This window comes from Streptomyces sp. NPDC048297 (genome assembly GCF_043201585.1).
In the GTDB taxonomy this organism is placed as follows: Bacteria; Actinomycetota; Actinomycetes; order Streptomycetales; family Streptomycetaceae; genus Streptomyces.
Genome location: NZ_JBICZA010000007.1, coordinates 230,687 through 280,474, shown reverse-complemented (window position 1 = coordinate 280,474; position 49,788 = coordinate 230,687). Strand labels below are relative to the sequence as shown.

At 71.1% G+C, this 49,788-nt stretch carries 44 protein-coding genes and 3 pseudogenes (1 of these 47 running past the window's edge); 25 read left to right on the top strand and 22 right to left on the bottom strand.

Going from position 1 to position 49,788, the window contains the following annotated elements; translation table 11 throughout:
• Nucleotides 1-138 precede the first annotated feature (138 nt).
• Together ACGFYV_RS10765 and ACGFYV_RS10760 are read left to right on the top strand one after the other, a co-directional pair.
• Nucleotides 139-1,133: pseudogene (locus tag ACGFYV_RS10765) on the top strand (IS481 family transposase).
• Between the two features lie 20 nt (nucleotides 1,134-1,153).
• Nucleotides 1,154-1,432 carry a transposase gene (locus ACGFYV_RS10760; protein WP_393878008.1) on the top strand — a complete coding sequence of 93 codons (279 nt, stop codon included), beginning with the start codon at nucleotides 1,154-1,156 and terminating at the stop codon, nucleotides 1,430-1,432.
• Here ACGFYV_RS10760 and ACGFYV_RS10755 read toward each other — a convergent pair.
• The 3 genes from ACGFYV_RS10755 to ACGFYV_RS10745 all read right to left on the bottom strand — a co-directional run bounded on the left by ACGFYV_RS10755 (nucleotide 1,429) and on the right by ACGFYV_RS10745 (nucleotide 4,703).
• Nucleotides 1,429-2,031, bottom strand: a complete 603-nt coding sequence (locus ACGFYV_RS10755; RefSeq protein ID WP_393878007.1) for an N-acetylmuramoyl-L-alanine amidase — start codon at nucleotides 2,029-2,031, stop codon at nucleotides 1,429-1,431. The two genes, ACGFYV_RS10760 and ACGFYV_RS10755, sit on opposite strands and share 4 nt — an antisense overlap.
• Before the next feature lie 93 nt (nucleotides 2,032-2,124).
• Nucleotides 2,125-3,138, bottom strand: a complete 1,014-nt coding sequence (locus tag ACGFYV_RS10750; protein WP_393878006.1) for an acetamidase/formamidase family protein — start codon at nucleotides 3,136-3,138, stop codon at nucleotides 2,125-2,127.
• A gap of 80 nt (nucleotides 3,139-3,218) precedes the next feature.
• Complete coding sequence (locus ACGFYV_RS10745) at nucleotides 3,219-4,703, bottom strand: APC family permease (protein WP_393878005.1); 1,485 nt, start codon at nucleotides 4,701-4,703, stop codon at nucleotides 3,219-3,221.
• 268 nt (nucleotides 4,704-4,971) lie between these two features.
• Between ACGFYV_RS10745 and ACGFYV_RS10740 the strand changes: the two genes are divergently transcribed.
• Nucleotides 4,972-6,174, top strand: coding sequence for an IS110 family transposase (locus tag ACGFYV_RS10740; protein WP_393878004.1), 1,203 nt, complete (start codon nucleotides 4,972-4,974; stop codon nucleotides 6,172-6,174).
• A 437-nt stretch (nucleotides 6,175-6,611) separates the two neighbouring features.
• On the opposite strand, the gene ACGFYV_RS10735 is transcribed toward ACGFYV_RS10740, so the two are convergent.
• Both ACGFYV_RS10735 and xylB read right to left on the bottom strand, forming a co-directional pair.
• Nucleotides 6,612-7,820 (bottom strand): ROK family protein, encoded by a 1,209-nt coding sequence (locus ACGFYV_RS10735; RefSeq protein WP_393878003.1) that lies wholly within the window; start codon nucleotides 7,818-7,820, stop codon nucleotides 6,612-6,614.
• Nucleotides 7,821-8,018: 198 nt separating this feature from the next.
• On the bottom strand, nucleotides 8,019-9,464 hold the full coding sequence (xylB, locus tag ACGFYV_RS10730; RefSeq protein WP_393878002.1) for a xylulokinase: 1,446 nt from the start codon (nucleotides 9,462-9,464) through the stop codon (nucleotides 8,019-8,021).
• A gap of 182 nt (nucleotides 9,465-9,646) precedes the next feature.
• Between xylB and xylA the strand changes: the two genes are divergently transcribed.
• The gene (gene xylA / locus ACGFYV_RS10725) at nucleotides 9,647-10,813 is read left to right on the top strand and encodes a xylose isomerase (protein ID WP_393878001.1); all 1,167 of its coding nucleotides are present in this window, start codon (nucleotides 9,647-9,649) and stop codon (nucleotides 10,811-10,813) included.
• Between the two features lie 384 nt (nucleotides 10,814-11,197).
• On the opposite strand, the gene ACGFYV_RS10720 is transcribed toward xylA, so the two are convergent.
• Together ACGFYV_RS10720 and ACGFYV_RS10715 are read right to left on the bottom strand one after the other, a co-directional pair.
• On the bottom strand, nucleotides 11,198-12,490 hold the full coding sequence (locus ACGFYV_RS10720; protein ID WP_393878000.1) for an SWF or SNF family helicase: 1,293 nt from the start codon (nucleotides 12,488-12,490) through the stop codon (nucleotides 11,198-11,200).
• A complete protein-coding gene (locus tag ACGFYV_RS10715) occupies nucleotides 12,487-15,393 on the bottom strand; it encodes a DEAD/DEAH box helicase (RefSeq protein ID WP_393878020.1) in 2,907 nt (968 codons plus the stop codon). Before ACGFYV_RS10715 ends, ACGFYV_RS10720 begins: the two co-directional genes overlap by 4 nt.
• Before the next feature lie 233 nt (nucleotides 15,394-15,626).
• Between ACGFYV_RS10715 and ACGFYV_RS10710 the strand changes: the two genes are divergently transcribed.
• The gene (locus ACGFYV_RS10710) at nucleotides 15,627-15,809 is read left to right on the top strand and encodes a hypothetical protein (protein WP_393877999.1); all 183 of its coding nucleotides are present in this window, start codon (nucleotides 15,627-15,629) and stop codon (nucleotides 15,807-15,809) included.
• 94 nt (nucleotides 15,810-15,903) lie between these two features.
• Here ACGFYV_RS10710 and ACGFYV_RS10705 read toward each other — a convergent pair whose 3' ends face one another.
• Both ACGFYV_RS10705 and ACGFYV_RS10700 read right to left on the bottom strand, forming a co-directional pair.
• A complete protein-coding gene (locus ACGFYV_RS10705; protein WP_393878019.1) occupies nucleotides 15,904-16,806 on the bottom strand; it encodes a hypothetical protein in 903 nt (300 codons plus the stop codon).
• Nucleotides 16,807-16,946: 140 nt separating this feature from the next.
• Nucleotides 16,947-17,231: a hypothetical protein gene (locus ACGFYV_RS10700; protein WP_393878018.1), complete on the bottom strand. Its 285-nt coding sequence runs from the start codon at nucleotides 17,229-17,231 to the stop codon at nucleotides 16,947-16,949.
• A gap of 155 nt (nucleotides 17,232-17,386) precedes the next feature.
• Between ACGFYV_RS10700 and ACGFYV_RS10695 the strand changes: the two genes are divergently transcribed.
• Nucleotides 17,387-18,256, top strand: coding sequence for an oxygenase MpaB family protein (locus tag ACGFYV_RS10695; RefSeq protein WP_393878017.1), 870 nt, complete (start codon nucleotides 17,387-17,389; stop codon nucleotides 18,254-18,256).
• Here ACGFYV_RS10695 and ACGFYV_RS10690 read toward each other — a convergent pair.
• A pseudogene (locus ACGFYV_RS10690) lies at nucleotides 18,233-18,421 on the bottom strand (PadR family transcriptional regulator); the annotation flags it as partial. The gene ACGFYV_RS10695 and the pseudogene ACGFYV_RS10690 overlap by 24 nt on opposite strands.
• Before the next feature lie 173 nt (nucleotides 18,422-18,594).
• Between ACGFYV_RS10690 and ACGFYV_RS10685 the strand changes: the two are divergent.
• Nucleotides 18,595-18,768, top strand: a pseudogene (locus tag ACGFYV_RS10685) (alpha/beta hydrolase); the annotation flags it as partial.
• A 49-nt stretch (nucleotides 18,769-18,817) separates the two neighbouring features.
• Here the strand turns inward: ACGFYV_RS10685 and ACGFYV_RS10680 are convergent.
• On the bottom strand, nucleotides 18,818-19,426 hold the full coding sequence (locus ACGFYV_RS10680; protein ID WP_393877998.1) for a class I SAM-dependent methyltransferase: 609 nt from the start codon (nucleotides 19,424-19,426) through the stop codon (nucleotides 18,818-18,820).
• Nucleotides 19,427-19,569: 143 nt separating this feature from the next.
• Between ACGFYV_RS10680 and ACGFYV_RS10675 the strand changes: the two genes are divergently transcribed.
• From ACGFYV_RS10675 to ACGFYV_RS10650, 6 genes are all read left to right on the top strand, one after another.
• Nucleotides 19,570-20,343, top strand: coding sequence for an MHYT domain-containing protein (locus tag ACGFYV_RS10675; RefSeq protein ID WP_393877997.1), 774 nt, complete (start codon nucleotides 19,570-19,572; stop codon nucleotides 20,341-20,343).
• A gap of 215 nt (nucleotides 20,344-20,558) precedes the next feature.
• Nucleotides 20,559-22,349: a nitrate- and nitrite sensing domain-containing protein gene (locus ACGFYV_RS10670; RefSeq protein ID WP_393877996.1), complete on the top strand. Its 1,791-nt coding sequence runs from the start codon at nucleotides 20,559-20,561 to the stop codon at nucleotides 22,347-22,349.
• A 53-nt stretch (nucleotides 22,350-22,402) separates the two neighbouring features.
• Nucleotides 22,403-22,627: a hypothetical protein gene (locus ACGFYV_RS10665; protein WP_393877995.1), complete on the top strand. Its 225-nt coding sequence runs from the start codon at nucleotides 22,403-22,405 to the stop codon at nucleotides 22,625-22,627.
• Nucleotides 22,624-23,061 (top strand): roadblock/LC7 domain-containing protein, encoded by a 438-nt coding sequence (locus ACGFYV_RS10660; RefSeq protein WP_393877994.1) that lies wholly within the window; start codon nucleotides 22,624-22,626, stop codon nucleotides 23,059-23,061. The genes ACGFYV_RS10665 and ACGFYV_RS10660 overlap by 4 nt, the downstream gene beginning before the upstream one ends.
• Entirely contained in the window at nucleotides 23,058-23,495 is a 438-nt protein-coding gene (locus ACGFYV_RS10655; protein ID WP_393877993.1) for a DUF742 domain-containing protein, read from the top strand. The genes ACGFYV_RS10660 and ACGFYV_RS10655 overlap by 4 nt, the downstream gene beginning before the upstream one ends.
• A gap of 192 nt (nucleotides 23,496-23,687) precedes the next feature.
• Nucleotides 23,688-24,290, top strand: a complete 603-nt coding sequence (locus tag ACGFYV_RS10650; RefSeq protein ID WP_393877992.1) for an ATP/GTP-binding protein — start codon at nucleotides 23,688-23,690, stop codon at nucleotides 24,288-24,290.
• Nucleotides 24,291-24,299: 9 nt separating this feature from the next.
• On the opposite strand, the gene ACGFYV_RS10645 is transcribed toward ACGFYV_RS10650, so the two are convergent.
• Entirely contained in the window at nucleotides 24,300-24,728 is a 429-nt protein-coding gene (locus tag ACGFYV_RS10645) for a PPOX class F420-dependent oxidoreductase (protein WP_393877991.1), read from the bottom strand.
• Nucleotides 24,729-24,820: 92 nt separating this feature from the next.
• Between ACGFYV_RS10645 and ACGFYV_RS10640 the strand changes: the two genes are divergently transcribed.
• Both ACGFYV_RS10640 and ACGFYV_RS10635 read left to right on the top strand, forming a co-directional pair.
• Entirely contained in the window at nucleotides 24,821-25,234 is a 414-nt protein-coding gene (locus ACGFYV_RS10640; protein WP_393877990.1) for a roadblock/LC7 domain-containing protein, read from the top strand.
• Nucleotides 25,235-25,385: 151 nt separating this feature from the next.
• Nucleotides 25,386-26,375 (top strand): DUF6397 family protein, encoded by a 990-nt coding sequence (locus tag ACGFYV_RS10635; RefSeq protein ID WP_393877989.1) that lies wholly within the window; start codon nucleotides 25,386-25,388, stop codon nucleotides 26,373-26,375.
• A gap of 67 nt (nucleotides 26,376-26,442) precedes the next feature.
• Here the strand turns inward: ACGFYV_RS10635 and ACGFYV_RS10630 are convergent, their stop codons facing one another.
• Nucleotides 26,443-27,327: an acyl-CoA thioesterase gene (locus ACGFYV_RS10630; protein WP_393877988.1), complete on the bottom strand. Its 885-nt coding sequence runs from the start codon at nucleotides 27,325-27,327 to the stop codon at nucleotides 26,443-26,445.
• Between the two features lie 40 nt (nucleotides 27,328-27,367).
• The gene (locus ACGFYV_RS10625) at nucleotides 27,368-29,881 is read right to left on the bottom strand and encodes a DEAD/DEAH box helicase (RefSeq protein ID WP_393877987.1); all 2,514 of its coding nucleotides are present in this window, start codon (nucleotides 29,879-29,881) and stop codon (nucleotides 27,368-27,370) included.
• 145 nt (nucleotides 29,882-30,026) lie between these two features.
• Here ACGFYV_RS10625 and ACGFYV_RS10620 point away from each other — a divergent pair, with 145 nt between their 5' ends.
• Nucleotides 30,027-30,821, top strand: a complete 795-nt coding sequence (locus tag ACGFYV_RS10620; protein ID WP_393877986.1) for a metal-dependent hydrolase — start codon at nucleotides 30,027-30,029, stop codon at nucleotides 30,819-30,821.
• A 14-nt stretch (nucleotides 30,822-30,835) separates the two neighbouring features.
• Here the strand turns inward: ACGFYV_RS10620 and ACGFYV_RS10615 are convergent, their stop codons facing one another.
• The 4 genes from ACGFYV_RS10615 to ACGFYV_RS10600 form a co-directional block, all read right to left on the bottom strand.
• On the bottom strand, nucleotides 30,836-31,099 hold the full coding sequence (locus ACGFYV_RS10615) for a type B 50S ribosomal protein L31 (protein WP_393877985.1): 264 nt from the start codon (nucleotides 31,097-31,099) through the stop codon (nucleotides 30,836-30,838).
• 51 nt (nucleotides 31,100-31,150) lie between these two features.
• Complete coding sequence (locus ACGFYV_RS10610; RefSeq protein ID WP_393877984.1) at nucleotides 31,151-31,618, bottom strand: DUF5709 domain-containing protein; 468 nt, start codon at nucleotides 31,616-31,618, stop codon at nucleotides 31,151-31,153.
• Between the two features lie 341 nt (nucleotides 31,619-31,959).
• Nucleotides 31,960-33,741 carry an ABC transporter ATP-binding protein gene (locus ACGFYV_RS10605; protein WP_393877983.1) on the bottom strand — a complete coding sequence of 594 codons (1,782 nt, stop codon included), beginning with the start codon at nucleotides 33,739-33,741 and terminating at the stop codon, nucleotides 31,960-31,962.
• Nucleotides 33,738-35,585 (bottom strand): ABC transporter transmembrane domain-containing protein, encoded by a 1,848-nt coding sequence (locus tag ACGFYV_RS10600; protein WP_393877982.1) that lies wholly within the window; start codon nucleotides 35,583-35,585, stop codon nucleotides 33,738-33,740. Before ACGFYV_RS10600 ends, ACGFYV_RS10605 begins: the two co-directional genes overlap by 4 nt.
• A 383-nt stretch (nucleotides 35,586-35,968) precedes the next feature.
• Between ACGFYV_RS10600 and ACGFYV_RS10595 the strand changes: the two genes are divergently transcribed.
• Complete coding sequence (locus tag ACGFYV_RS10595) at nucleotides 35,969-36,733, top strand: L,D-transpeptidase family protein (protein WP_393877981.1); 765 nt, start codon at nucleotides 35,969-35,971, stop codon at nucleotides 36,731-36,733.
• Nucleotides 36,734-36,813: 80 nt separating this feature from the next.
• On the opposite strand, the gene ACGFYV_RS10590 is transcribed toward ACGFYV_RS10595, so the two are convergent.
• Nucleotides 36,814-37,263 carry a MarR family winged helix-turn-helix transcriptional regulator gene (locus ACGFYV_RS10590; RefSeq protein ID WP_393877980.1) on the bottom strand — a complete coding sequence of 150 codons (450 nt, stop codon included), beginning with the start codon at nucleotides 37,261-37,263 and terminating at the stop codon, nucleotides 36,814-36,816.
• Between the two features lie 114 nt (nucleotides 37,264-37,377).
• Between ACGFYV_RS10590 and ACGFYV_RS10585 the strand changes: the two genes are divergently transcribed.
• The gene (locus ACGFYV_RS10585) at nucleotides 37,378-39,180 is read left to right on the top strand and encodes an ABC transporter ATP-binding protein (protein WP_393877979.1); all 1,803 of its coding nucleotides are present in this window, start codon (nucleotides 37,378-37,380) and stop codon (nucleotides 39,178-39,180) included.
• Nucleotides 39,181-39,271: 91 nt separating this feature from the next.
• Nucleotides 39,272-40,201 (top strand): endolytic transglycosylase MltG, encoded by a 930-nt coding sequence (mltG, locus tag ACGFYV_RS10580; RefSeq protein ID WP_393877978.1) that lies wholly within the window; start codon nucleotides 39,272-39,274, stop codon nucleotides 40,199-40,201.
• A gap of 61 nt (nucleotides 40,202-40,262) precedes the next feature.
• Here mltG and ACGFYV_RS10575 read toward each other — a convergent pair whose 3' ends face one another.
• The gene (locus ACGFYV_RS10575; RefSeq protein ID WP_393877977.1) at nucleotides 40,263-41,372 is read right to left on the bottom strand and encodes an NAD(P)-binding domain-containing protein; all 1,110 of its coding nucleotides are present in this window, start codon (nucleotides 41,370-41,372) and stop codon (nucleotides 40,263-40,265) included.
• A gap of 70 nt (nucleotides 41,373-41,442) precedes the next feature.
• On the opposite strand from ACGFYV_RS10575, the gene ACGFYV_RS10570 reads away from it, so the two are divergent.
• Nucleotides 41,443-41,865: a secondary thiamine-phosphate synthase enzyme YjbQ gene (locus ACGFYV_RS10570; protein ID WP_393877976.1), complete on the top strand. Its 423-nt coding sequence runs from the start codon at nucleotides 41,443-41,445 to the stop codon at nucleotides 41,863-41,865.
• 55 nt (nucleotides 41,866-41,920) lie between these two features.
• Here the strand turns inward: ACGFYV_RS10570 and ACGFYV_RS10565 are convergent, their stop codons facing one another.
• Both ACGFYV_RS10565 and ACGFYV_RS10560 read right to left on the bottom strand, forming a co-directional pair.
• Entirely contained in the window at nucleotides 41,921-43,084 is a 1,164-nt protein-coding gene (locus ACGFYV_RS10565; protein WP_393877975.1) for an agmatine/peptidylarginine deiminase, read from the bottom strand.
• 119 nt (nucleotides 43,085-43,203) lie between these two features.
• Nucleotides 43,204-43,803: a TetR/AcrR family transcriptional regulator gene (locus tag ACGFYV_RS10560; RefSeq protein WP_393877974.1), complete on the bottom strand. Its 600-nt coding sequence runs from the start codon at nucleotides 43,801-43,803 to the stop codon at nucleotides 43,204-43,206.
• 160 nt (nucleotides 43,804-43,963) lie between these two features.
• On the opposite strand from ACGFYV_RS10560, the gene ACGFYV_RS10555 reads away from it, so the two are divergent.
• The 5 genes from ACGFYV_RS10555 to ACGFYV_RS10535 form a co-directional block, all read left to right on the top strand.
• Nucleotides 43,964-44,545 (top strand): TetR/AcrR family transcriptional regulator, encoded by a 582-nt coding sequence (locus ACGFYV_RS10555; RefSeq protein ID WP_393877973.1) that lies wholly within the window; start codon nucleotides 43,964-43,966, stop codon nucleotides 44,543-44,545.
• 429 nt (nucleotides 44,546-44,974) lie between these two features.
• Nucleotides 44,975-45,805 carry an urease subunit gamma gene (gene ureA / locus ACGFYV_RS10550; protein WP_393877972.1) on the top strand — a complete coding sequence of 277 codons (831 nt, stop codon included), beginning with the start codon at nucleotides 44,975-44,977 and terminating at the stop codon, nucleotides 45,803-45,805.
• Nucleotides 45,802-47,550, top strand: coding sequence for an urease subunit alpha (locus tag ACGFYV_RS10545; RefSeq protein WP_393877971.1), 1,749 nt, complete (start codon nucleotides 45,802-45,804; stop codon nucleotides 47,548-47,550). The genes ureA and ACGFYV_RS10545 overlap by 4 nt, the downstream gene beginning before the upstream one ends.
• A 194-nt stretch (nucleotides 47,551-47,744) precedes the next feature.
• Entirely contained in the window at nucleotides 47,745-48,758 is a 1,014-nt protein-coding gene (locus ACGFYV_RS10540) for an agmatine/peptidylarginine deiminase (protein WP_393877970.1), read from the top strand.
• Nucleotides 48,759-48,856: 98 nt separating this feature from the next.
• Nucleotides 48,857-49,788 carry the 5' portion of an ABC transporter substrate-binding protein gene (locus tag ACGFYV_RS10535; RefSeq protein ID WP_393877969.1) on the top strand. Its footprint extends 730 nt past the window's final position, so only the first 932 of its 1,662 coding nucleotides appear in the window; the start codon lies at nucleotides 48,857-48,859; the stop codon falls past the right edge of the window.

Sequence of the window (49,788 nt, the reverse complement as noted above, 5' to 3'; positions counted from 1 at the left end):
GCAGGTACGGCTCGATGAACTCCCAGTCCTGGTCTGTCAGTTGCACTCGTGTCACACAAGACGGTCTACAGGATCGAAGATCACCGCGAGCGGGAAGCCCGCAGATTGATCACGACCCGATACGCGCCCTAGCACGGCATGACCCACGCAAACGCACCATTGTCCGTGGAGGGTCGCCGCCGATTGATCGAGCGTTGCAAGACTCGTCCGATCGCGCACGTAGCCGCAGAGATGGGGATTTCCCGAGCTACGGCGTCGAAGTGGGTGAACGGCACCGCAGACACGGCGAACTCGGGTTGGTCGATCGACGTTCGACGCCGCACCATCAGCCGAGTGCGACACCAGTCGACGTGGTCACACGTATCGAGGAGATGCGGCGTGCCCACAAGTGGTCGGCCACCCGCATCGTCCACGAACTCGCCGTCGACGGGATTGTGATCTCGCGCCGTACGGTCACCCGCCATCTGGCCGCCCTCGGTCTGAACCGACGGAAGTTCATCGACCCCAACGGCAAGTCCAACCGAGAGCCGCAGACGATCACTGCTCGACGGCCTGGCCACATGGTGCACGTCGACGTGAAGAAGGCCGGCCGGATCCCCGACGGTGGTGGCTGGCGTATCCACGGTCGCGGAAGTCAACAGGCAAAGGCAGCCCAGCGCCGCAAGGGCAAGAGTGAGCGTGGCGGCTACGTCTACCTTCATTCCGCCATCGACGGGTACTCCAGGCTCGCCTACACCGAAGAGCTCCCTGATGAGAAGGCGGCCACTGCCGTCGCGCTTCTTCACCGGGCACGAGTCTGGTTCGCAGCCCACGGCATCACCCACATCGAACGAGTCGTGACCGACAACGGTGCCTACTACCGCGCTGACGCATTCGCTCGGGGCCTGTTCGGGTCACGCCGCCAGCGGATCACCCCGTACACACCTAGACACAACGGGAAGGTGGAGAGGTACAACCGCATCCTTGCCGAGGAGTTCCTCTACGCCGGCGCGTGGCTATCGGAAGACCAGCGTCGAGAAGCACTCGCGATCTGGAACATCCACGACAACTTCCACCGCCCCCACAGCGCCGCTGATGGAGAACCTCCTGCGGCGCGGCTACGCCAAGGCGTCAGCAATGTCCTGGCCTCCTAAACGCCCACAAGGTACCGACAGTGCACAAGTGGCTTCTGGCCCATCCCCGGTTCCAGTTGCACTTCACCCCGACGTACTCGTCCTGGATCAACCAGGTCGAGCGGTGGTTCGCCGAACTACAGCGGCGCTGTCTGGAGCGCGGCGTGTTCTGTTCATTCGACGAACTGAAGACCGCGCTCGAGGACTGGATCAAGACGTGGAACGAGCAGGCTCGCTCCTTCAGATGGACCAAGACCGCGGACCAGATCATCGACCGCATCTGCCGCTACTGCGACAGGATCTCCGGACCGGGACACTAGGCGAAATTGACCAGTCTGATGTACCGGGACCAGTCCCAGTTCGGTCCCGGATCGGTGTGGTCGCTGCCGGGCACCTGGTAGTGGCCGATGATGTGCTTCCTGTCCCGGGGGATGCCGTACTTGGCGCAGACGGCCGCCGTCAGCGTCGCGGAGCGTTCGTAGAGGGCGTCGGTGAAGTAGCCGGGCCGGTCCACCCAGCCTTCGTGCTCGATGCCGATGCTGCGGGTGTTGTAGTCCCAGTTGCCCGCGTGCCAGGCGATGTCGGCCTCCCGCACGCACTGGGCGACATGGCCGTCCGCGGAACGGACCACGTAGTGCGCGGACACCTTCTTCTTCGGGTTCTTGAAGACGGCCAGCGCGATCGTGAAGGAGGCCTGCGTGACGTGGATGATCACTCGGTCGATGGCGTGGGCCGAGGGACGCTCGGAGGGGGTGAAGTTGCGGGCGCTGGCCGGCTGCCACTCGCCCACGGGGTAGTCGACGGCCGCCTGCGCGCCCGAGCGTGGGGCGGGGAGCAGCGCGTAGGGGATGCCGGCGAGCGCCACGCCCTTCAGGACGCGTCGCCTGCTGAGGCCGGGCCGGGACCGGTTCTGGTCCATCGTCGGGTGCCTTTCCGGAGTGCGGGGGGTGTAGGCGTCACATGGACGGGTGCGAGGGGTGTCGGCCTCACATGCATGGGAACTGATGAGGCGTCACAGACCCAGTGTCCGGGCGGTCTCGCGCAGCCGCTGGTGCACGCCGCGGTATGTCTCCCGCGTGGGCAGCCACTCTTTGCGGAGCTTGGCCACGCAGGTGTAGTTGGTGTCGCACACGTTGGCCAACGGCGATTCGACCGCCTGGGTCGCGAACTGGTACGCGTCCATCTCACTGAACCCGTAGTCACGCACCAGCCACCGCACCAGGTCGAGCTGCGATATCCGGAACGCGTCCTCCAGCGGGCGCGCCGAGCCCGTCGAGATGAGATGCGTGTCCGATTCGATCCGGGGCCAGGGGTGGGCGACGTCCTTGAGCAGCTCGACGATCACCACGGTGTTCATCGCGCACTCCACGGCCACCCTGCAGGTCTCGCCCTCGCCCTGCCGGGCGTGCCCGTCACCGAGGCTGAGCAGGGCTCCCTCGACGTTGACCCCCAGGTAGCAGGTGACACCCGCCCGCATCTCGGGCGTGTCCATGATTCCGCCGTGCGCGTCCGGGACGAGCGCCGAGCGCACCTCCAGGTTGGCGGGCGCCACCCCCACCGTGCCGTGCATCGGGTCGAGGGGCAGTTCGCGTGCGAAGTCACTGTCCTGCGCGCGGAAGAGAACGGTGCGCCGGGTGCGGTCCAACTGCCAGATCCACACCCGCTCCGGGAGCGGCGGCGGCAGGGAGGCCGTGGCGTGGGTCCCGGTGAGAGCTCCGAACAGGGGCACCGTGGTCGACGCGGCCCAGTCCCGCGCCGGTTCGACGGACACGAAGTGCACGGCCACGGTGTCGCCGGGCTCCGCGCCTTCGACGCGGAAGGGGCCGGTCTGCGGGTTGAGGAAGGGGAACTCGCAGACCTCGGACACGAGGTCCTTCTCGGAGCGCACCCGGCCGGCGAAGCAGTCCTCGGTGTAAAGGTCGAGAACCGTGCCGGGCGCGATCCGTGCCACCGGAGCGGCGCCGCCGAACATCCAGGCGTAGTCGTCCGGTTCCGGGCGGACGGTCAGGATCCGGGGATCGGTCATCGTGGTTGCGCCTTTCTGGTCGTGCCGGCCATCTGACGGAAGGCGGATGTGTGCGGGTGCCGGATCGTCCGGACGCCGCTTCAGTGGCGAACGGTGCCGTCGTGTCGGCCGGTGACCGCGTCGGGCTGTTCGACATGCACCCGCGCGGTCTCGGCTATTCGCTCGGGATGACGCCGGAGAAGGATCAGCAGGACGACGACCCCCGCCGCCATCCGCAGGGCGACGACCGGTCCCGCGTACGACACCGGGGCCGTCAGCTCGGTCACGAAGTCGAACACCGGGAGGCCTGCCGCCGTCAGCAGGGCCGGGACGAACGCGGCGATCCCCAGCAGCGGGAACAGCAGATGCCGTACCGGCCTCAGCTTCTCCCGGCCGGCCCGCAGGAAGTAACCCGCGCACGCGAGGTTCACCACGATGTACACACCGACGACGACCGTGACGATCACCGTCGCGAGGAGCAGGAAGGCGGTCACCGGGTCGTAGGCGAAGCCGAGTCCCAGGACCGCCCCGACCGCGACGACGCTCTGCAGGGCGATGCCCGCGACGGGGGAGCGGTGCCGGGGATGGAGTGTGGCCAGCAGCCGCGGCAGGACCCGGATGCGGGCCAGTGCGAAGGCCGTGCGGGTCGAGACATTGGCGCACGCGTTGGCGTTGGCGATCGTGGAGTTGACCACCGCCAGGAAGACCAGCACCCGGAAGAGACCGAAGGACGTCCGGGCGACACCCTCCCAGAACGCGGCGCCCGAGGCCCCGAACCTCGCGAACAGGTCCGGGCCGAAGTACACGGTCATCGCGTATGTCGTGACGACATAGAACAGGCCGATGCCCAGGGCCGCACCGAGGACCGCCCGGTGCATGGTCCGGCGCGGGTCGCGTGTCTCCTCGGCGAGCGGCGCTGCCGCCTCGAACCCGGCGAACGCCAGCACCGTGTAGACGGACCCCGCGAAGACGCCGCTGATCCCGGAATAGCCGTCGGCCGTGTGGGACGCGCCGAACACCGAGAGCGTGTTGGCGTCGCCCGCTCTGCCGATCAGCCAGATGGCGAACACCAGGAAGACGAGGATCTCGAAGACGCCGAGGACGGTGCCGAAGCGGGCCGAGGCACGGATCCCGAGGTACCCGGCGACCGCGATCACCGCCGCGCCCGCCAGCGAGCAGGGCCACCACAGGTCCGCCGGGTAGGAGGACCACTCCTCGTGCAGGGTGCCCGCGGTGGTGAAACCGAGTTGGAGGAGCAGCAGCGGCGTGACGAGCGTCTCGACGAAGACGTAGCCCCAGCCGACCAGGAAGCCGATCGCCGGATGCAGTCCTCGCGCGGCGTAGGTGGCCACCGATCCGGCCGCGGGTAACTCGCGGGCCAGCTCGGCCACGCAGGAGGCGGTGAACAGGCACGCCACCAGGGCGACCAGGACCGCCAGCGGCAGACTGCCGCCCGCGAAGGCGGCGCCCGACGGAATCGACGCGGCCACCGCGGCGGCCGGCGCCATCGCCGTGATGCTCTGGAACAGGACCTCGCGCAGCCCGATGGCGTCACGCCGCAGCGTCGCGGTCGTCTCCTCGCGCATGTGTGTCCCCCCGTTATGTTCGTCGCGGTCCTGCAAGAGGGCCGCTGGCCTCCGGGCCCGGTATGACTGTGTCCCCCTGTCCGAGATGACCTGGGGGGTGGTGTCGCCGGGCCCGAGGGGTGCCGTTGGAGACGCTGATGAGAGGTCCGACTACCGCCCCGCCGAGCGCAACGCCCGGCAGCTCGTGGGTGGCAGGTCTGCATAACGTGGATGCGCGCACGACGCCAACGCCCCGGCCAGCACCCCACGCCCCATTCGGGAGGACGGCTTGAACGAGTACGACGAGATAGGCGTCTTCCTGGGCCTGGACGTCGGGAAGAGCGCCCACCACGGACACGGACTCACCCCGGCCGGCAAGAAGGTCTTCGACAAACAGCTGCCCAACACCGAACCGAAGCTGAGGCAGGTCTTCGACAAGCTCCGTGAGAAGTTCGGCACCGTCCTGGTCGTCGTGGACCTGCCGGCCTCGATCGGCGCTCTGCCGCTGGCGGTGGCCCGCGACACCGCCTGCCGGGTCGCCTACCTGCCGGGCCTGTCGATGCGGCGGATCGCCGACCTCTACCCGGGTGAGGCGAAGACCGACGCGAAGGACGCCGCGGTGATCGCTGACGCCGCCCGCACCATGCCGCACACCCTGCGCTCGCTGGAGCTGACCGACGAGATCACCGCCGAGCTGACCGTCCTCGTCGGCTTCGACCAGGACCTGGCGGCCGAGGCCACCCGCACCAGCAACCGGATCCGGGGCCTGCTCACCCAGTTCCACCCGTCCCTGGAACGGGTCCTGGGCCCGCGTCTGGATCACCAAGCGGTCACCTGGCTGCTGGAACGCTACGGATCCCCGGCCGCACTGCCAAAAGCCGGACGCCGCAGGCTGGTTGAAGTAATCCGGACCAAAGCCCCGCGCATGGCGAAGCGGCTGATCGACGACGTCTTCGAGGCCCTCGACGAGCAGACCGTCGTGGTCCCGGGCACTGGCACCCTGGACGTCGTCATCCCGCCGCTGGCCCGCTCGCCCGGCGCTGTTCACGAACAAAGACGGGCGGCAGAAGCCCAGATCACAGCCCTGCTGGAGGACCACCCTCTTTCCAAGGTCCTGACGTCGCTGCCCGGCGTCGGCGTCAGGACCGCCGCCGCACTGCTGGTCACCGTCGGCGACGGCAACAGCTTCCCCACCGCCGCCCACCTCGCCTCCTACGCCGGCCTCGCCCCCACGACGAAGTCCTCGGGGACCTCGATCCACGGCGAACACGCACCCAGAGGCGGCAACCGCCAGCTCAAACGCGCGATGTTCCTGTCCTCGTTCGCCGCCCTGCACGATCCCGCCTCCCGCACCTACTACGACAAATGCCGGGCCAGAGGAAAGACCCACACACAAGCCCTCCTCCGCCTGGCCCGACAACGGATCAACGTGCTATTCGCGATGCTCCGCGACGGCACCTTCTACGAACCTCGAACCCCACGCCCCGCTTGACGAAAGACATAGAGGCACCCCCCCGATACGTGTCGGCCTGCCGTCGCTCGACGTGCGCACGTTGCTTTGCAGAGCGCGCTCCGCCGTGAAGGGACGGTGATCGCGTCTCGCCTGAATCACGGTACGGCGCGGCAGAGTTGGACAAAAGGGCGTGCCCCGTTTCCGTGGACGACACGCGGGTTGTGGACAACTCGGCCACTCGATCGAGTGAGGATCTGGCCCCGCCGACCGGGAGATCGCGGATGGGGGCCCGGCCCCCGGGCCCCCGGACCTGGGAGCGGGCACGCCGTCCGAGCCTCGGACCGATCAGCCGACTCGTCGGTTCGTCGGCCACCCGGTCCGCCGACCCCTCGGTCCGCCGCCCCCTCAGTCAGCTGGCCCCGCGGTCAGCCGACTCCTCGGTCCGCCGACCCCCGACCCGTCGGCCCGTCGGCCCGTCAGGATCGTTCCGCCACCGACGCGGGATCGTCGAGGACGGCTCGGACGACCGAGTGCGCGGCACCCAGCAGCGGACCCTCCGGGCCCAGCCCGGACACCGTCACCGGGCAGGCGGGCCCCGTCGTGCGTCCCGTCAACTCGGTCTCCAGGGACGGCAACAGCCAGGGGGAGAGGCCGGCCAGTGCCCCGCCCAGCACGACCGTCTCGGGGTCGAGCAGATTCACCGCCCCGGTCAGGGCGATGCCGAGCGCGGCCCCGGCGTCGCGCAGAGCCTGCCGCACGGCCTCGTCACCCTCCTCGGCCCGCTGCGCGAGCAGCCCGACCACGTCCTCGCCCGATGCGAGTCCGGCCGCGCGCAGCACGGCTTCCATGCCCGCGTACTGCTCCAGGCAGCCTCGTCCGCCGCACGCGCAGGAGGGTCCGTCGGGCTGGACGGGGACATGACCGAGTTCGCCGGCGAAGCCCCGTGTGCCGCGGAGCAGTTGCCCGTCCACGATGACCGCGGCACCGATGCCGATCTCCGCCGACACGTGCAGGAAGTCGCGCGGGGTGCCGGTGCCGAGCCACAGTTCGGCCAAGGCGCCGAAATTGGCCTCGTTGTCCACGGTCAGCGGCAGCCCCTTGGGCGGCAGGGCAGCGAGGTCCGTGTCGTGCCAGTCGAGGTTCGGCGCGCGTACGACCGTACGTCCGTCCCGGGCCACGAGACCCGGCACGGCGACCGCGAGCCCGGCGGGCCACAGCCCCTCCTGCTCCGCCTCGGCCACGACGTGGCGGACCAGTGCCGTCAGCTCCTTGATCACGGGTTCGGGGCTGCGACCCCGGTTCGCGAGGTGCCGCACGGCCCGTGCGCGGACCGTGCCGCGCAGGTCGACCGCGCACACCGCGAGGTGGTCGACGCCGATCTCCGCGCCGATACCGGCGGGACCGTGCCCGCTCAGCGCGAGCGCCGATCCGGGCCGTCCCACCCGGCCCGGCCGCCCGGGGCCAAGTTCCTCCAGCAGCCCCTGACGGATCAGCTCGTCCACGAGGGTCGACACCGCTGCCCGTGTCAGGCCGATGTGTGACGCGACCGCCGCCCGCGACAGCGGCCCCTCCGCCCTGACGGCATGCAGGACCCGCGCCAGGTTGCGCCGGCGCATGCCCTGCTGGGTGTCCGGCAGGGCGTGTCCCGTTCCGGATGGATGGGTCCCGTGCAGCGGTGCGGTCATGCCTCCGTCAATCCTCGTATGTGTGTCGACCTTCGCGTGCGCGTCCACCTTCGTGCGCGCGTCCACCTTCGTGCGCGCGTCAATCTGCGTACGTACGTGCGTACGTACGGGCAGCCGGACCTGGTCCGGGGGCCAGGTCCGGGCCGCGTCCTCAAGCGGGCCCGGCTCCCCGTCCGCCCCCGGCGTCCATGGCCGGGTTCAGCTGGACTCCGTCCCCCGCTCCAGCAGGGGGGCCGCGTCGGAGAGCACCCCGGTGATCCGGTTCAGCGTCTCCACGTCCTGTTCGACCGCCTCCAGCACCGGTCCCGCGGCCGTGTTCCAGCGCCGGGCCACCGCGGCCGGGTCCTCGCCGGTCAGCAGGCCCGCCGCCTGTGCCGCCGCACCGAGGGCGACCAGTTCCCGCGCCTCGGGCACCTGGACCGGCCGCCCCGACAACCGCCGTACCGTCTGCTGCCACGCCGTTCCCCGGGCGCCGCCGCCGATCAGCAGCAACGGGGTGCTGCGGTCCGCGTCCTCGTCGAGGACCAGGTCGAGCGCGCCGAGCAGCGCGTGCACCGCGCCGTCGTAGGCCGCCTGCAACAGCTGGCCGGCGGTCGTGTCGTGGCGCAGCCCGTGCAGCAGTCCGGAGGCGTGCGGCAGGTTCGGCGTGCGCTCGCCGTCCAGGTACGGCAGCAACGTGACGGACGTGCCGGGTTCTACTGCCTCACGGTCGAGGTTCAGCAGGGCGGCGACGCGGTCCACGGCGAGGGTGCAGTTCAGGGTGCAGGCCAGCGGCAGCCAGTCGCCGTGCGCGTCGGCGAACCCGGCCACGGTGCCGGTCGGGTCGGCGGGGCGGTGCCGGGAGACGGCGTACACGGTGCCGGACGTGCCGAGGCTCAGCACGGGGGTGCCCGGATACAGCCCGAGTCCGAGGGCGGCGGCCGCGTTGTCGCCGGTGCCCGGCGCCACCAGGGTGCCCTTGGAGAACGGCAGGTCGTGGCTGTCGCGTACGGTGCCTGCCACCTCGCCGGGCCGCACCACGCGCGGCAGCAGCGCCGGGTCGAGGCCGACGTGCGCCAGGGTCTCCTCGTCGTACGTCTCCGTGCCGGACGCCCACCAGCCGGTCCCGGACGCGTCGCCGCGGTCCGTGGTGCCCTCGCCGGTGAGATGCCCGGTCAGGTAGTCGTGGGGGAGCCGTACCGCCCGGGTGGCCCGGACCGCGTCCGGCTCGTGCTCGGCCAGCCAGGCCCACTTCGTCACCGTGAACGACGCGCCGGGGACACTGCCGGTGCGCTCCGCCCAGGCCTTCGGCCCGCCCAGTTCCTCGACGAGCCGGCGGGCCTGCGGCGCCGAGCGGACGTCGTTCCACAGCAGGGCCGGGCGTACCGGCTCGCCCCGCTCGTCCAGGGTGACCAGGCCGTGCTGCTGGCCACCGATCGACACCGCGGCCGCCTCGTGCGCCGCCTCACCGCACTGGCGCAGCGCCTCGCACAGCGCGTCCCACCACTGGCGCGGATCACTCTCCCGTGCGGCGCCGGACGACACGGTGTGCGGCGCCTGTCCGCTCGCCACGACCTCTCCGGTGGACACGTCGACGACCAGCGCTTTCGTGGACTGGGTGGAACTGTCCACGCCGACGACGAGTGGACCCTCGGATGCTGACATCGGGCTCTCCCTCTTCCGCGGTTATGCGGGATGTGCTCTGAGCGGGCGACGGCGTCTGTCGATGACATCGATCCGCGCCGATTCTGTCATCGAGGACACCCGGTCCCTTCCCAGGGACGTGTTCGCATATTAATTTGTAAACGGCCATGACGAAATAGCCGTACGCACCGAGGAGTCACCGCATGAGCTACCAGCCCACCCCAGAGGACAGGTTCACCTTCGGCCTGTGGACCGTCGGCTGGCAGGGAAGGGACCCGTTCGGCGACGCCACCCGCCGTGCCCTCGACCCCGTCGAGACCGTGCGGCGCCTGGCCGCGCTCGGCGCCCACGGCGTGACCTTCCACGACGACGACCTGATCCCCTTCGGGTCCTCGGACACCGAGCGCGAGTCGTACGTCAAGCGCTTCCGTCAGGCCCTGGACGCCACCGGCATGACCGTCCCCATGGCCACCACGAACCTCTTCACGCACCCCGTCTTCAAGGACGGCGCGTTCACCGCGAACGACCGCGACATCCGCCGCTACGCCCTGCGCAAGACCATCCGCAACATCGACCTCGCCGTCGAGCTGGGCGCGAAGACGTACGTCGCCTGGGGCGGCAGGGAAGGCGCCGAGTCCGGCGCCGCCAAGGACGTGCGCGCCGCACTGGACCGCATGAAGGAGGCCTTCGACCTCCTCGGCGAGTACGTCACCACCCAGGGCTACGACATCCGCTTCGCCATCGAGCCCAAGCCGAACGAGCCGCGCGGCGACATCCTGCTGCCCACCGTCGGCCACGCCCTGGCCTTCATCGAGCGACTGGAGCGCCCCGAGCTGTACGGCGTCAACCCCGAGGTGGGCCACGAGCAGATGGCCGGCCTGAACTTCCCGCACGGCATCGCGCAGGCCCTGTGGGCGGGCAAGCTCTTCCACATCGACCTCAACGGCCAGTCCGGCATCAAGTACGACCAGGATCTGCGCTTCGGAGCCGGCGACCTGCGGTCCGCCTTCTGGCTCGTCGACCTTCTGGAGAGTGCCGGGTACGAGGGGCCGCGCCACTTCGACTTCAAGCCGCCGCGGACCGAGGACCTGGACGGCGTGTGGGCGTCGGCGGCCGGCTGCATGCGCAACTACCTGATCCTGAAGGAGCGGTCGGCCGCCTTCCGCGCCGACCCTGAGGTCCAGGAGGCGCTGCGCGCCTCGCGCCTGGACCAGCTGGCCCAGCCCACCGCGGCGGACGGTCTGCAGGCTCTGCTCGCCGATCGCACGGCCTTCGAGGACTTCGACGTCGAGACCGCCGCGGCCCGCGGGATGGCCTTCGAACGGCTTGACCAGCTGGCGATGGACCACCTGCTGGGCGCACGGGGCTGATCACATGCACGCGCGCGTGGGAGGCGGCCGATCCCGCGTCGCCTCCCACGGCGCTCCGCGCTCGCGGCGCGCTTCAGGTGACCTGAAGGTGACCTCCGGACGGGCAGATGCCCTCAGGGACATCAGATGCCCTCAGGGAGCCGGACGTACGTCACGGTCGTCCTTATGCCGCTGTCGACGAGGCGCCCCTCGGCGTAGAACGCGCCCGTCCCCGCGACCACGAGGGGCGATCACCCTTGAACCTCGCGAGGAACTCCACACAACTGCCGGATGTACGAACAGCGGCCGGCACTCGTCGGGTCGAGCCCGGGGCCGCAGCCCCGGGCTCGAAATGCCGTCAGGTCGGCTTGGCCTCCCAGCTCACCGAGATGCCTTGATGATGCGTCAGCCGGGCGTCTCCGAAAGGGCCTCCAAGTCGATCCCTGCCGCAGCCAGTGCCGCGTCCAGTGCCGCGGCCGGGTCCCGGTCCGCCGGTCCCGCCGGGGCCCAGTGCCGGCCCTCCTGACGGAACGGCCACCAGTGGCCCTCCCGGTCGAGACGTAGTTGCACGCCTTCGCCGACGACGGTCCAGTGGTTGCCGTCGGTCCGGAACGACGGCCGTTCCTCCGCTTCCCAGGCTTCCGCCAGAGCCACGCGTGCGCGTGCGAGTGAGACCGTGTCCACCTGCCACTGCTCGTCCAGGACGGCCAGCGCCGCGGCGCCGCCCAGTCGCCAGGCACGGACGGCCAGTTCGAGCCCGTCACGCCCTCGGGCCGATCCTTCGGCGAGGCGCCCGGTGACGGCATCCGGAGCGGTCTCGCCGGCAAGCCGGACGGCGTCCTGGCGCGCCGTCAGCGCCCCTGTGGGAGCCTGCCCGTCCCCGCTGCCGTGGAGCGCCCGAGCGAGCAGCCCATGGGCCTCCACGGCCGTTCGCCGGGCCAGGTGACGCAGTGCCGCGGGATCGATCCCGGGTGCCGGTGCCGACTCGGCGTCGAAGGGCGGGGGTTCGCCGGGTGCGTCCGGCAGGTTCGGCACGGCGGGCAGCGGGGGCAGGATGTCCGATGCCGCCCAGGCCTCCACGGCGTCCACGCCCGCCGAATCGGCCGGCTCCTGACCGGGTGCGGCGCTGCGCAGGTGCAGTTGTTCCAGGAAGGCGCTCTTTCCCAGACCGCGCATCAGCAGGAGCACGAAGGGATCCTCGTCCAGCAGGCGTGCTGCCTGGTGACAGAGGGCGGCGGTGTGCCCGCAGTGGTCCCAGACGCCGCAGTCGCACTCGGGCTCCAGTTCGCCCAAGCCCGGAAGCAGGTCGATGCCTGTGACCGCCGCGTCCTCGATCAAGTGCGACGACAACTCCCCGTCGAGGAGCGCCGCGAGGTGTCCCGACCGCTCGACGGCCAGATCGAGAAACCGGCCCCACTGCGCCTCGGACAGCTCCGGTACCAGGACGTCGGCCCGGTGCGCCGCGCCGCCCTGGTCGCGGACGACGGCGGTGACCCGGCCCGGCCGCACCGTCACCGCGCCCACCCTTCCCGCGCGCGCGAGCCTGCGCCCCGCCTTCACGGCGGCGCCGTCCAACGCCGCGTCCTCCAGAGCGGCCAGCCAGGCGCGGCCCCACCAGGTCTGCGCGAAGGCGCGCCCGCGCGCGGGCGGCAGCGCGGCGAAGGTGCGCTCCGGGACGCGATCGTGCTCGTCGTTCATCGGGCCTCCCCGCGCAGCTCCACCAGGGCCGCCAGTTCCGTGTCCGTCAGCTCGGTCAGCGCGGCCTCGCCGGCGCCCAGGACGGCGTCGGCCAGGGCCCGTTTGCGTGCGAGCATCTCCGCGATGCGGTCTTCCATGGTTCCCTCGGCGATCAGCCGGTGCACCTGCACCGGGCGGGTCTGCCCGATGCGGTACGCGCGGTCCGTGGCCTGTGCCTCGACCGCGGGGTTCCACCAGCGGTCGTAGTGCACGACGTGATCGGCACGGGTGAGGTTCAGGCCTGTTCCGGCGGCCCTCAGCGACAACAGGAACACCGGAACCTCTCCTTCCTGGAAGCGCTGTACCAGCGCGTCGCGTTCGGCGACCGGGGTGCCGCCGTGCAGCAATTGCGAGGCCACACCCCGGGCCGACAAGTGCTGTTCGAGCAGGCGCGCCATCCGTACGTACTGCGTGAAGACCAGTACGCCGGAGCCCTCCGCGAGGATCGTGTCGAGGAGTTCGTCGAGCAGTTCCAGCTTCCCCGAGCGTCCGTGGAGCTTCGGGAGGTCCTCCTTGAGGTACTGCGCCGGGTGGTTGCAGATCTGCTTCAGCCCGGTCAGCAACTGCACGATCAGGCCGCGCCGGGCCATGTCGTCGGCCTCGGCGATCCGGACCAGGGTCTCGCGTACCAACGCCTCGTACAGGCCGGTCTGTTCGGGTGTCAGTGGTACGGGGTGATCGGTCTCCGTCTTCGGTGGAAGCTCGGGCGCGATGCCAGGGTCCGACTTTCTGCGCCGCAGCAGGAAGGGCCGCACGAGCCGGGCGAGCCGCTCGGCCGCGGCGGGATCCCGGCCGCCCTCGACCGGCTGTGCGTACCGGGCCCGGAAGGTGCCGAGGCGGCCCAGCAGCCCCGGAGTCGTCCAGTCGAGGATCGCCCACAGCTCGGTGAGGTTGTTCTCCACCGGTGTGCCGGTGAGCGCCACGCGTGCGCGTGCTCCGATGGACCGCAGCGCACGCGCGGTCGCCGAGTACGGGTTCTTCACGTGCTGAGCCTCGTCGGCGACGACCATGCCCCAGGGGACCGCCGCCAGTTGCGCGGTGTCCACGCGCATCGTCCCGTAGGTCGTGAGGACGAACTCGTCGTCCGCCAGGGAGCCGAGCTCGCGTGCGGGCCCGTGGAACCTGCGCACCCGCACGCCGGGCGCGAACCGTTCGATCTCACGCTGCCAGTTGCCGAGCAGAGAGGCCGGACAGACCACGAGCGTGGGACCCGCCGCCGAGGGGTCCGACCGGCGGTGCAGATGCAGGGCGATCAGCGTGATTGTCTTACCGAGTCCCATGTCGTCGGCCAGACAGCACCCCAGCCCCAGGGCGGTCGTCCGGGCCAGCCAGCCGAGACCGCGCAGCTGGTAGTCGCGCAGGGTGGCGGCGAGCGCCGGCGGCTGCCCGATGGTATGCGCCGTCTCCGGGGCCGCGAGCAGCTCCCGCAACTGCGCCGTCCACCCGGTGGGCCGCACCTCGACCCGGTGGCCGTCCACCTCGGCAGAGCCCGTGAGGGCGGCTGCCAGCGCATCGACGGGGGTCAGGGAGCGGTCCTGCCGGGCCTGTGCGCGGCGAGCTTCCCCGGGGTCGACCAGGACCCAGCGGTCATGGAGCCGTACCAGGGGACGCTTGGCCTCGGCCAGGCGGTCCAGTTCCTGCCGCGACAGCTCCCTTCCGTCGAGCGCGAACCACCAGCGGAACCCGACCGTGGCGTCGGTCGTGGCCTCGGTCGACAGGAAGGACGGCAGGGAGGACGGCAGGGAGGACGGCAGTGCCGGCCCCGCGCCGTTGGATCCGTCCGCGGCCGTCCCGTCGTCCGGCGGCCCCACGGCCCCGTGCGCGGTCAGTTCGCGCGACAACTCCTTCGGCCAGTGCACGTCGACCCCCGCGGCGGCCAGTGCCCGCGCGCCGTCACCCAGGAGTTCGACGACCTCGTCGTCGGCAAGGTTCACCGCGTCGGGGACGGTGGCCGCCAGCAGAGGTGCCAGTGGTGACCAGGCGCGCGCCGCGCGCCGCAGTGCCAGCAGCGTGTCCGCTCGCGCGCGTGGGCCGTGGACGCCGGGCACGGCCGCCGACGAGGCCCACAGATCGGCGGCGTCCACGACGTCCGAGCCCCCGCTCGCGCCGTGCACCTGCAGCACGGCCCGGAACCGCACCGGAGCCCCGTCCTCCGGTACGGCGTCAAGGAGACCGGGTGCCTCCACCCGCAGCGACATCCGCAGACCCGTGTCATGGTTCGCGGCGATGTCGTCGGCCCATGCCCGGAGTCCGGGCAGGCGCTGCGGCTCGGACACGGCGTAGGCCGCGCCGGCGGTCACCATCGCCGCGGCGGGTGAGCGGGGGAGCGTGTCGGCGACCGCGTCAAGGAAGGCGCGCACCAAGTGCTCGGGATCGGGCAGCCGGTCCGGTCCGCCGGCGGCGACCGGTACGGCGTGTGCTTCCGGAGGCATGGCGGCGGCGAGGGCGCGGACCATGTCCGCATCACGCGCGGACAGTGGCCCCACCCGCCACATGTCGTGGTCCTCCTCGGACAGGCCGGGCAGGAGCAGGCCTCGCGCCAGGAAGTGCAGCGCGAGCATGCCGGCCGCACCCCAGAAGGCGGCGGTCCGGTGACTGCCGGACTCGGCACGCGCACGCGTGAGCATCGGCAGGGCGGTCGCCAGAGGAAGCCGCACGGCTGGAAGCCGCGCCCGCTCCACGGCTGCGTCCGGAGTCGGCAGCAGCAGGTCCAGTTCCCCGACGACGCCCTGAGGCACTGCGGGGACGACGTCGCCGTCCGGCCGCCAGAAGGCCATCACGCCGGCGCGGGCCGGATCGGACGGGACGAATACAGCGTGGCAACGGGCCAGCTCGGACAGTGGAGAGGGTGGTGCCGGTGACATGCGCTGCACAGCTCTGCCGCACTCCTCAAATTTGACTACTCGCCTCGGAGTCGCCGAGGGTACAGGACGCGGCAGGAAGGCCAACAACGCCTAGTCTGTGATGTGGACCACTGGATGTGGACCACTAGAGGGTGCGCCTCAGGGAAGTCTCAGGGTCGGCGGCCGGAACCGCGGGGAGCGCGGTGCCGTTCTCAGTGCAGAGAGCGGTAGTGGTCGAGAAGGAGGCGACGTTCATGTCCAACAATGCGAAGATCGCCGCAGGGGGAGTGGCGGTCGGGCTCATCCTGCTGATATGGCTCCCCTGGTGGGTGTCATTCCTCATCGTGGTCGGAGTCCCGGCAGCGGCGTACCTGGCACTGGACCCCTCGCAGCGACGCAGGCTCCGCCGAGTCGCCCGCAAGGAGATCGGCCGCTGAACCGAGCGGTCCGGGTTCGTCCCTCGCGCTCGCAGCGGACGCGCGTCGGAGCATCGGGGGCCACGTCTTCATCGACGCCGTGGCCCCCGCGGGCTCAACTGGGTCGTACGGCCATCTTGTCGAGCGCCTCCAGCAGGCCCGGCAGCTCAGGTCCCCGGCCCACCGGCACGACCTCGCCCGGCTTCTCGTCCAGCAGGACGAACGCGATGTCGTCCGTGCGGGCCACGATCGACCAGCCGGGTCCGTCGGCACGCAGCGTCCGGGCGTCGCCGGGAGCGAACGAGGAGCGCACCCGTCCCAGCGGCGGCGGCGATTCTATGTATGCCCGCGCCTCCGACAGCACGCGCCGGATGCCCGGGTGCCCGCTCCTCGGCGCGCTCTCCGCGGCCTCCGTGACAGCCGTCCGGGCGGTCTCCACCTGCGCGGTCTCCGTCTGCGCGTCCGTCGGGCTCTGCGAGGCCTCCGCCGCCTCCGGCTTCGCGCCCGGCATGGGGAAGTCGTCCTCGCTGATCCGCCCCCGCCACGCCGCCCACTGCAGCGCGATCTCGTCGGCGCCCAGGCGCCGCTGGGCCGGTCCCCAGAAGCTGGTGTCCGGCGGAGCCAGTGCCGGCTGGTCCGTCGCATCCGGTCCGGGGTCGTGCGGAGCGGGCACGCCGGGCGCGGCGACGGCCACTGCCAGGGGCCAGCCCGGGAGCGCGGCCACGACGGTGTGCTCCTCCGGCGACAGCTCGTACTCCATACCGCAGTCCCAGGAGGCGATCGCCACGGCGACCAGCGAGACGTCGTCGATCACGACCGTCCAGCGGGCACCCTCGCCGTCCTGGCCGATGACCAGCCCGTACCCGTCGGCGAGGGGCGCCAGCCCCAGGGCCGCGCAGGCCTCCGGATAGTCGTCACCCAGCACGCTCGGAAATTGCGCCGGCGTCAGCAAAACTGCCGTGAGTACGTACAGCGCATCGTCCGCGGCGGCGACGGCGCCGTCGTCCGTCCCGGCCATCCCTGCCTCCAGTGGTTCGTCCATCGGCGCGCACCCTAGTGCGAGCGGAAGGTACTTGTCACGACACCACACATCACGCGGACCTGCAGGTTTCCACCTGGACGTGGGCGAAACACCTCTGTTCCGCGGACGATTTCCGCTCAGGCCGCCGGCAGCCCGAGCAGGTCTCGTGCCACCGCACCCGGCGACGCGTCGCGCTCCCGGGCGAGCGCGACCACCGCACGGCAGGCCAGCTCGCTCACGCCGAAGGACAGCGCCTCCGGCGACACCCACGCCGAAGCCTCGTCGATCCGGTCCTCGTCGCCATCCGCACGGGCTGCCACATAGGCGGCCGCGGCCTCGAACAAGTTGTGCGTTCGCCTCTCCGGTTCGTTCGCACCCTCCGCACGCGGGAAGCGGCGGAGTCTCGCGGCGTACGCACGCATCATGTCGATCACGTGAGCCACCTTCCCCCTGGACGGAGTCGTAGCCGAACGCTCATCTGCCGCTGCTCAACATAGAGTTGATACTCCGGCAGAAGAAGGGGCATGAAGTGGTGAAGCGCTTCGAGCGGCTCGAGCGGCTCGAGCGGATCCGCCGGATGGATCCGGTCGCGGACGCCTTCGAGATCTACCAGCTCAGTGTGGCGTTCGAATTCCCCTGGGACTACACGAGGGCCCTGGAATTCGCTCTGTACCGCACCTATGCCGTCCCGAGCATCGGCCGTCTGATCGCCGAGACGGCGGAGCTGACCGAGCGTCCCCAGAAGCGGTACGACGACACGGTGCTCCTCCTCGACACCGTCGTGGAACACGGCTTCACCACCGAAGAGGGCCGTACCGCGATCCGTCGCGTCAACCAGATGCACCGCAGTTACGACATCAGCGACGACGACATGCGCTACGTGCTGTCCACTTTCGTGGTGATGCCCAGGCGATGGATCGACGCCTACGGCTGGCGGCGCCTGTCGCGGCACGAGATCGTCGCCGCCACCGAGTACTACCGCACCCTCGGCCGTCACATGGGCATCCCCGACATCCCCGAGACCTACGAGGAGTTCGAATCCCTCCTCGACGCCTACGAAGAGGCCCACTTCGCCTGGGACGAGCGGTCGCGGGAGGTCTCCGACGCCACACTCGGTCTGGTGACCTCCTGGTACCCGCGCCCGCTGGCGCCGCTGCTGCGCACCGCGACACTCGCCCTGCTCGACGAGGCCCTGCTGCGCGCCTTCCGCTATGAGGCGCCCGGCGCGGCCACCACCGCCCTCGTGCGCCGCGCCGTATGGACCCGCGGCCGGCTGGTCCGGCTGCTGCCACCGCGCCGCAGCGCGCACTTCGCACGGCAGAACCGGGAGGTCAAGAGCTACCCGGACGGCTACCGTCCGGCGGACCTGGGCACCCGCCCGGTCCCGGGACTGCGCGGGTGCCCGGTCAGACACCGGGACACCTCAGCCGCCGACGGCCTCGAGTGAGGCAAGGGTGTCGCGCAGCCGGGCGTGTTCGGCCCGGCTCGTGGCCCGCGCGATGGCGAGGACGCCGCGCCGGAACGGATCGTCCACCTCCTCGGCGCGCAGCGGCCGGTCACCGCCGTAGAAGAAGCTCGCCGGCTCCTCAAGGAAGGCCGGCCGGCGCCGCAGTTCCCGTCCGCCCTCCCCGGTCAGGGTGAGCGGTGTCATCGCGGACACCAGGGAGGGCGCCGTGCAGCAGGCCGAGTTCGACGGCAAAGGGAGCCGGACCCGAAGGCCGGGCGCCCCATTGCAGGGCCACCAAGAAGGTAATGGGGGGCCGTGGCGATGGCGTTGCACCGGGGGAAGGGCTGACGATTGACCGCGTCTTCCTTCCGGGCGAACACAGCAGTGAACTGCCCGGCAGAGAGCGGCTGGAGGCCGCCGCGGTGCGCGTGGTGACGGTGCCCGGCGCCGGACACAACGTCATGTTCGACAACCCCAACGCCTTCGTGGCAGCCGTCGCGGGACGGCACTGAGCCCGCAGGGACCTCAGCAGGGACCCCAGCCAGGACCCCAGCAGGGGCCTCAGCCCTTGCGCACCCCCAGCGCGAGGAAGCGGGAGTCCTCGTCGACGTACGACGTCATGCGCCAGCCCGAACGGGCCAGGAGCGGACCCAGATTTGCCTCGGCCCGCAGGTCGTCGGGGGTGATCTGCCGTCCCTGGCGAGCCGCGAGGGCCGCCCGGCCGATGGGGTGGAACAGCGCGAGCGTGCCGCCGGGCCGCACCACCCGGGCCAGCTCCCGCAGGTTCTCGACGGGCCGCGGCAGGTGCGCGATCAGGCCCGCGGCGAACACGGCGTCCAGGGAACCCGACCGCAGGGGCAGCGCGGCGACGTCCGCGAGCAGCAGAAGACCGTCGCGGCCCCTGCCCGCGCGCACGGCGGCCTGGAGCATCGCTGGAGTCAGATCGGCACCCAACACCACCCCGGAGGGCCCCACGGCGGCACGCAGGGGCGGCAGGGCGCGGCCCGTGCCGCATCCCGCGTCGAGTACCCGGTCGCCCGCGCGCAGGCCCAGCTCGGCGACGGCGGCGGCGAAGGCGGGGCCGTCGTCGGGAAACTTGCGGTCCCAGTCGGCCGCTCGCGCGGTGAAGAACTCCTGGACGCGTGTGTGGTCATCGCTCATGTTTCGCATGATCCCTCACCGTTCAGAGTGGCACTCCTGCGCACATGTTCGAACGGGACGCGATCGTTCCGTCTCATCTCCGCGTCATATTCCAACACCTTTCGAAAGGCGCCCCCTTTGCGCGCCCCTGCTCCAGCTAGCGTCCCGGGGCCATGGGACACATGGACCACGCCGCCTTCGGCTGGCTGACCCCCGTTCTGTCGTACGTGATGGCCTGCATAGGCGCCGCACTCGGACTGCGCTGCACCATGCGCGCGCTCGCCACCACCGGCCGCCCGCGCCGCAACTGGCTCGTCACCGCCGCCTCCGCCATCGGCACCGGCATCTGGACCATGCACTTCGTGGCCATGCTCGGCTTCAGGGTCAGCGGTACCGACATCCGCTACGACGTGCCGCTGACCATCCTCAGCCTCGTCGTCGCCATGGTCGTCGTCTGCGCCGGAGTCTTCGCCGTCGACTACAGCCGGGACCGCAACCGTGCGCTCCTCATCGGCGGCCTGACCACCGGGTTGGGCGTCGCCAGCATGCACTACCTGGGCATGGCGGCCGTGCAGCTGCACGGCGACGTCGCCTACAACCCGGCGCTCGTCGGACTGTCGGTCCTGATCGCCGTGGTCGCGGCCACCGCGGCGCTGTGGGCGGGCCTGAACATCAAGTCGCCCGTCGCCGTCACCCTCGCCTTCCTGGTCATGGGAGTGGCCGTCAGCAGCATGCACTACACCGGCATGTTCGCGGTCGGCGTGCGGGTCGAACCCTCCAGCGAGGCGCTGCCCGGGGCCACGGCGATGCAGTTCATCTTTCCCCTCGCCGTGGGCCTCGGGTCCTACCTGTTCCTCACCTCGGCCTTCGTCGCCCTCTCGCCCAGCGCCGACGAGCGTGAGGCCTCGGCCTCGGCACAGCGGCCCGTCGAGAGCGCTGCCCGCTAGCTGGGAACCCGGCTCGAGAGCCCGCCCGCCGGTCCGCCTGAGAGCCCGCCTACGACTCCGCCTGAGAGCCCGCCTACGACTCCGCCTGAGAGCCCGCCTACGACTCCGCCTGAGAGCCACCCGCGCGTCCGCCTGAGAGCCGCCCGCGAGCCCCGACCCACGTCCCGAGCGAGGAGGCCATGCGCCCAGCCCGAAGCACACCGAAAGCCGGCCCCGTGACGCAGTCCCCGCCCCCGCGCCGCGGCCGACGTGCGCACGCCGGGCCGCCGGCCGACGAGACGGTGGCCATGCTCCCCGGCACATCACCGGACGGTACGCCCGCGAAGGCCGGCCGCTGGCGGATGCGCCCCCGGGCCGTGCGCGCCAAAGTGGTCTGCCTGCTGATGGTGCCCGTCGTCTCCCTGCTCGCCCTGTGGGCCTACGCCACCGTCAGCACCGTCCAGGACGTCGCGAGGCTGCGCCAGTCCCAGCGCGTCGAGGCCGAACTGCGTGCCCCCGTGGCCGCGGCCGTCACCGCCCTGCAGACCGAGCGTGCCGCCGCCGTGCGGTACGCCGCGGATCGGGACGCGGCCCGCGGAGACGACCTGCAAGCTCTCGCGTCCCGCACCGACCGGGCCGTGGCCGATCTGCGGCTCGGCGCCGACAGCACGGTCGCCGACAGCCAGGAACTGCCCTCCGAGGTCACCCGTCGCCTCGAAGCCTTCGTCGCCGGCACCGAACGGCTGCGCACCCTGCGGACGGCCGTGCTCGACCGCAAGACCGGCTGGGGCGAGACATACGGCCAGTACACGCGGACCATCGCGACCGCCTTCGCCGTGGACGGGGCCCTGACCGGCATCCAACAGGCCGACGTGGGCTCCGACGCGCGCGTGCTGCTCGAATTCTCACGCGCGGCCGAAGCGCTGGCCCAGGAGGACGACGTCCTCGGCAGCGTCCGCCCTGCCGACGGCCTCCAGGGCGAACGGCTGCGCCTGTTCGACGCGGCCGTCGCCACACGCCGCACCTTCACCGAGGCGGCCGTCGCCGACCTCCCAGGGACCCAGCGCGCCGCCTGGCACCAGCTCACCAGCGGCGACGCCTGCACCACCCTCACCACCGCCGAGGACAAGATCCTCACCGCCGGCCCCACCGCCAAAGCGGTCGACACGTCACCCGGCGCCGCCTGGACCACCGCCCACGCGCGTGTGCAGAACGGCATGGGCGCCGTCGCGGCGGACACGGGCCGTGCCGTCGCCGGCCGCGCCGACCCCTACGCCCGCGGCCTGCTCAGCCCGGCGGGCGCGGCGGTGCTCTTCGGCCTCGTGGCCGTGGTCGCCTCGCTCGTCATCTCCGTCCGCATCGGACGCGCCCTCGTGGTCGAGCTGGTCAGCCTGCGCAACGACGCCCTGGAGATCGCCCGCCGCAAACTCCCCGCGGCCATGGGGAAGCTGCGCGCAGGCGAGGAGATCGACATCCGGGCCGAGGCCCCCGCCGGACCACCCGCCGAAGACGAGACCGGGCAGGTGGCGGAAGCCCTGACGACCGTCCACCGTGCCGCACTGCACGCCGCGGTGGAGCGCGCCGAACTCGCCAGCGGCATCTCCGGCGTGTTCGTCAACCTCGCCCGCCGCAGCCAAGTGCTGGTGCACCGCCAACTCAGCCTCCTGGACAGCATGGAGCGCCGCTCCGACGACCCCGACGAACTGAGCGACCTGTTCCGCCTCGACCACCTCAGAAGGGGCGGTGGCCGTGAGGGCGGGGTGGCCGGTCCGCGCGGCGACGGCGGAGGGAGGTGGGGAGGCGTCAGGCACGTGCGCGTGGGCGCGTTTTTCCGGGGGTGGTGCTTTCTCCTCCAGGGCCCGGTCCGATGCGGAGCCGGTGTGCAGCAGGGCGGTGGGCAGCAGGACGACGGCGGTGGTGCCTCCGTAGGGGGAGGTGCGCAGGTGCACCTTGAACTCCCGCCCCTTCCGCCCCCGCCCCCTCGACCCCCGCGCACGAGCCCTGGCCTCCCGGAGTCACCGCCCTGAGGCCACACCGCCCGCCCAGCGAATCCGACCCCTCCGAGAACCTCCCTCGCCGTGTGCGCCAGGCGAGCCTCGCCCCCCAGCTCCGCCGGCAGCGCACCGGTGAACCGGCATCCGGACCGGCACCGCGCGGCGACGAGCGGCGCACACCCGAACTCGTACGGGACGGCATGACGGCCTACCGCGACGGCTGGACACGCGGAGCAAGCGGACAGCCCGGCCGCGGCTCGGCTTTGGAACCTGGCACGGGCACCGACAAGACCCAAGGAGACCCGGCATGATCCAGGACCACGACATGAGGGCCGCCCAGCGATCCGGCGAACTCGACTGGCTGCTGGACGACCTGGTGACGCGGGTGAGAGAGGTGCGGCACGCCATCGTGCTGTCCAACGACGGTCTGGCCGTCGGCGCCTCGGCCGGCCTCGCACGGGAGGACGCGGAACATCTCGCCGCCGTGGCCTCCGGTTTCAGCAGCCTCGCCAAGGGCGCGGGACGGCACTTCGGAGCGGGCGGCGTACGCCAGACCATGGTGGAGATGGACGACGCCTTCCTCTTCGTGGCAGCGGCCGGCGACGGCTCCTGCCTCGCGGTTCTCACGGCGGCCTCGTGCGACATCGGCCTGGTGGCCTACGAGATGGCACGCCTGGTCAAGCGGGTGGGCGAACACCTCCGCACGGCACCGCGCGTCGCCGCCCGGCCGCCCGCCGCCGGATGAGCCGGAGGGGGCACCACGGATCGACCGAGAACCCGAGCGGCGGTCCGCGGAAGCCGGACAGCCAGTGGTACGACGGCGAGGCCGGGCCCCTGGTCCGCCCCTATGCGATGACCGGCGGGCGCACACAGCCGGGCCCCACCGGAGCGCGCTTCGACCTGGTCGCGCTCGTCACCCTCGACCCCGCGGCACCGGCCCTGGACGACGACACCGCGCTCGGCCCCGAACACCGCACCCTGCTCGATCTGTGCCGCACGGAGACACAGTCGGTCGCCGAACTCGCCGCGGACGCGGACCTCCCCGTAGGGGTGGTCCGGGTGCTCCTCGGCGACCTCGCGGAACGGGGCTGTGTCACCGTCAGTCGTCCGGTGCCCCCGGCACGCCTGCCGGACGAACGGATTCTCCGCGAGGTGATCGAGGGGCTGCGGGCCCTGTAGATGAACGCACACGACCAAGCGGTCACCACCGCGCGCACCGCCCCGTACGCGTCCCGAAACCGACCGGGCGCGAGTCGGTCACATCAGGCGCGTTTCAGTCCTCAACCCCCACAGGGATGGCGGAGTCGTCATGATGCTGACTTCATCCGCCGCTCCCCACGACCGCAGTCGGCCCACCCGAGAGAAGTGATCATGGTCTCCGAGCACTCCGACGCCGCCGGCGACGCCTCCGCCCTGGCGCTGAAGATACTGGTCGCCGGCGGGTTCGGCGTCGGCAAGACGACCCTCGTCGGGGCCGTCAGCGAGATCCGGCCGCTGCGCACGGAGGAACTGCTCAGCGAAGCGGGTCAGTTGGTGGACGACACCGACGGAGTGGACCACAAGGTCACCACGACCGTGGCCATGGACTTCGGACGCATCACCATCCGCTCCGGCCTCTCCTTGTACCTCTTCGGGACACCGGGCCAGGACCGCTTCTGGTTCCTGTGGGACGAACTGTCACAAGGCGCCCTCGGAGCCGTGGTCCTCGCGGACACCCGGCGACTGGAGGACTGCTTTCCGGCGGTCGACTACTTCGAGCACCGGCGCATCCCCTTCGTGGTGGCCGTCAACTGCTTCGCAGGGGCGCGCGCCTACGCCGCTCACGACGTCTCCCGCGCCCTCGACCTGGACCAGGGGACTCCCGTGGTCCTGTGCGACGCGCGGGACCGGGCCTCCGGCAAGGACGTACTGATCCGCCTGGTCGAGTACGCCGGGCGGATGCACACCGCCCGGCTCCTGGACTCGGTGAGCTGAACCGACGCCTCAGCTCGACACGCCGTTCATCGCGACCACCTTGTCGACAGTGACCCTGACCAACAGCTCACCCGGGACGCCGTTTCGCGCGCCGAACTCCTCGGCGCGTTCATCGCCCATGTACCGTGCGGCGATCCGGGTGGCCCAGTGGCGCACCTCGGCCAGGTCGTCCGAGAGCCGGGCGCGTCCGTTCAGCGTCACGAAGGAGAACGGCGGTCGGTCGTCGTCCACGCAGAGCGCGACCCGTCCGTCACGGGTGAGATTGCGCCCTTTCACGGTTTTCTCACCGGTGTTGAAAACCAGGTCGTCGCCGTCCAGCAGGAACCAGATCGGAGCGAGATGAGGGCTCCCGTCGGCCCGGACCGTCGCCAGCTTCCCGGTGCGGGTGCCGTGCGAGACGAACGCCCGCCATTCCTCGTCGGTCATCTTCTGTGCCATACGCCCATCCTGCTTGCCCGGACGGCGGCGGTGGGGAAGGCTGGCGGAGAAATCCTCCGGCCAGGGGGAGACGTCACACGGGGAGACGGAACATGGCGCAGAACCAGAGACTCGGCTGGCTCCTGGACGATCTGACCGAGCGGGTCGACCACGTACGGCACGCGCTGGTCCTGTCGAACGACGGGCTGGTCACCGGTGCGAGTACCGGCCTGCGCCGCGAGGACGCCGAGCATCTGGCCGCCGTCGCCTCCGGCCTGCACAGCCTGGCCAAGGGGTCGGGGCGCCACTTCGGCGCGGGTGGGGTGCGGCAGACGATGATCGAGTTCGACGACGCCGTGCTGTTCGTCACCGCCGCCGGCGCCGGGAGCTGTCTGTGCGTGCTCAGCGGCGCGGAGACCGACATCGGCCAGATCGCCTACGAGATGACGCTGCTCGTCAACCGCGTCGGCGAACACCTGGGCGTGGGCGCCCGGCAGCCCGAGCACACTCCGACAGCGGACTTCTGACACTTCAACGAGAGTGGGCTTCTGACCTGCTCGTTCGTCTTCACCCATGGAGTTATCCACAGGCTCACATCACGGTGCGTGAATCCGGCTACGGTGTGTGCACGGCTTACGCACAAGGCGTGAGCGACCCACTCCACGGGGGAGTACGACCATGTCCGCAAGCACCTGCGCCCCACCCCGCTCCATCACCTGCACGCCGAGTCACGCGGCCCGGGAACTGGGCCTCAGGCGAGGGGAGTTCGACCTGGCGGTCCGTCTCGGCCGCATCCGGACGGTGCCCGACGAGGGCGGTGGGGGAGGCCGTCGGGTCGAGCGGACGGAGCTCGACCGGCTGCGCGCCCAGGACGGCTTCCCGGAAACCCTCCGGCAGCGCGTGCGGGTCGTGGGCACCGCGGAGGGGGCCGCGCTCATGAAGATCCCGGCGGGCAGGTTCACCCGCCTCGCGCGTCTGGGACTGCTGGTCCCGGTCCGCTTCTACCTGAACCGCTACCGAGCTGTGGTGTGGCTCTATCTGGCCGAGGAACTGAGGGAGTTCGTGGCCGCCGACGAGAACGCGTCCCTGCTCAAGGGGCGTACGCCCGAGACCCTGAGGAGCCAGGTCGCGGCGGGTGTGGACCTGCGCGCCCGCAACTGGCGCGGACGGCATCTCGGATTCCTGCTGCGACAGGCCGAGGATCCGTGGGCGAGGGCCGGGGCCATGGCCGCCTTCCTCTCGCCCGTCGAGGTCGCGGACGTCGTCCGCGATCCCTCCGAGCGGGCCCGGTTGAACCGGCTGCGGCCCGCGTCGCTCGACCACAGTGCCCCGGGGTCGCCCTCCGCGCACCTCGCGGAGGAACTGATGACGGCGCACGACGCGGACGAGATCGCCTGGCTCCGAAGCGAGCTCGCTCAGGCGGTGCGGGAGGCACGCGCCCACTCTCCCGCCCCGCGCCCGGCCCCACGACACGGCTCGCCCACACCGCCGAATCCCGCACCACGGCTCGCGCCCACGCACCGGGTCGTGTCCGCGCCTTTGCCGCGCACCGAGCCCGCGCCCGCCGCCCGGAAGTCCGCGCCGGAAGAGCCGCGCACACCGCGAGGACTGCGCGCCTGGCTGCGCCGCAGAAGCCCCCGCCCCCGGCATGCGGAGGCCGAGGCCTGAACGCCAGAGGCCCGAGGCTGAACACCCACGACGGGTGTGACGGGTGTGACGGGTGTGACGATGTGGCCTACTGCGGAGCGGCCACTTGGAGGGACCTGAAGAGGCCCTCCTGGACGACCGAGACGAGCAGACGTCCCTGAAGGTCGTAGATGCGCCCGCGAGCCAGACCCCGGCCGCCCACCGCGACCGGCGACTCCTGGTCGTACAGGAACCACTCGTCCGCGCGGAACGGCCGGTGGAACCACATGGCGTGGTCCAGGGACGCCATGTCGAAGTTCCGCGGGCCCCACAGGGGTTCGATCGGAATGCGGACCGCGTCGAGCAAGGTCATGTCGCTCGCGTAGGTCAGCGCGCAGGTGTGCACCAGCGGGTCGTCGCCGAGCGGCCCGACCGCGCGCATCCACACGGCGCTGCGCGGCTCGGCGCCCTGGATCTCCTCGGCGTGCCAGCGCAGCCGGTCGACGTAGCGGATGTCGAAGGGCTGACGGCGCGCCATCAGCTCCAACTGCTCGGGCAGCGCGCCCAGATGCTTGCGGATCTCCTCGGTGACCGTCGGCAGCGACTCCGGGTGCGGCATCTCGCGGGCCGGCGGCAACTGATGCTCGAACGGTCCTTCCTCAGGCTTGTGAAAGGAGGCGGTCAGATTGAAGATCGTGCGGCCCTGCTGCACCGCCGTGACCCGGCGCGTCGTGAACGAACGTCCGTCGCGGACCCGCTCCACCTGGTACACGATCGGCACGCCCGGCCGGCCCGGACGCAGGAAGTACGCGTGCAGCGAGTGCACGGGCCGGCCGCCGTCCGTGGTGCGCCCGGCGGCCACCAGCGCCTGGCCCGCGACCTGGCCGCCGAAGACCCGCTGCAGGGACTCCTGCGGGCTTCGGCCACGGAAGATGTTGACCTCTATCTGCTCCAGGTCGAGCAGGTCGACCAGTGTGTCGGCCGGGTTCGTCATCGGTGGGTTTCTCCTTGGCTCGCGGCCGGGCGCGGACGGTTCACAGCTGGCCGACATCGGTGACGCGGACCACGGCACGGCCCTCGGCGTCGGAGGCCGCCAGGTCGACCTCCGCGCTGATGCCCCAGTCGTGGTCGTCGTTCGGGTCGTCGAAGATCTGGCGGACGCGCCAGAGGCCGTTCTCCGGCTTCTCCTTGATCACCAGCAGCTTGGGGCCGCGGGCGTCGGGACCGGTGCCGAGGTCGTCGTACTCGTCCCAGTACTTGTCCATCGCCTCGCCCCACGCGTCGGCGTCCCAGCCGGATTCGGCGTCCATCTCGCCGAGTTCCTCGACCTGGTCCAGGGCCGCGAGTTCCACACGACGGAACAGGGCGTTGCGGACGAGGACGCGGAAGGCGCGCGCGTTGGCGGTGACCGGCTTGACCTCGTCGGCCTTCTCCTGGGCCTCCTCGGCGGTCATCTCCTCCGGGTTGGCCAGCTGCTCCCACTCGTCCAGCAGGCTGGAGTCCACCTGGCGCACCATCTCGCCGAGCCACTCGATCAGATCCTGGAGATCCTCGGACTTCAGGTCGTCCGGGATGGTGTGGTCGAGTGTCTTGTAGGCGCTGGCGAGGTAGCGCAGCACGATGCCCTCGGTGCGGGCCAGCTCGTAGAAGGACACCAACTCCGTGAAGGACATGGCCCGTTCGTACATGTCGCGGATCACGGACTTCGGCGACAGCGGGTGGTCGCCGACCCACGGGTGGCTCTTGCGGTAGGTGTTGTACGCGTGGAAGAGCAACTCCTCCAGCGGCTTCGGGTACGAGATGTCCTGGAGGCGCTCCATGCGCTCCTCGTACTCGACACCGTCCGCCTTCATCGCGGCCACGGCCTCGCCGCGCGCCTTGTTCTGCTGGGCGACGAGGATCTGCCGCGGGTCGTCCAGCGTGGACTCGACCACGGACACCATGTCGAGTGCGTAGGACGGCGACTCGGGGTCGAGGAGTTCGAACGAGGCCAGTGCGAACGTGGACAGCGGCTGGTTGAGCGCGAAGTCCTGCTGCAGGTCGACCGTGAGACGGACGATGCGGCCCTCGGCGTCAGGCGTGTCGAGCTTCTCGACGATCCCGCCGTCCAGGAGCGAGCGGTAGATCGCGATCGCGCGGCGGATGTGCCTCAACTGCTGCTTGCGCGGCTCGTGGTTGTCCTCGAGGAGGTGACGCATCGCCTCGAACGCGTTGCCGGGCCGGGCGATCACCGAGAGCAGCATCGTGTGCGTCACCCGGAAGCGCGACGTCAGCGGCTCGGGATCGGAGGCGATCAGCTTCTCGAAGGTGTTCTCCGTCCAGCCGACGAAGCCCTCCGGTGCCTTCTTGCGCACCACCTTGCGGCGCTTCTTCGGGTCGTCGCCGGCCTTCGCGAGGGCCTTCTCGTTCTCGATGACGTGCTCGGGCGCCTGCGCGACGACGAGCCCCGCCGTGTCGAAGCCCGCCCGGCCGGCCCGGCCCGCGATCTGGTGGAACTCGCGCGCCCGCAGTGTGCGTACGCGGTTGCCGTCGTACTTGGTCAGGGCCGTGAACAGCACCGTGCGAATGGGCACGTTGACGCCCACGCCGAGCGTGTCGGTGCCGCAGATGACCTTCAGCAGGCCGGCCTGGGCGAGCTTCTCCACCAGGCGCCGGTACTTGGGCAGCATGCCGGCGTGGTGGACGCCGATGCCGTGGCGGACGTAACGGGACAGGTTGCGGCCGAACTTGGTGGTGAAGCGGAAGTTGCCGATCAGCTCGGCGATCTGTTCCTTCTCCTCGCGCGAGCACATGTTGATGCTCATCAGCGCCTGCGCCCGCTCCACGGCCTGAGCCTGCGTGAAGTGCACGATGTACACCGGAGCCTGCCTGGTCTCCAGCAGGTCGGTGAGGGTCTCGGTGAGCGGGGTCAGTTTGTACTCGTAGGAGAGCGGCACGGGGCGGGTCGCCGAGCGGACCACCGACGTGGGGCGGCCGGTGCGCCGAGCGAGGTCCTTCTCGAAGAAGGACACATCGCCCAAAGTGGCCGACATCAGGATGAACTGCGCCTGGGGGAGCTCCAGCAGCGGGATCTGCCAGGCCCAGCCGCGGTCGCCCTCCGCGTAGAAGTGGAACTCGTCCATCACGACCTGGCCGACGTCCGCTGCCTTGCCGTCACGCAAGGCGATGGACGCGAGGACCTCGGCCGTGCAGCAGATCACCGGCGCGTCCGAGTTCACCGAGGCGTCGCCGGTGAGCATGCCGACGTTCTCGGTGCCGAAGATCTTGCACAGCTCGAAGAACTTCTCCGACACCAGCGCCTTGATCGGGGCCGTGTAGAAGGTGACCTCGTCCCGTGCCAGCGCGGCGAAGTGGGCGCCCGCGGCGATCATGCTCTTGCCGGACCCGGTGGGCGTCGAGACGATCACGTTCGCCCCGGAGACCACCTCGATCAGCGCCTCCTCCTGGTGCGGATAGAGGGTGAGGCCGCGCTCCTGGGCCCACGACTCGAAGGCTTCGTACAGGGCATCGGGGTCGGCGGTCGGCGGCAGCTGATCGATGAGGGTCACGCACCCATCTTGCCTGGCCTTCTCCCCGAGAGGGGAATCGGCTGCCGGTGCGAAGACCGCGGCCGCTACGCTGTGTCGCCGACAGCGCGTCAGCGCACCGGGTCAACTGGACAGCGGCACACGAGGAATGGGGCGGGAAGCGGCCATGATGGGACCAGCACACTCACTGTCGGGGGCCGCGGCCTGGCTCGGGGTCGGAGCGGCAGCCGCCGCGACCGGTCATGCGATGCCCTGGCCCGTTCTCCTCGTCGGCGCGCTGATCTGCGCCGGTGCCGCACTCGCACCGGACCTCGATCACAAGGCGGCGACCATCTCGCGCTCCTTCGGGCCGATCTCCCACGGGATCTGCGAGATCGTCGACAAGCTGTCCTACGTCGTCTACAAGGCGACCAGGAAGCAGGGCGACCCGCGCCGCAACGGCGGCCACCGCACGCTGACACACACCTGGCTCTGGGCGGTCCTGCTCGGCGCCGGCTGCTCGGCGGCGGCGCTCGCGGGGGGCCGCTGGGCCGTGCTGGCGATCCTGTTCGTGCACATGGTGCTGGCGATCGAAGGCCTGTTGTGGCGGGCGGCCCGGGGCTCCAGCAGCGACATCCTGGTCTGGCTGCTCGCGGCGACCAGCGCGTGGATCCTCGCGGGAATCCTCGACAAGCCGGGCAACGGTTCCGACTGGCTCTTCACCCAGCCAGGCCAGGAGTACCTGTGGCTGGGACTGCCGATCGTGCTGGGCGCGCTCGTGCACGACATCGGGGACGCGCTGACCGTCTCCGGCTGCCCGATCCTGTGGCCCATCCCGCTGGGCCGCAAGCGCTGGTACCCGATCGGCCCGCCGAAGGCGATGCGGTTCCGGGCCGGCAGCTGGGTCGAGCTGAAGGTGCTGATGCCCGCGTTCATGCTGCTCGGGGGAGTGGGCTGCGCCGCGGCCCTCAACGTGATCTGACGTACCCCTCCCGCTCAGCTCGCCTCGCTCGACTCCGCCCCGCCGTACTGCCGCTCGAACCGGGCGATGCGGCCCTCGGTGTCCACCGTGCGGGCCTTGCCCGTGAAGAAGGGGTGGCTCTCGGAGGAGATCTCCACGTCGATCACCGGGTACGTCTCACCGTCGTCCCACTCGATGGTCTGCTCGCTGTTCGCGGTGGACCGGGTGAGGAACGCGTATCCGGCGGCGCGGTCACGGAAGACCACGGGGCGGTAGTCGGGGTGCTTGTCCTGCTGCATGGCGGCTCCTCGCGCGCGGCGGTGGGGCAGGGGAGGTCCAGGGTATCCGGGTCAGCCGGACAAGGAGTCCTCATCGACGATGTGCATCGCGGCCTCCTCGGCGGAGGCGGCAGCGCCGTCGATACCGACGTCGGTGGCCACGAGGGCGCTCTCCTCGTCCTCGTGCGCCCCTTCGTCGGGGGCCACGAGACGGCCGGAGCGCATGGTGCCGACCTCGTTGTCCAGGAGTTCCCCGTCGGTGCCGGAGCAGTCGCCGATGCCGTCGCCGTCGACGACGGCCATATCGGGCAGCTCCTCGGCGAGCCGCTGGTCCAGCGTCTCCCCGGCGTGCCGCTCCGATGCCGTCACGCCGTCGTGCTCGACCGCCCAGGGGCGCTCGGGAGGGGACCAGCCCCGGTCGAGGGGATCCTCGACGCCGTCGAAGTCCAGCGTGTCCTCGACGTCGAGCACGCCCGTGTCCTCCCGGATCTCGGAGGCGTCGGGCTGGTAGACGTCATCCCCCCATCCGTCGCTTTTCACGGGAACCTCCAGGTCATGAGCACGGCCGCGTACCACCGTGAAGGGCGGTGGCCCGTCGGCGCGCCGGGCACGGAGTGTGCACGCCGAGAACCGGAAGGTTCCCCGGTGTTCCCCGTACCGGTGCCGCTATCCAGCCTTCCACCCCTGTTCGGGACCGCGCAACGGCACGGCACCTGGCTCGGGGCCGAACGGCTTCGCGGCGGCCGTCGGGCGGGCGGCATGCCCCCCGCCCGACGGCCGCCCCCGCACCCCTGGCCCGGACAAGCCCCTCACCCCACCGGCCGGACAAGCTTCTTGCCCCACCGGCCCGGATGCCCGCGGCACTCCGGGCCGGATGCCTCTCACCCGTGCCACGACCGCCACAGCGCCGCGTACGCCCCGTCCGCAGCCACGAGGGCCTCATGGCTGCCCAGCTCGCTGATGCGGCCGTTCTCCACGACCGCGATCACATCGGCGTCATGGGCGGTGTGCAGGCGGTGGGCGATGGCGACCACGGTGCGGCCGTCGAGGACGCGCGCGAGGGAGCGTTCCAGGTGACGTGCCGCGCGAGGGTCGAGCAGCGAGGTCGCCTCGTCCAGGACCAGCGTGTGCGGGTCGGCCAGCACCAGCCTCGCCAGAGCGATCTGCTGGGCCTGCGCCGGGGTCAGCGCCAGTCCGCCGGAGCCGACCTCGGTGTCCAGGCCGTCGTCCAGCGCCCGCGCCCAGCCGTCCGCGTCGACCGCGCCGAGTGCCGCCCACAGCTCGGCGTCCTGCGCGTCGCTCCGGGCCAGCAGGAGGTTGTCCCGCAGCGAGCCGACGAAGACGTGGTGCTCCTGGTTGACGAGGGCGACATGCGAGCGGACGCGTTCGGCGGGCATCCGGGACAGCTCGGCGCCGCCGAGGGTGATGCGGCCGTCCCGGGGCGCGTAGATCCCGGCGAGCAGCCTGCCCAGCGTGGACTTGCCCGCGCCGGAGGGGCCGACCAGGGCCAGCCGGGTGCCCGGAGCGACCGCCAGGGACACCTCGCGCAGCACGTCGACCCCCTCGCGGTAGCCGAAGTGCACCTGGTCCGCGTGGACGTCCCGGCCCCGCGGAGCCAGCGCCGAGTCCCCGGCGGCCGGCTCGATGTCCCGCACGCCGACCAGCCGGGCCAGCGACACCTGGGCGACCTGCACCTCGTCGTACCAGCGCAGGATCAGGTTCACCGGGTCGACCAGCATCTGGGCGATGAGCGCGCCCGTGGTCAGCTGTCCGACTCCGATCCAGCCCCGCAGGACGAAGAAGCCGCCGACCATGAGGGCCGAGCCGAGCACGATGACGTGGACGGCGTTGATCACCGGGAAGAGCACCGAGCGCAGCCAGAGGGTGTAGCGCTCCCAGGCGGTCCACTCCTTGATCCGCCGCTCCGACAGTTCGATGCGACGGGCGCCGAGGCGGTGCGCCTCGACGGTACGGCCCGCGTCCACGGTCTCGGCGAGCGCGGCGGCGACCGCCGCGTACCCGGCGGCCTCGGAGCGGTAGCCGGAGGGAGCCCGCTTGAAGTACCAGCGGCATCCGACCACCAGCACCGGGAGCGCGAGCAGGACGGCGGCGGCCAGGGGCGGGGCCGTCACGACGAGCCCGCCGAGCAGCAGCAGCGCCCATACGACACCGATGGCGAGCTGCGGGACCGCCTCCCGCATGGCGTTGGCCAGGCGGTCGATGTCGGTGGTGATGCGGGACAGCAGATCGCCCGTGCCCGCCCGCTCCAGCACGCCCGGGGGCAGTCCCACCGAGCGGACGAGGAAGTCCTCGCGCAGATCGGCCAGCATGCGCTCGCCGAGCATGGCGCCCCGCAGCCGCACCTCCCGGACGAACGCGGTCTGGACTACCAGCGCGAGCAGGAACAGTCCGGCCGTCAGCCCCAGGTGAAGGTCGCGGGCCCGGTCCGACACGCGCTCGACGAGCCCGCCGAGCAGGTACGGGCCGACCATGGACGCGACGACGGCCACGGTGTTGACGCCGATGAGCAGCAGGAAGGACCGGCGGTGCCGGCGGAACAGCTCGGTGACGTAGGCGCGTACGGTCGTGGCCGCGCCGACGGGCAGGGTGGTGGCGGTCGTCGGAGCCGCCGGGTCGTACGCCGGTGGCGCAACGCCGATCATGCGCTCTCCTCGATCTCTTCCAGTTCTTCCAGTTCGTTCAGTTCTTCCAGCGGTCCGAGTGGGTCAAGCGGGGTGCCTCCGTCGCCGGGGGCCTGTTCGCCGAGGGCCTGTTCGTCCTCGGTCTCCCGCGTCACCACGGCCCGGTACCTGGGCTCGGACTCGATCAGTTCCCGGTGGACGCCGACCGCCACGACCTTGCCCTCGTGGACCAGGGCGACCCCGTCGGCGCGGTCCAGCAGCAACGGGGAGGAGGTGAACACCACCGTCGTCCGCCCCGAGCGCACCCGGCGCAGCCCCTCCGCGATCCGTGCCTCGGTGTGCGAGTCGACCGCGGAGGTCGGCTCGTCCAGCACCAGCACCTCCGGGTCCGTGACGAGGGACCGGGCCAGGGCGAGCCGCTGGCGCTGGCCGCCCGACAGGGAACGCCCGCGCTCGGTGATGCGGGCGTCCATCGGATCGGCAGCGTCCAGGGAACCCTGCGCCAGGGCGTCCAGCACGTCCCCGCACTGTGCGGCGGCGAGCGCGTCCTCGGCCCGTACGGCACCGGAGGCGGGCACGTCGAGCAGCTCGCGCAGAGTGCCGGAGAGCAGTACCGGGTCCTTGTCCTGGACGAGGACGGCGGTGCGGGCGTTGTCGAGGGGAACGTCGTCGAGCGGTACGCCGCCCAGCAGCACCGTGGGGCCCGGATCGGCGGTGTGCCCGCCCAGACGTTCCGCGAGCCGGCCGGCCGCGTCCGGGTCGCCGCAGACCACGGCGGTGAAGCGGTGGGCGGGCGCGAGCAGTCCGGTGTCGGGGTCGTACAGATCGCCGCCCAGGACCTCGGCCTCGCGGGACCCACCGGCGTCCGTGGTCCGCTGGAGCGCCAGCACGCCTGCGGCCCGCTTCGCCGACGGACGGGAGAAGGAGTACGCCATGGCGATCTCCTCGAAGTGCCGCAGCGGGTAGTTGAGGATCATCACCGCGCTGTAGACGGTGACGAGTTCACCGATGGTGATCCGGCCCTGGCGAGCCAGGCCGACGCCGTGCCAGACGACGACGATCAACAGCAGTCCGGGCAGCAGCACCTGGATGGCGGAGATCAGCGACCACATCCGCGCGCTGCGCACGGCCGCGTGCCGTACCTCCTGCGAGGCCCGGCGGTAGCGGTCGAGGAACAGCTCCTCGCCACCGATGCCGCGCAGCACCCGCAGCCCGGCGACGGTGTCCGAGGCCAGCTCGGTGGCCCGGCCCGCCTTCTCGCGCTGGGCGTCGGCGCGGCGGGTGGCCCGGGGCAGCAGCGGCAGCACCGCGAGCCCCACGACCGGCAGACCGACGGCGACGACCACCCCCAGGGCGGGCTGGTAGACCAGCAGGCCGACACAGACCACGACGACGGTCAACGCGGCCGCGGTGAACCGGGAGACGGCCTCGACGAACCAGCCGATCTTCTCCACGTCGCCGGTGGAGACGGCCACCACCTCGCCGGCGGCCACCCGCCGGGTCAGCGTCGAGCCCAGCAGGGCCGCCTTGCGTGCCAGCAGCTGCTGGACCCGGGCGGCGGCCGTGATCCAGTTGGTGATGGCAGCCCGGTGCAGAAAGGTGTCGCCCACGGCGATGCACACGCCGCACAGCAGCAACAGCGCGCCGGTCAGGGCCAGTCGGGTACCGGAACGGTCGATGACCGCCTGGACGGCGAGTCCGACGCAGAAGGGCAGCGCGGAGACGCCGACGAAGTGCAGTACGCCCCAGGCCAGCGCCTTGAGCTGGCCGCCCGCTTGGTTGCGCCAGAGCCACCACAGAAAGCGCGGACCCGAACGAGCGTCTGGTTGGCCCGGGTCTCGGTACGGAAGGTCTTGAATCTGCATGACGTCCCAGTGGCTCGTGTCAGGGAAGGGAGGCGGAGAAAGAGCGGCGAACGGAGCGCGGAGTGCGGAGTGCGGCGTGGCCGGGAAGGCGGTGACAGGTGGAGGTGATGACACGCGAAGTCGGTGACAAGCTGTGAAAGCGTCGCGTCGCAGAGCGGCGAATTTCAAACGGTTTTCCCGCCGACGGGCGAGATCCGCCGCGTCCGGGCCAGGTGCTGTCGCCCGGAGACGCGATCGCCCGGCACTCGTACGCCGGGACTCTTTCGCCTGGCACTCGTGCGCCCGTCACTCGTGTGGCGGACAGCCGTCAGCGGTACCCGGTCGCTGCCCCAAGTGTCCGAAACGGACCACCATCAGCCGGAACGTGATGCCACCATGGTCGGGTGAAGATCAACGGCATGCGGCGTGCGACGGTCGCGGTGGCCGCTCTCGGGACCCTTCTGTCAGCGCTTTCCGCCTGCGGTGCCGCCATGGAGCCGGGCGCGGCGCACGCCGGTGGCGAGCCGGGGCCTGAGGGCCAGGCCGTGCGCGGCCCCGACGACTCCGGGCGCCCGTCCTCCGACCCGACCCGCATCCCGGGCGTCGGAGACCGCCTCTACCGGCAGATTCCGGCCGAATCGAGCCAGGTCGTGGCCGTCTACGGCCTCGGCCGGAACTCGGCCCGCTCCATGCTCGTGCTGTACACCCGGCACGGCACCGAGTGGCGCCAGGTACGCAATTGGCACGCCCACAACGGCCGCCGGGGCTGGACGACAGACCACCGGATGGACGACAGACGCAGCCCGGTCGGCGTATTCACCCTCTCCGACGCGGGGGGTGTCCTTCCCGACCCCGGGACCCGGCTGCCGTACGACCACGACGAGGGTGCCTATGCGCCACCCTCCGCATGGGACGCGGACCACCAGCACGACTTCGACTACGTCATCGCCATCGACTACAACCGCGTCAAGGGCACACCGCCCCACAACACCACGCGCCCCGAGGGCGTGGAGAAGGGCGGCGGCATCTGGCTGCATCTCGACCACGGCAGCGGCACCTCGGCCTGCATCAGCGTCTCCGAGGAGGCCATGAGGTATCTGCTGCGCACCCTCGACCCCGCCCGGCATCCCGTGGCGGTCATGGGAGACATGGCGGAGCTGCGCGCCTGACCTCCTGCTGAGGCCGGCGGGGCGGGGTGAGCCTTCCCGCGCGCGGCTCCGCTCCTGTCCCGGAGCAGGGCCGCTGCCGTTCAGCAGCCCCTGGCCGGCTCTCCGTCGATCAGTGTGTCCAGCAGCACGCCCAGTGCCTGGCGCTCCTTCTCCGTCAGCGGCGCGAGGATCTCCTCGGCGGCCGACCGGCGCGCACCGCGCAGCTCGCGCAGGGTCGCCCTGCCCTCGTCGGTCAGCTCGATCCGGGTCACCCTGCGGTTGCTCGGGTCCGGCACCCGGCGCACCTTGCCGCCCGCCTCCAGCCCGTCGACCAGGGTCGTCACCGCACGCGGCACCACCTCCAGACGCTCGGCGAGATCGGCCATGCGCGGGGGCGAGCCGTAGTGCGCGAGGGTGCGCAGAAGCCGGGACTGGGCCGGGGTGACGCCCAGCTCACGCCGCTCCAGGTGGCGTTTCTGGATGCGGTGCACCCGGCGGGTGAGCCGCAGCAACTGCTCGGCGAGCAGGCCGTCGGGATCTGGGGTGCTCATGCGGGAACAATATCAGGACGCCGTTCATTGTGAGTATAGGTAACAATGAGCTAAGGTCCGTAAGTCATCGTCGGTCGATCTCCGGGCCGGCGCCCGCACCTTCTTAGGGAGCCCATGCACCCCGACCGTGAAATCTCCTGGACCCCACCCGTCGGCGCGGCCGAACAGCCCCGGCAGGTCCGCCGCATCCTCAAACTCTTCCGTCCCTACCGCGCGCGGCTCGCGATCGTCGGCCTGCTGGTCGGCGCCTCCTCGCTGGTCTCGGTGGCCACACCGTTCCTGCTCAAGGAGACCCTCGACGTCGCGATCCCGCAGGGCCGCACCGGACTGCTGAGCCTGCTCGCGCTCGGCATGATCCTCAGCGCGTTCCTGGCCGGCGTCTTCGGCGTGCTGCAGACGCTGATCTCGACCACCGTCGGCCAGCGCGTCATGCACGACCTGCGCACCGCCGTCTACGGCCGCCTGCAGCGCATGTCCCTCGCCTTCTTCACCCGCACCCGCACCGGCGAGGTGCAGTCCCGCATCGCCAACGACATCGGCGGCATGCAGGCCACCGTCACCTCCACCGCGACCTCATTGGTCTCCAACGTCACCAGCGTCGTCGCCACCGTCGTGGCCATGATCGCCCTGGACTGGCGGCTCACGATCGTCTCGCTGCTCCTGCTGCCGGTGTTCGTGTGGATCAGCCGCCGGGTCGGCAACGAACGCAGAAAGATCACCACCCAGCGCCAGAAGCAGATGGCCGCCATGGCCGCCACCGTCACCGAGTCGCTGTCCGTCAGCGGGATCCTGCTCGGCCGCACCATGGGCCGTGCCGACTCGCTCACCGCGGGCTTCGCCGAGGAGTCCGAGCGCCTGGTCGACCTCGAGGTCAGATCGAACATGGCCGGCCGCTGGCGCATGGCCGTCATCACGATCGTCATGGCCGCGATGCCCGCCGTCATCTACTGGACCGCCGGCCTGGCCCTCCAGCTCGGAGGCCCCCAGGTCTCGCTCGGCACGATCGTCGCGTTCGTCTCGCTCCAGCAGGGCCTGTTCCGCCCCGCCGTGAGCCTGCTCGCGACCGGCGTCCAGATCCAGACGTCCCTCGCGCTCTTCCAGCGCATTTTCGAGTACCTGGACCTGCCCGTCGACATCACCGAACGCGAGCAGCCCGTCCACCTCGACGCGATCAAGGGCGAGGTCCGCTTCGAGAACGTCGAGTTCCGCTACGACGACAAGGGCGGCCCGGTCCTCGACGGCATCGACCTCACCGTGCCCGCCGGCGGCAGCCTCGCCGTCGTGGGTCCGACCGGCGCCGGCAAGTCCACGCTCGGCTATCTGGTGCCCCGGCTGTACGACGTCACCGGCGGCCGCGTCACCCTGGACGGTGTGGACGTCCGCGACCTCGACTTCGACACCCTCGCCCGCGCGGTCGGCGTCGTCTCGCAGGAGACGTACCTCTTCCACGCCTCTGTCGCTGACAATCTCCGCTTCGCCAAGCCCGACGCCACCGACGAGGAGCTGTACGCGGCGGCCCGCGCCGCACAGATCCACGACCACATAGCCGCGCTGCCGGACGGCTACGACACGGTGGTCGGCGAACGCGGCCACCGATTCTCCGGTGGCGAGAAGCAGCGCCTGGCCATAGCCCGTACCATCCTGCGCGACCCGCCCGTCCTCATTCTCGACGAGGCGACCAGCGCCCTGGACACCCGTACCGAGGCAGCCGTCCAGGATGCCATCGACGCCCTGTCGGCCAACCGGACGACCGTCACCATCGCCCACCGCCTGTCCACCGTCCGGGACGCCGACCAGATAGTCGTCCTCGACTCCGGCCGCGTCGCCGAGCGGGGCACGCACGAGGAACTGCTGGAGCGGGACGGCCGGTACGCGGCCCTCGTACGCCGCGACGCGCGTCTGGAGCCTGCGAGCTGACGCCGGTTCGGTCACTGGACCGAGGCGCGACCTGAGCCGACAAGCTGACGATATGTCGGATTTACGGCCATATGCGTATTACCGTGCCCGCATGCAGACGAACACTCCGCGACGGAGCACGATGCGACTGACGCGCCGAGGCAAGCTCGTCCTCGTCGTGGCAGGCGCCGCCCTGGCCGGCACCGCCGTGGCGGTGCCGCTGCTGATCCTGGACGGCCACGAGGCGACGAAGCCCGCCACGCTGGTCATCCCCGAGGGCTGGCGCGCCGGCCAGATCTACGACGCCGTCGACAAGGCCCTCAAGCTGCCCCCGGGCAGCACCCGCAAGTCCGTCGGCAAAGCGGGGCTGAAGTTGCCGAACGGCGCCGAGGGCAACCCGGAGGGTTACCTCTTCCCGGCCACCTATCCCGTGGCGAAGGGCGCCACCCCGGACTCGCTGCTGCGGCTCATGGTCGACACCGCGAACAGGAGATTCAACGCTGCGCCGGTCGCGGCCGGCGCCCAGCGCAGCGCGATGAACGTGTACCAGGCCGTCACCATCGCGAGCATCGTCCAGGCCGAGGCCGGCACGAAGGCCGACATGGGGAGGGTGGCCCGGGTCGTCCTCAACCGGCTGGAACGAGGCATGCCGCTGCAGATGGACTCCACCCTCAACTACGCGCTGAACCGCAGCACGCTGAGCACCAGCGTCAACGACACGCAGGTCGACAACCCCTACAACTCCTACCAGCGCATGGGCCTGCCACCCACCCCGATCGACAACCCGGGTGAGGAAGCGATGCACGCCGTGCTGAACCCGGCGCCGGGCGACTGGCTGTACTTCGTCACGGTCAAGCCCGGCGACACCCGCTTCACCTCCGACTACGCCCAGCACCAGCGCAACGTGGCCGACTTCAACGCCTACCAGGCCGCCAGGACGCAGTCGCTGACTCCGAGTTCGCCCCCGGCCTCAACCCCGACCGCGACTCCGACCCCCACCCCGACTTCGAGTCAGAGCCCACAGCCGAGCGTCTCGCAGTAGTCACTGGGCACACGGCAGCCGTACCGACACCCGGCCGTCGGCCCGCAGCGCCGACGAGGCGTCACACGGCGACCGGCTCCCCGGCCGCCAGCAGTCGCCTGATGTCCCGGACAGCCGCGCGTCCGGCGCGGTTGGCGCCGACGGTGCTCGCGGAGGGACCGTAGCCGACCAGGTGGATCCGCGGGTCGGCGACCGAGCGGGTCCCCTCGACCCGGATCCCCCCGCCCGGCTCGCGCAGCCGCAGCGGCCTGAGGTGGTCGAGGGCGGCCCGGAACCCGGTCGCCCACAGGATGATGTCCGCGTCCACGCGCTTGCCGGTGTCCCACTCCACCCCGTCCGGGGTGATCCGGTCGAACATCGGCTGCCGGTCGAGGACACCGTCCGCCAGGCCCTGTCGGATGGCGTCGTTGAGAGGCAGGCCGGTGACGGAGACCACGCTCCTCGGCGGCAGCCCCTGCCGGACCCGCTCTTCCACCAGCGCCACGGCCGCCCGGCCGACGTCCTCGCTGAACGGCCCCTCGCGGAAGACGGGGGGCCGCCGCGTGACCCAGGTGGTGGCGGCCGCGTACGGGGCGATCTCCAGCAGATGCTGCGTACCGGACGCGCCGCCGCCCACGACCACGACCCGCTGCCCGGCGAACTCCTCGGGGCCGTTGTACTGAGCGGTGTGCAGTTGCCGTCCCCGGAAGGACTCCTGGCCGGCATAGCGCGGCCAGAAGGGCCGGTCCCAGGTGCCGGTCGCGTTGATCAGGGCACGGGTCGACCAGGTGCCGGCCGAGGTCTCCACGAGCAGCCGCCCGTTCCGGAGACCGTCGCCGTCGCCCTCACCCTCACCCGTGGACCGTACGGCCGTCACGTCGACGGGGCGCCGTACCCGCAGGTCGAAGGCGCGCTCGTACCGGTCGAAGTACTCGGAGATCACCTGCGCCGACGGCCGCTCCGGATCGGCGTCCGTCAGCTCCATGCCGGGCAGCGCGTGCATGCCGTGCACCTTGCCGTACGTCAGCGACGGCCAGCGGAACTGCCAGGCGCCGCCCGGCCCGGGGGAGTGGTCGAGGACCACGAAGTCGCGGTCCGGCTCGAAACCGGTGCGCCGCAGGTGATAGGCGCTGGACAGTCCGGCCTGTCCAGCGCCTATGACGACCACCTCGACCTCGCGAATATCGTTCACGCTTCCACCAACAGCCTGCCGGGCATCGATCTTCCCGGGCGGAGGTCCGTCGATGCGCCAGGATGGTGGCATGTCAGACGCCTTCACCACACGAATGCTGCACGTCACCACCGGGACCCGGGAGCGGGTCGTCGACCTCACCCGCGACTGCGCGGACTTCCTGAGCGAGGCGGCGACCGGCCGTGACGGTCTGCTCAACGTCTTCGTCCCCCACGCGACCTGCGGCATCGCCGTCATCGAGACCGGCTCCGGCAGCGACGACGACCTCCTGGCCGCTCTGCACACCCTGCTCCCCTCCGACGACCGCTGGCAGCACCGGCACGGCAGCCCCGGCCACGGCCGCGACCACGTCCTCCCCGCCCTCGTCCCACCCCACGCGACCCTCCCGGTGATCGGCGGCCGCCTGGAACTGGGGACGTGGCAGTCCGTGTGTCTGGTGGACACCAACATCTCCAACGTCGACCGTCAGGTCCGGCTGAGCTTCCTGGGCTGAGCAAGATTGCCCGGGGTGTGGCCGCCGGATCTCCGTACGCCGCGCACGCGCCGTGTCAGGCGGCCGGTGTGCCGGGCTGATCGTGGGTCGAGCAGTGGATACCGCCGCCACCGGAGGCGATGGTGTCGATCTGGACCGGCACGATGTCGCGGTCGGGGAAGTGCTCCCGCAGGATCCCGCGGGCGCGGTCGTCGGCCGTCCGGTCCCCGAACTTGGGCATGAAGACAGCGTCGTTGGCGATGTAGAAGTTGACGTAGCTCGACACGAAGTCGTCACCCCCGCCCGTGATCCTGTCGAGGTCGGGCTGTGGCAGGTCGATGATCTCGAATCGCCGGCCCCGGGCGTCCGTGGCCTTGGAGAGTACGGACCTGGCCTGGTCGGAGGAGCGCGACCAGGAGTCGGCGGGCATCCCCGGGAACGCCGTGTCCAGGAGGACCACACCGGGCGCGGTGAACCGTACGAGACTGTCGACGTGGGCGTCGGTGATGTCCTCGCCGCGGACTCCGGCCAGCCAGATCACCTTCTTCAGGCCCAGGGTGTCCTTGAGTTCGGCCTCGATCCGGTCCCGGCTCTTGCCCCGATTGCGGTTGCTGTTGACGATCGAGCTCTCGGTGATCAGCAGGGTCCCCTCGCCGTCGGTCTCCAAGGAGCCGCCCTCGGCGACCAGTGGCGCCTGGACGCGGGGGATCCCGTACTGCTGCAGCAGGGTGCGGCCGACGCGGGCGTCGTTCGCGTGCACCTGCTTGTCGCCCCACCCGTTGAAGTTGAAGTCGACCCCGACGGCCTTGCCGTTCTCTTTCACGAAGACGGGCACGATGTCGCGGGCCCACAGGTCGTCGACCTGAAGGGGGATGACCTCGACCTGGGAGCCGCAGGCCCGCTGGGCCGCGGCCAGCTGCGAGGGCCGGGCCATCACGACGACCTCTTCGTACTCCGCGACGGCGCGCGCCACCCGCGCGATGTCCTCGCGTACGTAGGGCAGGTCCTCCCCCCAGACCGACTCCAGCGCGGGCCACGACATGAAGGTGCGCGTGTGACTCTCCCACTCGGCGCCGATGTGTCGCTCTCCACCCGTTTCGGCGTCCTCGCGCGGGCTGCCGGATGCACTGCTCTGCTGTCCGAGTTCGGCGGGGTCGCAGGCCGAGGCGCCGAGCGCGACCGCGCCGACTCCGGCAAGCGTGCGCAGGACGGAACGGCGGGAGGGAGGCGGAACGGTCACATTGGGCTCCGATCGTGGACTGGCGGGACGCAGACATCCGGCCGAGTGGGGGTCACGAGGCGGCACAGTCTCACACTGACTGGAATTTCAGTCAAATTGTGTGGGCTGAGGCCCGGAGGTCATCCAGCTGCGGGCCGGAGGTCATCCAGTTGTCCCGTTTCCACCGCGATCGCCTCCGCCATGAGCTCTCGAGCGTGCTCCAGCGACAAGGCGCCGCTCAGCCATCGCGCGCTGAGCCCTTCGAGCAGCGCGGTGAGTCGTTCGGCGGATGCGGCGAGGGCTGTCGCGGGCGCCGTCGGGTGTGCTCCGCCGAGAAGCTCCGCGACCTCGCGGGCCCAGGTCGACCCGGCTTCGGCCAGATCACCCCGCAGCGCGGGGTCGAAGACCGCGCTGGCCCGCAGCTCGCCCCACGCGATGCTGTTCTCGCGGACCTCGGGCAGGTCCTGGAACTCCAGCAGGAAGGACTGCTCCAGCTCCCGCCCGGGATCGGACGGCTCGGAGGGGTCGTCCCGCTCGGCGGTGTACCGCTCCGCCCGGTCGCTGATGAACTCCAGGGTGCTGAGCAGGATGCCGGCCCGGTTCTTGAAGTGGTAGTAGATCAGCGCGGCGGACACGCCGGCTTCTGCCGCCAGCTCCTCCACCCGCAGCCCGCGCACCCCGCGGCGGGCAATGAGCCGGGCGGCCCCTTCCAGGATTGCCCTACTGCGGTCCGTCGCCACTTGATCCCTCCTGGTGGTCCACGCACCCATGGTGCCATGTTGACTGAAGTTTTAGTAAGGACTTCGTCCGCTGTCGACGCGTACGAGGGCGAAGGAACCTCGGTTCCGGTGGTCCTGGGCTGCGAACGTGCGGCAGAGGGGGGCCGGTAGGGTTCGGGGCATGGTCTCTCGCAGTACTCAGATCCTTGAAGCGGCCGCCCGGGTGATCGCCCGGCGCGGGGTCCGCGGGCTGCGCGTGGAGGAACTCGCTGCCGAGGCGGGTGTGTCCACCGCGCTGATCTACTACCACTTCAAGGACCGCACCGGGATCCTGCGCCAGACTCTCGAGTTCATCAACAAGCGCGCCGAGCGCTACACCACCAGCCGCGACCCGGACGCCCCACCGCTCAGCCCCCGCGAAGAACTCGACGACACGCTCCTCCTGGAACTTCAGGACACTGTCGAGGTGAGGGAGAACAGCTCGGCCTGGGGCGAGCTGCGGGCGAGCGCCGTCTTCGACGAGGAACTGCGCGAGGATCTCGCCAGGGCGACGCTGGTGTGGGTGCAGGACGTGGCCGCGCTGCTGGGCCAGGTGCAGCCGATGGCATCGGCGTCGGCGCTGGCCGCAGCCGGCGAGCGGCTCACCGCCCTGCTGGAGGGCCTGAGCATGCGCTGGCTCAGCGGAGGGATCCGGATCGACCACGCGCGAGACCTGATGCGGGGCGCCATCGACGCCGAACTGGCGCGGCTGGGGCAGAAGTAGAGCACCTCCCGGGGCGCCTTCCAGGGGCGCCTTGCAGAGGGCGCCTCCTCCCGGAGCGTGCCTCCCAGGGGGCGCACGATGCCGGCGCCATCCACCACCCCATGCCGTAAGGGCTGGTATCTCTCCGATCCCTCCGTATCCCCTCGCCCGATCTATTGACTGATTTTTCAGTCGGTGCCACAGTGATGCCTCCAGCGGCCGTTTCAGGCCACACGGGCTAGGGGCCGGAACCGGGCCATCTTCGCCCGCCTCCGCCTCCGCCCCCGCCCCCGCTCCCGCTTCTGTGCATCCGCAGCGGTGCGGCCTCGGCAGACATCCGGCCGCGCCTGGGCGGCGATGTCCGCCGGCATCCTGCCGACCTTCCGGAGAAGGAATGAAGACCATGGTTTCGACCGATGTGTCCGCCGGTGACGCGGGGCGGGGGCCGTCGTGCCCCTGACACCCACCGAGCGTGACCGGCTGTTGCTGTTCACCGCCGCCGAACTCGCGCGGGCCCGTCACACACGGGGGCTGAGGCTCAACGTTCCGGAGGCCACGTCACTGATCGCGGACACCGTCTGTGAAGCGGCACGTGACGGGCTCCGTCTGGCCGCTGCCCTCGAACGCGGACGTACTGTGCTGGGCCCCGACGACGTCCTGCCCGGCGTCGCCGACATCGTCACGGAGATCCAGGTCGAGGCCGTCTTCGAGGACGGCACCCGCCTCGCCGTCATCAGTGACCCGTTCGGCGCACGGGCGCGGAACGACGGCGCCCCGGGCGCCGTACTGCCCGCGTCGGACACCGTGGACGCGCCCGAACCGGTCACGACGCTGACCGTGCGCAACACGGCAGCCGTCCCCGTGAGCGTCACCTCTCACTTCCACTTCTTCGAGGCCAATCCGCGCCTCGACTTCGACCGCGCCGCCGCCTACGGCATGCGCCTGGCCGTCGCCGCCGGATCGTCCACCCGTTTCGACCCCGGTGGGAGCGCCGAGGTCGGACTCGTCCCGATCGGCGGCGCCCGCGTCGCGATCGGTTTCGCGGGCCTGGTCGACGGCCCGCTGGACGCGCCCGGCGCGAAGGAAGAGGCCCTGCGCCGCGCGGCGGCCTGCGGCTACCTGGGCACGAGCGGCACCGCCAACACGAGCAGCACCGACAGTGCCGAGAGCACCGACAGCACGAGCGACACGGACAGCGCGAGCCGCGCGAGCAGCACCGACAACACGAGCGGCGCGGACAGCACGCACGGCGCCGTCGCCGTGGAAGGAACGAACCGATGAGCAAGCCGACCAGGCACAGTGATCACTGTGCGCCGGGCAGCCGGCACATGGACCCCCAGGAGTACGCCACCGTGCACGGTCCCCGGGCCGGCGACCGCGTCCGGCTCGGTGACTCGGGGCTCGTCGTCAGGGTGGAGTCCGACTCCCAGGCGCCGGGCGACGAGTTCCTGGCCGGTTTCGGCAAGACCGCCCGTGACGGGCTGCACCTCAAGGCCGCGGCCGTCCGCGCGACCTGCGACGTCGTGGTCAGCAACGTTCTTGTGATCGACGCCGTGCAGGGCATCCGCAAGGTGTCCATCGGCATCCGCGAGGGCCGTATCCACGCCATCGGCCGTGCGGGGAACCCCGACACCCTCGACGGCGTGGACGTCGTCGTCGGCACCGGCACGACCATCATCTCCGGCGAAGGCCTGATCGCCACCGCCGGGGCCATCGACACCCATGTGCACCTGCTCTCGCCGCGGATCATGGAGGCGTCGCTCGCGAGCGGTGTCACCACGATCATCGGCCAGGAGTACGGGCCGATGTGGGGCGTGGGCGTCAACTCGCCCTGGGCTCTCAGGCACGCCTTCAACGCCTTCGACGCCTGGCCCGTCAACATCGGCTTCCTCGCCCGGGGTTCGTCCTCCGATCCGGCCCCGCTGGTCGAGGCGCTCGCCGAGGGCGGTGCCTGCGGCTTCAAGGTCCACGAGGACCTCGGCGCCCACACCCGCGCCCTGGACACCGCGCTGCGCGTGGCCGAGGAGCACGACGTCCAGGTCGCCCTGCACAGCGACGGCCTCAACGAGTGCCTGTCCGTCGAGGACACGCTCGCCGTGCTGGAGGGTCGTACGATCCACGCCTTCCACATCGAGGGCTGCGGCGGCGGACACGTCCCCAACGTGCTGAAGATGGCGGGCGTCCCGAACGTCATCGGCTCCTCCACCAACCCCACGCTCCCCTTCGGCCGGGACGCGATCGACGAGCACTACGGCATGATCGTCTCCGTTCACGCCCTCAAGACGGACCTCCCCGGCGACGCGGCCATGGCCCGCGACCGGATCCGGGCCGGGACCATGGGCGCGGAGGACGTCCTGCACGACCTCGGTGCCATCGCGATCACCTCCTCCGACGCCCAGGGCATGGGCCGCGCCGGCGAGACCGTACGCCGGACGTTCGCCATGGCGGGGAAGATGAAGGCCGAACTCGGCCCCATGGACGGCGACGGCGCACAGGACGACAACGCGCGCGTGCTGCGCTACATCGCCAAGCTCACCATCAACCCGGCCATCGCCCACGGCCTCTCCCACGAGGTCGGCTCCATCGAAGTCGGCAAGATGGCGGACATCGTGCTCTGGCGCCCGCCGTTCTTCGGCGCCAAACCGCAGATGGTCCTCAAGTCCGGGTTCCCGGCCTACGGTGTCACCGGCGATCCGAACGCCGCCACCGACACCTGTGAACCACTGGTACTGGGCCCGCTGTTCGGCGCGCACGGAGCGGCGCCGGCGGATCTGTCGGTCGCCTTCGTCAGCCGTGCCGCGGCCGAGTCGGGGAGCTTCGGGCGACCGCACGACGCCATGGCCACGAGGCGGCGCCGTGTCGCGGTGCGGGGCACGCGCGGCATCGGGCCGGCGGACATGGTGAACAACGCCCGCGTGGGGCACGTCGACGTCGACGGTCGCAGCGGCCTGGTGACCCTCGACGGGGATCCGCTGAGGTCCGAGCCCGCGGAGCAGGTATCCCTCAGCCGCCTGTACTTCCTGTGACGATTCTCCTGTAGGCCTGCCTGGTCCCGAACCGTCGGGCCGGCAAGAACTCTAGATGTCCTCTGCCTTGACTGAATTTTCAGTTGAGTGGAGGATTCCCACACCCACCCCGTACCCGTCCTGTGGCTCGATCCGGCCCTGCGCCTGGCCGGCGGCTGCCGGTCGGTACGTCTGGCGAGAAGAAGTGAGACGCGATGACTGCATTCCGTATGCCTGCCGAGTGGTCCGAGCACGAGGGGTGCCTGATGGCGTGGCCCACCCGTCCGGATCTGTGGGGCGGCGTGCTGAGCGAGGTCAAGGAGGAGTACGCGAACGTCGCACGGGCCGTCGCCGCGTTCGAGCCGGTGACCATGGTCGCTCCTCCCGGCCACGGCGACGACGCCCGGACCTGGTGCGGCCCGGAGATCACCGTGGTGGAGATTCCGCTGGACGACTCGTGGTTCCGTGACTCCGCCCCGCTGTTCGTCCTCGACGGCGACGGTCACCGCGCCGGAGTGGACTTCCGCTTCAACGCCTGGGGCCGCAAGCACCACCCGTACGACGCCGACGACCGGGTCAGCGCCCTGCTGCTGGAGCACCTCGGGGTCGAGCGCGTCCACTCCGACATGATCCTCGAAGGCGGAGCGATCACGGTCGACGGTGAGGGCACGCTGATCACCACCGAGCAGTGCCTGCTCCACCCCAACCGCAACCCGGGCCTGAGCCGGGACGACATCGAGGCCGAGCTGAAGGCGCGGCTCGGCGTCAGCAAGGTCGTCTGGCTTCCGTACGGCGGGCTGCTCGACACCGAGACGGACGGGCACGTCGACGGGGTCTGCGCCTTCGCGGCCCCCGGCAAGGTCGTGGTCTCCCTGCCCGAGGACCCCGAGCACCCCGACTACGCGCGGATGCGCGCCAATCGCGCGGTGCTGGAGGTCACCACCGACGCCCAGGGCCGGCCGCTGCGGATCATCGACGTCCCGCAGGTGGCGTTCGCCGACGTGGCCGGTACCGAGGTCGAGGTGTCGTACCTGAACTACTACGTCGCCAACGGCGGTGTCGTCGTCCCCGTCGCCGGGGTGCCGCAGGACGAGGACGCGCTCGCGGTGATCGCCTCGGCCTACCCCGGCCGCAAGGTCGTCGGGGTGCGGGCACCGGGGATCGCGTTCGGTGGCGGCGGCGTCCACTGCATCACGCAGCAGATCCCCGCCGCCCGTCCCGTCGCATAGCCCCTGACCGCACCCACCGCTCCTGCCGGACCGTCTCGGCGGTCCGGCAGCCTCCCGTAGCCACCTACGGCCACCCCGTACGGAAAGAGAGCGCGACGATGACCGCACCCCCACCCCGCACCAGCAGACGCAAGCGCGTCCCGACCGGCCGGCGCACCGCCGCGACAGCCGTCCTGTCCTGCGTGGCCCTGCTCGCGGCCTGCTCCGGACCGCCCAAGAGCGGCGCGGGCGCCTCCGCGGACTTCACCCTGTCCCGGCAGACGCCCAGGGCCAAGGGGGACATCGACTCCTTCACCTGGGCCACCTACGCCGAACCGCCCACGCTCGACTACACCGTGGCGTTCGACTACCCCCAGAACACGATCCTCTCCAACGTGTGCGAGAGCCTCATGCGCTGGACGCCCGCGCTCAAGACCGAGCCCGGCCTGGCGCGGAAGGCGACGAACCCCGACCCCACCACCTGGGTCTACGACCTCCGCCCGAACGTGCGCTTCCACAACGGCGGGGTGATGACCGCCGACGACGTGGTCTTCAGCCTGGACCGCCAGCGGGACCCGCACAACGCCGCCGCATGGGCTCAGGTGTTCAACAACGTCGCCTCGGTGACCAAGACGGGTCCGCTCCAGGTCACCGTCGAACTCAAGAGGCCCGATTCCCAGTTCCCCCAGTACATGGCGACCGCCGCCGGCGTGGTGGCCTCCAAGGCCGGCGTCGAGGCGGCGGGCAGGAACTACGGCACCTCCGGCGGCCTCGACTGCACCGGCCCGTTCGAGCTCGGCGCCTGGAACAAGGGCGAGTCCATCGAACTCGACCGCTTCGACGGTTACTGGGGCACCAGGGCCAAGTCAGGCAAGGTCGTCTTCCGCTTCCTGACCGACCCCTCCGCCCGCACCAACGCCATGCTCAGCGGGGAGGCCGACGGCGGCTACCTGATCCCCACCGAGAGCTACGACCGGCTGCGCGCCAGCGGCGTGGGCACCCTGTACTTCGGCGAGGGCCTGAGCACGGTCAACGTCGACATCGCCGACAT

Bases quoted from the DNA above. Each gene is read 5' to 3' on its own strand.
- ACGFYV_RS10585 (WP_393877979.1), top strand. From the start codon at position 37,378: ATGCACCCCGACCGTGAAATCTCCTGGACCCCACCCGTCGGCGCGGCC.
- ACGFYV_RS10570 (WP_393877976.1), top strand. From the start codon at position 41,443: ATGTCAGACGCCTTCACCACACGAATGCTGCACGTCACCACCGGGACC.
- ACGFYV_RS10680 (WP_393877998.1), bottom strand. From the start codon at position 19,426: ATGCGAAACATGAGCGATGACCACACACGCGTCCAGGAGTTCTTCACC.
- ACGFYV_RS10720 (WP_393878000.1), bottom strand. From the start codon at position 12,490: ATGAACGACGAGCACGATCGCGTCCCGGAGCGCACCTTCGCCGCGCTG.
- ACGFYV_RS10675 (WP_393877997.1), top strand. From the start codon at position 19,570: ATGGGACACATGGACCACGCCGCCTTCGGCTGGCTGACCCCCGTTCTG.
- ACGFYV_RS10605 (WP_393877983.1), bottom strand. From the start codon at position 33,741: ATGATCGGCGTTGCGCCACCGGCGTACGACCCGGCGGCTCCGACGACC.
- ACGFYV_RS10590 (WP_393877980.1), bottom strand. From the start codon at position 37,263: ATGAGCACCCCAGATCCCGACGGCCTGCTCGCCGAGCAGTTGCTGCGG.
- xylB (WP_393878002.1), bottom strand. From the start codon at position 9,464: ATGTCAGCATCCGAGGGTCCACTCGTCGTCGGCGTGGACAGTTCCACC.
- ACGFYV_RS10655 (WP_393877993.1), top strand. From the start codon at position 23,058: ATGAGCCGGAGGGGGCACCACGGATCGACCGAGAACCCGAGCGGCGGT.
- ACGFYV_RS10710 (WP_393877999.1), top strand. From the start codon at position 15,627: ATGTCCAACAATGCGAAGATCGCCGCAGGGGGAGTGGCGGTCGGGCTC.
- ACGFYV_RS10540 (WP_393877970.1), top strand. From the start codon at position 47,745: ATGACTGCATTCCGTATGCCTGCCGAGTGGTCCGAGCACGAGGGGTGC.
- ACGFYV_RS10650 (WP_393877992.1), top strand. From the start codon at position 23,688: ATGGTCTCCGAGCACTCCGACGCCGCCGGCGACGCCTCCGCCCTGGCG.
- ACGFYV_RS10715 (WP_393878020.1), bottom strand. From the start codon at position 15,393: ATGTCACCGGCACCACCCTCTCCACTGTCCGAGCTGGCCCGTTGCCAC.
- ACGFYV_RS10705 (WP_393878019.1), bottom strand. From the start codon at position 16,806: ATGGCCGGGACGGACGACGGCGCCGTCGCCGCCGCGGACGATGCGCTG.
- ACGFYV_RS10630 (WP_393877988.1), bottom strand. From the start codon at position 27,327: ATGACGAACCCGGCCGACACACTGGTCGACCTGCTCGACCTGGAGCAG.
- ACGFYV_RS10620 (WP_393877986.1), top strand. From the start codon at position 30,027: ATGATGGGACCAGCACACTCACTGTCGGGGGCCGCGGCCTGGCTCGGG.
- ACGFYV_RS10600 (WP_393877982.1), bottom strand. From the start codon at position 35,585: ATGCAGATTCAAGACCTTCCGTACCGAGACCCGGGCCAACCAGACGCT.
- xylA (WP_393878001.1), top strand. From the start codon at position 9,647: ATGAGCTACCAGCCCACCCCAGAGGACAGGTTCACCTTCGGCCTGTGG.
- ACGFYV_RS10640 (WP_393877990.1), top strand. From the start codon at position 24,821: ATGGCGCAGAACCAGAGACTCGGCTGGCTCCTGGACGATCTGACCGAG.
- ACGFYV_RS10700 (WP_393878018.1), bottom strand. From the start codon at position 17,231: ATGCGTGCGTACGCCGCGAGACTCCGCCGCTTCCCGCGTGCGGAGGGT.
- ACGFYV_RS10750 (WP_393878006.1), bottom strand. From the start codon at position 3,138: ATGACCGATCCCCGGATCCTGACCGTCCGCCCGGAACCGGACGACTAC.
- ACGFYV_RS10660 (WP_393877994.1), top strand. From the start codon at position 22,624: ATGATCCAGGACCACGACATGAGGGCCGCCCAGCGATCCGGCGAACTC.
- ACGFYV_RS10615 (WP_393877985.1), bottom strand. From the start codon at position 31,099: ATGCAGCAGGACAAGCACCCCGACTACCGCCCCGTGGTCTTCCGTGAC.
- ACGFYV_RS10735 (WP_393878003.1), bottom strand. From the start codon at position 7,820: ATGACCGCACCGCTGCACGGGACCCATCCATCCGGAACGGGACACGCC.
- ACGFYV_RS10695 (WP_393878017.1), top strand. From the start codon at position 17,387: ATGGATCCGGTCGCGGACGCCTTCGAGATCTACCAGCTCAGTGTGGCG.
- ACGFYV_RS10755 (WP_393878007.1), bottom strand. From the start codon at position 2,031: ATGGACCAGAACCGGTCCCGGCCCGGCCTCAGCAGGCGACGCGTCCTG.
- ACGFYV_RS10545 (WP_393877971.1), top strand. From the start codon at position 45,802: ATGAGCAAGCCGACCAGGCACAGTGATCACTGTGCGCCGGGCAGCCGG.
- mltG (WP_393877978.1), top strand. From the start codon at position 39,272: ATGCAGACGAACACTCCGCGACGGAGCACGATGCGACTGACGCGCCGA.
- ACGFYV_RS10635 (WP_393877989.1), top strand. From the start codon at position 25,386: ATGTCCGCAAGCACCTGCGCCCCACCCCGCTCCATCACCTGCACGCCG.
- ACGFYV_RS10645 (WP_393877991.1), bottom strand. From the start codon at position 24,728: ATGGCACAGAAGATGACCGACGAGGAATGGCGGGCGTTCGTCTCGCAC.
- ACGFYV_RS10555 (WP_393877973.1), top strand. From the start codon at position 43,964: ATGGTCTCTCGCAGTACTCAGATCCTTGAAGCGGCCGCCCGGGTGATC.
- ACGFYV_RS10745 (WP_393878005.1), bottom strand. From the start codon at position 4,703: ATGCGCGAGGAGACGACCGCGACGCTGCGGCGTGACGCCATCGGGCTG.